The sequence below is a fragment of the Curtobacterium sp. MCBD17_013 genome, from assembly GCF_003234565.1.
Classification (GTDB): domain Bacteria; phylum Actinomycetota; class Actinomycetes; order Actinomycetales; family Microbacteriaceae; genus Curtobacterium.
Map to the genome: position 1 here is coordinate 1 of NZ_QKTU01000005.1, position 55338 is coordinate 55338.

Annotated in this window: 58 protein-coding genes and 1 tRNA gene (1 of these 59 only partly in view); 22 read left to right on the top strand and 37 right to left on the bottom strand. The window is 72.4% G+C overall.

The features are described 5' to 3' along the window. Window positions 1-167: 167 nt before the first annotated feature. From DEI81_RS07375 to DEI81_RS07405, 7 genes are read right to left on the bottom strand one after another with little or no spacing between them, the layout of a single operon-like run. Window positions 168-1844, bottom strand: a complete 1677-nt coding sequence (locus DEI81_RS07375; RefSeq protein WP_111009914.1) for an ABC transporter ATP-binding protein — start codon at window positions 1842-1844, stop codon at window positions 168-170. Further along, on the bottom strand, window positions 1841-2395 hold the full coding sequence (locus tag DEI81_RS07380; RefSeq protein ID WP_181435342.1) for a GbsR/MarR family transcriptional regulator: 555 nt from the start codon (window positions 2393-2395) through the stop codon (window positions 1841-1843). Before DEI81_RS07380 ends, DEI81_RS07375 begins: the two co-directional genes overlap by 4 nt. Before the next feature lie 13 nt (window positions 2396-2408). Then, window positions 2409-3845 (bottom strand): serine hydrolase, encoded by a 1437-nt coding sequence (locus DEI81_RS07385; RefSeq protein WP_111009916.1) that lies wholly within the window; start codon window positions 3843-3845, stop codon window positions 2409-2411. A 28-nt stretch (window positions 3846-3873) separates the two neighbouring features. Next, entirely contained in the window at window positions 3874-4764 is an 891-nt protein-coding gene (locus tag DEI81_RS07390) for an ABC transporter permease (RefSeq protein ID WP_111009918.1), read from the bottom strand. Next, entirely contained in the window at window positions 4761-5690 is a 930-nt protein-coding gene (locus DEI81_RS07395; RefSeq protein WP_111009919.1) for an ABC transporter permease, read from the bottom strand. Before DEI81_RS07395 ends, DEI81_RS07390 begins: the two co-directional genes overlap by 4 nt. After that, complete coding sequence (locus tag DEI81_RS07400) at window positions 5690-7186, bottom strand: M14 family zinc carboxypeptidase (RefSeq protein WP_111009920.1); 1497 nt, start codon at window positions 7184-7186, stop codon at window positions 5690-5692. The genes DEI81_RS07395 and DEI81_RS07400 overlap by 1 nt, the downstream gene beginning before the upstream one ends. Then, complete coding sequence (locus DEI81_RS07405) at window positions 7183-8787, bottom strand: ABC transporter substrate-binding protein (RefSeq protein ID WP_258368553.1); 1605 nt, start codon at window positions 8785-8787, stop codon at window positions 7183-7185. Before DEI81_RS07405 ends, DEI81_RS07400 begins: the two co-directional genes overlap by 4 nt. Before the next feature lie 220 nt (window positions 8788-9007). On the opposite strand from DEI81_RS07405, the gene DEI81_RS07410 reads away from it, so the two are divergent. Both DEI81_RS07410 and DEI81_RS07415 read left to right on the top strand, forming a co-directional pair. Then, entirely contained in the window at window positions 9008-9697 is a 690-nt protein-coding gene (locus tag DEI81_RS07410; RefSeq protein WP_111009922.1) for an FMN-binding negative transcriptional regulator, read from the top strand. Further along, a complete protein-coding gene (locus DEI81_RS07415; RefSeq protein ID WP_220035644.1) occupies window positions 9694-11199 on the top strand; it encodes an amidohydrolase in 1506 nt (501 codons plus the stop codon). The genes DEI81_RS07410 and DEI81_RS07415 overlap by 4 nt, the downstream gene beginning before the upstream one ends. 74 nt (window positions 11200-11273) lie before the next feature. Here DEI81_RS07415 and DEI81_RS07420 read toward each other — a convergent pair whose 3' ends face one another. Next, entirely contained in the window at window positions 11274-12248 is a 975-nt protein-coding gene (locus DEI81_RS07420) for an Fpg/Nei family DNA glycosylase (RefSeq protein ID WP_111009924.1), read from the bottom strand. A 9-nt stretch (window positions 12249-12257) separates the two neighbouring features. Further along, window positions 12258-12746 carry a ribose-5-phosphate isomerase gene (locus DEI81_RS07425; RefSeq protein WP_111009926.1) on the bottom strand — a complete coding sequence of 163 codons (489 nt, stop codon included), beginning with the start codon at window positions 12744-12746 and terminating at the stop codon, window positions 12258-12260. A 75-nt stretch (window positions 12747-12821) separates the two neighbouring features. Between DEI81_RS07425 and DEI81_RS07430 the strand changes: the two genes are divergently transcribed. After that, window positions 12822-13334 carry a GNAT family N-acetyltransferase gene (locus tag DEI81_RS07430; protein ID WP_111009927.1) on the top strand — a complete coding sequence of 171 codons (513 nt, stop codon included), beginning with the start codon at window positions 12822-12824 and terminating at the stop codon, window positions 13332-13334. A 183-nt stretch (window positions 13335-13517) separates the two neighbouring features. On the opposite strand, the gene DEI81_RS07435 is transcribed toward DEI81_RS07430, so the two are convergent. Continuing rightward, the gene (locus tag DEI81_RS07435; RefSeq protein ID WP_111009928.1) at window positions 13518-14159 is read right to left on the bottom strand and encodes a DsbA family protein; all 642 of its coding nucleotides are present in this window, start codon (window positions 14157-14159) and stop codon (window positions 13518-13520) included. 113 nt (window positions 14160-14272) lie between these two features. Between DEI81_RS07435 and pepN the strand changes: the two genes are divergently transcribed. The 3 genes from pepN to DEI81_RS07450 all read left to right on the top strand — a co-directional run bounded on the left by pepN (window position 14273) and on the right by DEI81_RS07450 (window position 18600). Then, a complete protein-coding gene (pepN, locus tag DEI81_RS07440) occupies window positions 14273-16864 on the top strand; it encodes an aminopeptidase N (protein ID WP_111009930.1) in 2592 nt (863 codons plus the stop codon). 186 nt (window positions 16865-17050) lie between these two features. Then, the gene (locus tag DEI81_RS07445) at window positions 17051-18088 is read left to right on the top strand and encodes a mechanosensitive ion channel family protein (RefSeq protein WP_111009932.1); all 1038 of its coding nucleotides are present in this window, start codon (window positions 17051-17053) and stop codon (window positions 18086-18088) included. After that, window positions 18085-18600: a globin gene (locus DEI81_RS07450; RefSeq protein WP_111009933.1), complete on the top strand. Its 516-nt coding sequence runs from the start codon at window positions 18085-18087 to the stop codon at window positions 18598-18600. The genes DEI81_RS07445 and DEI81_RS07450 overlap by 4 nt, the downstream gene beginning before the upstream one ends. Here the strand turns inward: DEI81_RS07450 and DEI81_RS07455 are convergent. After that, window positions 18569-19273: a hypothetical protein gene (locus DEI81_RS07455; RefSeq protein WP_111009935.1), complete on the bottom strand. Its 705-nt coding sequence runs from the start codon at window positions 19271-19273 to the stop codon at window positions 18569-18571. The genes DEI81_RS07450 and DEI81_RS07455 overlap by 32 nt on opposite strands. A gap of 76 nt (window positions 19274-19349) precedes the next feature. Here DEI81_RS07455 and DEI81_RS07460 point away from each other — a divergent pair, with 76 nt between their 5' ends. Continuing rightward, complete coding sequence (locus DEI81_RS07460) at window positions 19350-20237, top strand: acyl-CoA thioesterase II (RefSeq protein WP_181435066.1); 888 nt, start codon at window positions 19350-19352, stop codon at window positions 20235-20237. A gap of 101 nt (window positions 20238-20338) precedes the next feature. Next, window positions 20339-21079, top strand: a complete 741-nt coding sequence (locus DEI81_RS07465; RefSeq protein ID WP_111009937.1) for an SDR family oxidoreductase — start codon at window positions 20339-20341, stop codon at window positions 21077-21079. Window positions 21080-21141: 62 nt separating this feature from the next. Here DEI81_RS07465 and DEI81_RS07470 read toward each other — a convergent pair whose 3' ends face one another. From DEI81_RS07470 to msrA, 6 genes are all read right to left on the bottom strand, one after another. Further along, complete coding sequence (locus DEI81_RS07470) at window positions 21142-21609, bottom strand: thioesterase family protein (RefSeq protein WP_258368554.1); 468 nt, start codon at window positions 21607-21609, stop codon at window positions 21142-21144. Window positions 21610-21626: 17 nt separating this feature from the next. Next, window positions 21627-23312: an energy-dependent translational throttle protein EttA gene (ettA, locus tag DEI81_RS07475; RefSeq protein ID WP_111009941.1), complete on the bottom strand. Its 1686-nt coding sequence runs from the start codon at window positions 23310-23312 to the stop codon at window positions 21627-21629. 59 nt (window positions 23313-23371) lie between these two features. Beyond that, on the bottom strand, window positions 23372-23863 hold the full coding sequence (locus tag DEI81_RS07480) for a DUF6993 domain-containing protein (RefSeq protein ID WP_146242799.1): 492 nt from the start codon (window positions 23861-23863) through the stop codon (window positions 23372-23374). An 89-nt stretch (window positions 23864-23952) separates the two neighbouring features. Next, a complete protein-coding gene (locus tag DEI81_RS07485) occupies window positions 23953-24627 on the bottom strand; it encodes a single-stranded DNA-binding protein (protein ID WP_111009944.1) in 675 nt (224 codons plus the stop codon). 94 nt (window positions 24628-24721) lie between these two features. Beyond that, window positions 24722-24949 carry a methyltransferase gene (locus tag DEI81_RS07490; protein ID WP_111009946.1) on the bottom strand — a complete coding sequence of 76 codons (228 nt, stop codon included), beginning with the start codon at window positions 24947-24949 and terminating at the stop codon, window positions 24722-24724. A 54-nt stretch (window positions 24950-25003) separates the two neighbouring features. Then, on the bottom strand, window positions 25004-25531 hold the full coding sequence (msrA, locus tag DEI81_RS07495) for a peptide-methionine (S)-S-oxide reductase MsrA (protein ID WP_111009948.1): 528 nt from the start codon (window positions 25529-25531) through the stop codon (window positions 25004-25006). A gap of 204 nt (window positions 25532-25735) precedes the next feature. On the opposite strand from msrA, the gene DEI81_RS07500 reads away from it, so the two are divergent. Next, window positions 25736-25999, top strand: a complete 264-nt coding sequence (locus DEI81_RS07500) for a hypothetical protein (RefSeq protein ID WP_111009950.1) — start codon at window positions 25736-25738, stop codon at window positions 25997-25999. An 85-nt stretch (window positions 26000-26084) separates the two neighbouring features. Then, a complete protein-coding gene (locus DEI81_RS07505) occupies window positions 26085-27398 on the top strand; it encodes a hypothetical protein (RefSeq protein WP_111009952.1) in 1314 nt (437 codons plus the stop codon). Window positions 27399-27465: 67 nt separating this feature from the next. On the opposite strand, the gene DEI81_RS07510 is transcribed toward DEI81_RS07505, so the two are convergent. From DEI81_RS07510 to DEI81_RS07520, 3 genes are all read right to left on the bottom strand, one after another. Then, window positions 27466-27537 (bottom strand) — tRNA-Arg (locus DEI81_RS07510). A 65-nt stretch (window positions 27538-27602) separates the two neighbouring features. After that, the gene (locus tag DEI81_RS07515) at window positions 27603-27866 is read right to left on the bottom strand and encodes a thioredoxin family protein (RefSeq protein ID WP_111009954.1); all 264 of its coding nucleotides are present in this window, start codon (window positions 27864-27866) and stop codon (window positions 27603-27605) included. Between the two features lie 55 nt (window positions 27867-27921). After that, window positions 27922-28212, bottom strand: a complete 291-nt coding sequence (locus DEI81_RS07520) for an oligoribonuclease (protein ID WP_111009955.1) — start codon at window positions 28210-28212, stop codon at window positions 27922-27924. A 110-nt stretch (window positions 28213-28322) separates the two neighbouring features. On the opposite strand from DEI81_RS07520, the gene DEI81_RS07525 reads away from it, so the two are divergent. The 5 genes from DEI81_RS07525 to DEI81_RS07545 all read left to right on the top strand — a co-directional run bounded on the left by DEI81_RS07525 (window position 28323) and on the right by DEI81_RS07545 (window position 32785). After that, window positions 28323-28754, top strand: a complete 432-nt coding sequence (locus DEI81_RS07525; protein WP_111009956.1) for a MarR family winged helix-turn-helix transcriptional regulator — start codon at window positions 28323-28325, stop codon at window positions 28752-28754. Then, a complete protein-coding gene (locus DEI81_RS07530) occupies window positions 28751-30031 on the top strand; it encodes an MFS transporter (protein WP_111009958.1) in 1281 nt (426 codons plus the stop codon). The genes DEI81_RS07525 and DEI81_RS07530 overlap by 4 nt, the downstream gene beginning before the upstream one ends. A 100-nt stretch (window positions 30032-30131) precedes the next feature. After that, the gene (gene orn, locus DEI81_RS07535; protein WP_111009960.1) at window positions 30132-30767 is read left to right on the top strand and encodes an oligoribonuclease; all 636 of its coding nucleotides are present in this window, start codon (window positions 30132-30134) and stop codon (window positions 30765-30767) included. 102 nt (window positions 30768-30869) lie between these two features. Next, window positions 30870-31934 (top strand): beta-ketoacyl-ACP synthase 3, encoded by a 1065-nt coding sequence (locus tag DEI81_RS07540; protein ID WP_111009962.1) that lies wholly within the window; start codon window positions 30870-30872, stop codon window positions 31932-31934. A 47-nt stretch (window positions 31935-31981) separates the two neighbouring features. After that, entirely contained in the window at window positions 31982-32785 is an 804-nt protein-coding gene (locus DEI81_RS07545) for an enoyl-CoA hydratase/isomerase family protein (protein WP_111010202.1), read from the top strand. A gap of 6 nt (window positions 32786-32791) precedes the next feature. Here the strand turns inward: DEI81_RS07545 and DEI81_RS07550 are convergent, their stop codons facing one another. Beyond that, window positions 32792-33742 (bottom strand): SDR family oxidoreductase, encoded by a 951-nt coding sequence (locus tag DEI81_RS07550; protein WP_111009964.1) that lies wholly within the window; start codon window positions 33740-33742, stop codon window positions 32792-32794. A gap of 104 nt (window positions 33743-33846) precedes the next feature. Then, window positions 33847-34830, bottom strand: a complete 984-nt coding sequence (locus DEI81_RS07555; RefSeq protein ID WP_111009965.1) for an NADPH:quinone oxidoreductase family protein — start codon at window positions 34828-34830, stop codon at window positions 33847-33849. Between the two features lie 128 nt (window positions 34831-34958). On the opposite strand from DEI81_RS07555, the gene DEI81_RS07560 reads away from it, so the two are divergent. After that, window positions 34959-36182: a beta-ketoacyl synthase gene (locus tag DEI81_RS07560; protein WP_111009967.1), complete on the top strand. Its 1224-nt coding sequence runs from the start codon at window positions 34959-34961 to the stop codon at window positions 36180-36182. Window positions 36183-36200: 18 nt separating this feature from the next. On the opposite strand, the gene DEI81_RS07565 is transcribed toward DEI81_RS07560, so the two are convergent. Both DEI81_RS07565 and DEI81_RS07570 read right to left on the bottom strand, forming a co-directional pair. Further along, window positions 36201-37193: an amidohydrolase family protein gene (locus tag DEI81_RS07565; RefSeq protein WP_111009969.1), complete on the bottom strand. Its 993-nt coding sequence runs from the start codon at window positions 37191-37193 to the stop codon at window positions 36201-36203. 47 nt (window positions 37194-37240) lie between these two features. Further along, the gene (locus DEI81_RS07570; protein WP_111009971.1) at window positions 37241-37711 is read right to left on the bottom strand and encodes a MarR family winged helix-turn-helix transcriptional regulator; all 471 of its coding nucleotides are present in this window, start codon (window positions 37709-37711) and stop codon (window positions 37241-37243) included. Window positions 37712-37767: 56 nt separating this feature from the next. Between DEI81_RS07570 and DEI81_RS07575 the strand changes: the two genes are divergently transcribed. After that, entirely contained in the window at window positions 37768-38670 is a 903-nt protein-coding gene (locus DEI81_RS07575; protein WP_111010204.1) for an alpha/beta hydrolase, read from the top strand. 99 nt (window positions 38671-38769) lie between these two features. Beyond that, window positions 38770-39852, top strand: a complete 1083-nt coding sequence (locus tag DEI81_RS07580) for a spore photoproduct lyase family protein (RefSeq protein WP_111010206.1) — start codon at window positions 38770-38772, stop codon at window positions 39850-39852. 60 nt (window positions 39853-39912) lie between these two features. Here DEI81_RS07580 and DEI81_RS07585 read toward each other — a convergent pair whose 3' ends face one another. The 6 genes from DEI81_RS07585 to DEI81_RS07610 all read right to left on the bottom strand — a co-directional run bounded on the left by DEI81_RS07585 (window position 39913) and on the right by DEI81_RS07610 (window position 46274). Further along, window positions 39913-40953, bottom strand: coding sequence for a dipeptidase (locus DEI81_RS07585; protein ID WP_111009973.1), 1041 nt, complete (start codon window positions 40951-40953; stop codon window positions 39913-39915). A 114-nt stretch (window positions 40954-41067) separates the two neighbouring features. Continuing rightward, window positions 41068-42372: an FAD/NAD(P)-binding protein gene (locus DEI81_RS07590; RefSeq protein WP_181435343.1), complete on the bottom strand. Its 1305-nt coding sequence runs from the start codon at window positions 42370-42372 to the stop codon at window positions 41068-41070. Window positions 42373-42494: 122 nt separating this feature from the next. Continuing rightward, complete coding sequence (locus DEI81_RS07595; protein WP_258368555.1) at window positions 42495-43898, bottom strand: LLM class flavin-dependent oxidoreductase; 1404 nt, start codon at window positions 43896-43898, stop codon at window positions 42495-42497. Between the two features lie 84 nt (window positions 43899-43982). After that, the gene (sufU, locus tag DEI81_RS07600; RefSeq protein WP_111009976.1) at window positions 43983-44432 is read right to left on the bottom strand and encodes a Fe-S cluster assembly sulfur transfer protein SufU; all 450 of its coding nucleotides are present in this window, start codon (window positions 44430-44432) and stop codon (window positions 43983-43985) included. Continuing rightward, window positions 44429-45781, bottom strand: a complete 1353-nt coding sequence (locus DEI81_RS07605) for an aminotransferase class V-fold PLP-dependent enzyme (protein ID WP_258368556.1) — start codon at window positions 45779-45781, stop codon at window positions 44429-44431. The genes sufU and DEI81_RS07605 overlap by 4 nt, the downstream gene beginning before the upstream one ends. Before the next feature lie 127 nt (window positions 45782-45908). After that, entirely contained in the window at window positions 45909-46274 is a 366-nt protein-coding gene (locus tag DEI81_RS07610) for an antitoxin (RefSeq protein WP_111009977.1), read from the bottom strand. Window positions 46275-46360: 86 nt separating this feature from the next. On the opposite strand from DEI81_RS07610, the gene DEI81_RS07615 reads away from it, so the two are divergent. After that, window positions 46361-46666 carry a hypothetical protein gene (locus DEI81_RS07615; protein WP_111009979.1) on the top strand — a complete coding sequence of 102 codons (306 nt, stop codon included), beginning with the start codon at window positions 46361-46363 and terminating at the stop codon, window positions 46664-46666. A 74-nt stretch (window positions 46667-46740) separates the two neighbouring features. Here DEI81_RS07615 and DEI81_RS07620 read toward each other — a convergent pair whose 3' ends face one another. The 3 genes from DEI81_RS07620 to ald all read right to left on the bottom strand — a co-directional run bounded on the left by DEI81_RS07620 (window position 46741) and on the right by ald (window position 50172). Continuing rightward, window positions 46741-48033 carry a chloride channel protein gene (locus DEI81_RS07620; RefSeq protein ID WP_258368557.1) on the bottom strand — a complete coding sequence of 431 codons (1293 nt, stop codon included), beginning with the start codon at window positions 48031-48033 and terminating at the stop codon, window positions 46741-46743. Beyond that, window positions 48024-49007, bottom strand: a complete 984-nt coding sequence (locus DEI81_RS07625) for a magnesium and cobalt transport protein CorA (protein ID WP_111009981.1) — start codon at window positions 49005-49007, stop codon at window positions 48024-48026. Before DEI81_RS07625 ends, DEI81_RS07620 begins: the two co-directional genes overlap by 10 nt. Window positions 49008-49071: 64 nt before the next feature. Beyond that, window positions 49072-50172, bottom strand: coding sequence for an alanine dehydrogenase (ald, locus tag DEI81_RS07630; RefSeq protein ID WP_111009983.1), 1101 nt, complete (start codon window positions 50170-50172; stop codon window positions 49072-49074). 278 nt (window positions 50173-50450) lie between these two features. Between ald and DEI81_RS07635 the strand changes: the two genes are divergently transcribed. Both DEI81_RS07635 and DEI81_RS07640 read left to right on the top strand, forming a co-directional pair. Continuing rightward, on the top strand, window positions 50451-50777 hold the full coding sequence (locus tag DEI81_RS07635) for a hypothetical protein (RefSeq protein WP_111009985.1): 327 nt from the start codon (window positions 50451-50453) through the stop codon (window positions 50775-50777). A gap of 16 nt (window positions 50778-50793) precedes the next feature. Further along, a complete protein-coding gene (locus DEI81_RS07640; protein ID WP_111009987.1) occupies window positions 50794-51261 on the top strand; it encodes a DUF4383 domain-containing protein in 468 nt (155 codons plus the stop codon). Between the two features lie 66 nt (window positions 51262-51327). Here the strand turns inward: DEI81_RS07640 and DEI81_RS07645 are convergent, their stop codons facing one another. From DEI81_RS07645 to DEI81_RS07660, 4 genes are all read right to left on the bottom strand, one after another. Further along, window positions 51328-51567: a CDGSH iron-sulfur domain-containing protein gene (locus DEI81_RS07645; RefSeq protein ID WP_111009989.1), complete on the bottom strand. Its 240-nt coding sequence runs from the start codon at window positions 51565-51567 to the stop codon at window positions 51328-51330. Further along, a complete protein-coding gene (locus DEI81_RS07650; RefSeq protein ID WP_111009991.1) occupies window positions 51564-52616 on the bottom strand; it encodes a glycosyltransferase in 1053 nt (350 codons plus the stop codon). The genes DEI81_RS07645 and DEI81_RS07650 overlap by 4 nt, the downstream gene beginning before the upstream one ends. Continuing rightward, window positions 52613-53698 (bottom strand): iron-containing redox enzyme family protein, encoded by a 1086-nt coding sequence (locus DEI81_RS07655; protein ID WP_258368558.1) that lies wholly within the window; start codon window positions 53696-53698, stop codon window positions 52613-52615. Before DEI81_RS07655 ends, DEI81_RS07650 begins: the two co-directional genes overlap by 4 nt. A 137-nt stretch (window positions 53699-53835) precedes the next feature. Then, the gene (locus tag DEI81_RS07660) at window positions 53836-54798 is read right to left on the bottom strand and encodes a sugar-binding transcriptional regulator (RefSeq protein ID WP_111009993.1); all 963 of its coding nucleotides are present in this window, start codon (window positions 54796-54798) and stop codon (window positions 53836-53838) included. 255 nt (window positions 54799-55053) lie between these two features. Between DEI81_RS07660 and DEI81_RS07665 the strand changes: the two genes are divergently transcribed. Next, a protein-coding gene (locus tag DEI81_RS07665) for a glycerol-3-phosphate dehydrogenase/oxidase (protein WP_111009995.1) crosses the window boundary here: on the top strand, window positions 55054-55338 show its 5' portion. It continues 1461 nt past the right edge of the window; the window shows 285 of its 1746 coding nt (coding positions 1-285); it begins with the start codon at window positions 55054-55056; its stop codon lies beyond the right edge, outside the window.

Here is a 55338-nt window from a genome sequence, read left to right on the forward strand (position 1 = left end):
GTCCCACCCGGTCCCCCTCCCGCCTGGTTCCGACGTGACCGTCGTCGTGCGACACCTGGATCGTCGCCACGTACCGCCGCACAGGGCGCTTCCGCATGGATCGACCATGCCGTCGTCGGACGACCGCGGGAGTGTCGGGAACGAGCGGGGCGCGCGGGAGGGGGCGGTCAGCTGGCCAGACGGGCCTCCCGCCGGGCGGCCTGCTCGACCGGGTCGGGGACGGGAGCGGCCGCGATGAGCCGGCGGGTGTACGCGTCCTCGGGCGAGCGGAGGATGCGTTCGCGGGTCCCCGACTCCACCAGCCGCCCGTGGTTGAGCACGACGACGCGGTCGCAGAGCGAGTCGACGACGGCGAGGTCGTGGGTCACGAAGAGGCAGGCGAACCCCAGGCGCTCCTGCAGCTCGCGGAACACGTCGAGCACCCGCGCCTGCACGGACACGTCGAGGGCACTCGTCGGCTCGTCGGCGATGAGGAGTGCCGGGTCGAGCGCCACCGCGCGGGCGATCGCGATCCGCTGCCGCTGGCCGCCGGAGAGCTCGTGCGGGTACCGGTGTCGCCACGCGGGGCCGAGTCCGACGTCGGTGAGCAGTCGGTCGACGCGCGCGTCGACCTCCGCGGGGTCCAGCCCGAGGATGTGGCGGAGCGGCTCGGCGATCGTCTGCGCGACCGTGTACCGGGGGTTCAGCGAGAGCATCGGGTTCTGGAACACGACGCCGACCCGGCGACGCATCGCACGCCGGTCGGCACGACGCGCCGTCCCGACGTCCGTCCCCACGACCGTGACCGTGCCGGCGGTGATGGGTGCGAGTCCCACCGCGGCCCGTCCGATCGTGGTCTTGCCGCTGCCGGACTCCCCGACCAGGCCGACGATCTCACCACGCCCCACCGTGAACGTGACGTCGTCGACCGCCCGGAACCGCCCGCGGAGGCGGCTGCCGTACTCGACCACGAGGCCGCGGACCGCGAGGACCGCGTCCGGGACGGGCGTGGCGGCGGTGGGCACGGCCTCCCGGCCGGTCTCGCCCATGCGCGGGACGGCGGCGAGCAGCTCACGCGTGTACTCGGCGGCGGGGTGGTGGAAGACGTCCGCGACGTCGCCGGTCTCGACCACGCGCCCGTTGCGCATCACGACGACGCGGTCGGCCAGGTCCGCCACGACGCCCATGTCGTGGGTGATGAGCAGGATGCTCGCCCCGGTGCGTGCGCGGAGCCGGCGGAGGACGTCGAGCACCTCGGCCTGCACCGTCACGTCGAGCGCCGTCGTCGGTTCGTCCGCGATGAGGAGGTCCGGGTCCGCGGCGAGCGCCATCGCGATCATGACGCGCTGGCACTGGCCCCCGGACAGTTCGTGGGGGTACTGCCGGATCCGGTGCTCCGGGTCCGGCACCTCGACCATGCGGAGCAGCTCGACGCACCGCACGCGCACGGCGTCCCGGTCGCGGAGGCCCGGGTCGGCCCGGCGCACCGCCTCGGCGAGCTGGAACCCGATGGAGAACACCGGGTTGAGCGCGGCCATCGGGTCCTGGAAGATCATCGACACCCGCCGGCCGCGGACCCGGCGGAGCGTCGGCTCGTCCGCGCCGACGACGTCGAGATCGCCGAGTCGGACCGCTCCCGACGTCCGCGCTCCCTCGGGCGCGATGCCCATGACCGTCATGGCGGTCATGCTCTTGCCCGACCCCGACTCCCCGACGACGGCGACGACCTCGCCGCGGCCGACGGTGAACGAGGCGTGGTCGACGGCGACGACCTCCTCGTCCTCGACCGTGAACGCGACGGTGAGGCCGTCGACGACGAGGACGGGTGCGTCCGTCGCGGTGTCGTACGCGGTCGGTGTCGTCATGGTCGCTCCTCGGGGTCGGTGCCGGCGTCACGGGCGGCCTTGAACGCCTCCCACTCCGCGAGCATCTTGCGGTGGTGGCTGTGCAGCCACGTCATGTAGTCGCGTCCGTTGACCAGGCGTTCGCGGATCGGTGCATCCGCGGGGTCGTCCGAGTCGCCGAGTGCCGCGAGACCCTGCTCGATCACGTCGCGCTCGCGGTCGAGGTAGCGACGCTCCCCCGCGAGCCAGCTCCCCCACACGTCGTTCTCGGCGCGGAAGTAGTGGCTGCGCTCGCCCGGGACGAAGTGCCGCTTGATGAACCCCGACACGACGAGGTGCCGCGTGGCCATCGACACCGCGCCGGAACTCGCCTCGAGCCCGGCCGCGATGTCCGCCGACGACGAGTACGGCGCGCGCGTCATGATGAGGTACGCGAGCACCCGTCCGTCCATGAGCGGGAACCCGGACCCCTGGAGCATGGTCGCGAACTCCTCGACGAACGCCTGGCGGGCGGGGTCGAGGACCGGGCCGACACCGGTGGCGTCGGCGGGGGTCCGCTCGTCCGTGCTCATCCGTGTCCCGTGCTCAGGCGAGTCCGGCGGCGACCGCGGGCGACTCGTCACCCGGAACGGCCCAGGGCGTCATCGACATGCCCCCGCCCGCCCGGATCGCGGTCACCGCGCCGTCGTCGTCGCGGGTGTACCGGATGTCCTCGTCGACGGAGCCGAACCGGTTGCCGGAGCTCATGCGCACGGTGTCCGGCCCGGTGACGGTGAGGCGCGTGACGCTGTCGAGCGGTCCGGGCGCCGAGGGGTCGATCTCGAGCAGGCGGTCGCCGATCCGGGCGATGTCCACGACGCCCCACGGGTTCGCGAACCGACCGGTCAAGGTGTCGACGTCCACGTCGTCGGGGGCGTCCGAGAGCGCGTCGCCCGGAGCCGCCGTGTCCGCGGCGGCGTCGAGCAGCCGGAGGATGCCCTGGGCGAGCAGGGTCGCGGGTCCGGCGGCGGCGTTCGTCATGACCGAGATGACGAGCGACGACGTCGGGTCGAACAGCGACTGCGTGATGTGCCCGGGGAACCCGCCCGAGTGTCCACGGACGTCGTGCCCGGCCACGCGGTCGACGATGAACCCCATGCCGTACCCGCGCGACGCCGGGTCGTCCTCGGCGGTCCACGCCCGACGCTGCGCCTGACGCTTGGCGTGGTCGGACAGGAGCTCGCCCTGCCCGATGACGTGCGCGGAGAAGTACCGGACGAGGTCCTCGGCCGTGCCGTGGAACCCGGTCGCCGAGGCCATCGCGCGCGTGTCCACGTGTGGGAGCCGCGAGCGGGTGCGGTCGACGTGGAAGCCCGTGTACCCGACGACGAAGTCGTCCGCCCGGGTCGGGTCCCAGTCCGGCCCGGTGTCCCGGAGGCCGAGGGGCTCGATGATCTCCTCGCGCACGTAGTCGTTGTAGGGACGCCCGGAGACCGCGGCGACGACCATGCCGAGCAGCGAGTACCCGAGGTTCGAGTAGTTGAAGCTCGAGCCGACCGGGACCTTCGACCCCTGGTCGAGCACGAGCGCCAGCAGTTCGTCCTCGTCGGGGAACGGCCGCGCCAGCGACCAGTAGTCGCCGTCGAGTCCGTCGCGGAGGACCCCGGCGCCGTGCTCCATGAGTTCGCGGACGGTCGCGTCGGCGATCGGCGACCCCGCGTCGACGAGCGCGGGGACGTACGTGCCCACGGTGTCGTCGACACGGAGCTGCCCCCGCTCGGCGAGCAGCATGAGCGCCGTGGCGGTGAAGGTCTTGGAGTGCGAGGCGATGCGGAACAGGTCGTGCTCCGTCAACCGGCGCCCGGCCTCCACGTCGGCGTAGCCGTAGGCGGCCGACCAGACGACCTCGCCCTGGTAGCCGACGGCGACCTGCACGCCCGGCACCCGGAGCTGCCACACCTTGTACGCGACCCAGTCGGCGATGTACGGGAGGACGCCGCGGTACGCGTCGAGCGCGGCGGCGGAGGGTTCGGCGTTGGTCAAGGGAGTACCTCCTGATCGGTGACCGGCGTCAACGGCGGCGCGGGTCGAGTGCGGTCCGCAGCGTATCGCCGAGCCCGATGACGCTGAGCACGGTGACCGCGAGGAACAGGGCGGGGAACACGAGCATGTGTGGCGCCTGCTGGAACTGGGTGGTGGCCGCCGAGAGCTGGAGGCCCCAGGAGATCGCCGGCGCCTCGAGCCCGATGCCGAGGTAGGTCAGCGACGACTCGGACACGATGACCCCGCCGACCGTGATGGTCGCGAGGACGAGCAGCGGCGAGATCGACGACGGCAGGACGTACCGCGTCGTGATGCGCCAGGTCGAGAGTCCCATCGTGCGGGCGGCGAGCACGAACTCGGCCTGCCGGATGCCGCGCACGGACCCGCGGACGAGCCGGGCCATGGTCGGCCAGCCGAAGAGGGCGAGCACGAGCGACACCGTCAGGACGTTCCGGTCGCCGACGCTGTTGAGCACGACGACGGCGCCGAGCAGGAACGGGAAGCCGAGGAACACGTCGGTGAGGCGGGAGAGGACGGCGTCGACCCAACCGCCGTTCATGCCGGCGAGCGTGCCGACGACGACCGCGACGACCATGGCGAGGACGGTCGTCAGGACCCCGACGGCGACCGACGAGCGGGTGCCGTACACGACGTTCGCGTACACGTCGCAGCCCTGCAGGTCGTAGCCGAACGGGTGCCCGGCGGACGCGCCGTGACCGCTCCGGCCGAGGTCGCAGGCACGCGGGTCGCCGTGGCCGAAGATCCCGGCGAAGACGGCCGGGAACACGGCGATGAGCAGCACGAGCGCCAGGACCGCGGCGGGGACCCAGAAGCCGGGCGTGCGGAGGGCCGCGGCGAGCGGCCGACGACGCGTGGCGACGACGGGTTCGAGGGTGGCGCTGAGCGCGGAGTCGGTCATCGTCTCACTCGCGGGTCGAGGGCGGCGTGGAGGAGGTCGACGAGCACGCTCGTCACCAGGAACACGAGGATGAGGGCGGTGGAGATCCCGACGACCGTGGCGCCCTCGTGCGACCGGATCCCCTGGAACAGCAGGTTGCCGACGCCGGGGAGGTTGAAGATGCCCTCGACGATGACGGTCCCGCCCATCAGGTACCCGAGGTCCGTCGCCAGGTACGTGACCGTCGGGATGAGCGAGTTGCGCATGACGTGCACGCCCACGACGCGTCCGGGGGTGAGCCCCTTGGCCCTGGCGGTGCGCACGAAGTCCGCGTCGAGGGTGTCGAGCACGCTGGTCCGCGTGAGCCGCGAGACGGCCGCGAGACCGAAGACCGCGATGACGAGGGCGGGCAGGACGTAGGCGAACGGCCACCCTGCGGTGACCCCGGCGACCGGGAACCACCGGAGCCGCACGGAGAACACGAGTTGTGCGCCGACGCCGAGCACGAACACCGGCACGGCGCCGATCACGATCGTGCCGATGAGCACCGTCCGGTCGAGCACGGTGCCCCGCCGGAGCGCCGACACGACGCCGAGTCCGATGCCGAGGACGATCTCGAACAGCCAGGCGGTGAGCGCGAGTGCGATCGTCACGGGCCACCGCGCGGCCATCTCCGAGCCGACGCTCTCGCCGTCGAAGTCCGTGCCGAAGTCGCCGTGGAGCAGGCCGCCGAGGTAGCGGAGGTACTGCTCCCACAGTGGCTCGTCGAGGTGGTACTCGGCCCGCAGCGCGTGCACGACCGCGTCACTGAGCGGCCGGTCGCCGCCGAGCGCCTTGATCGGGTCGCCGGGGAGCGCGAACGTCATCGCGTAGATGAGGAACGTCACCCCGAGGAACACGATGAGCAGGCCGCCGAGTCGGCGGCCGACGACGAGCGCGGTCCGCATCACGCGCCTCCCGGCACGCCCACCGGTCGGGAGGCGCGGCTGCGGGCGGCCCCGTCGCCGGCGTCCGCCCCTGGGTCTACCTCCGCCGAAGAGCCGGCCGCCGGTCCGTCGCCGCCGCCCGCCACCGGGCCGAGCGTGCGTGCGAGGTGCGACGCCGCAGCGAGGACCGCGCCGTACTGCACGCCGACGAGCGCGGCGAGCGGGATCGGCTGCTCCGCCCCGGTCCCCGCCTCGGCCTGCCACGTCGCGTACTGCTCGACGAGGCGGTCGCGGAGGCGACGGAGCGCCACGGGCGCCGTGCCCGCGGTGGTCTCGGCCTCGATCGCACGGAGGAGCATGCCGCCGTAGCGGAGCCGGAAGCACCGCACGAGGTCCTCGAGGCCGAACCGCTCGGCGACCGTGGCCATCCGCCCCGGCGGCTCGCGGTCGGCCCGGGCGCGGTCCGTCTCCGCCATGCGCGCGAGCATCGGGACGAAGGCGCGCGAGGCCTCGAGGAACGGGGTCGCGATGGTGAGCATCGGGGACGCGGCGTCGAGCACCTGATCGAGGACGGAACCGGTGACCGCCATGGCGTCGGCGGTCCGACGGACGAGGTCGGCGTAGGACTCGCCCGTCGCCGTGTCGTCGTCGGCGTCCGGGTGCTGCCAGTACGGCAGTTCGGCCACGAGCGAGAGCGTGCCGTGGCGCCCCGCCCACGAGGACGACGACGACCCACCGATGAACGCGGCGGGGTCGATGCCGAGGGACTCGTAGTAGTCGTACGCCTCGTCGATCTCCCCCATCGCGAACACCGACCGCGCGTACTCCCGCAGGTACGGGGACTCGGGTTCGCCGGTGTCGAGCGGGAGCCCGAGCGCGGCCGGCACGGCGTGCAGGGTGGCGATGACCTCCGGCTCGTCGCGGGAGAGGTAGTAGTAGACGCCGCCCATCTCGCCGTTGTGCAGGCTCACGAGCAGGTCCGGCCGCACCCGGTCGATGAGCAGCATGAGTCCGAGCGTCTCGGGCAGGACCCGGTCGAAGTAGGCGCCCTTGTGGTTCGTCGGGAACGTCCACTCGACCTGCGCGTCGGGTGCCGGCCGGTAGAAGTGCCGGGCGTAGTGCACGCGGTCCGTCGGGTCGTCGAACCACGCCTCGTTGAGCCGCATGCCGTCCGGGTCGATCGTCGGGACGATGTGCCACGTCGTGTCGAGGGCCGCGGCGAGCACCGGGTCGGTGAGCACGCTCTGGGCCAGGTGCAGCGCGGTCCACGACCCGATCGGCTCGTTCGGGTGCACCCCACCGACCACGACCGCCGAGCGTGCACCGCGGCCGACCCGGTAGGCGTGGATCGGCTCGCCGAGGCGGCTGGTGCCGACGCGGGTGACCGTGACGGCGTCGGGGTGGTCGGCCGCCAGGCGGTCGAACCGTGCGACGAGGTCGTCGACCGTCGGGAACCCGGTGTACTGCGGGACCGCGCGGGCGTGTTCGACGATCGTGGCGGTGTCGAGGCCGGTCACTTGCTGACCTGGATCTCCGAGATCACGGGGCTGCCGGCGACCTCGGGGAGCTTCGTCACCGTGCTGCTCGTGACGTAGGAGTACTTGTCGAAGAACGTCGGGACGATCGGGAAGTCCTGGAGCACCCGCTTCTGCGCCTTGTTGTACAGGGCGTCGGCGGCGGACTGCGTCGATGCGGCGTCGGCCTGGTCGAGCAGCCGGTCGACGTCGTCGTTCTGGTAGTACCCGGCGCAGGTCGTGCACCCGCCCGCCGCGGTGAACAGCGCGCGGAGCGTGTTCTGCTGGCTCGTGTACAGGGCGCCCCAGTGGCCGAAGTGCGGTCCGGCGACCGTCTTGGCGGTCAGCGTGCTGTAGTACGACGCCCAGTCCGTGGTGGGCTTCGCCACGACCTTCGCGACACCGAGGTTCTGGCGGATCTGGTTCGCGTACGCCTGGTACAGGGAGTCGAGTCCGAGGCCGCCGGGGTAGACGAGGTCCATCTCGCCGGAGAACCCGCCGGCCGCGGCGAGGAGCTGCTTGGCGGCCGCGGGGTCGTACGTGCAGTACTTGCCGCAGATGCCCTCCTGGGTTCCGGACATGACTGGCGGGGTGAGCGCGGTCGCGGGTTCGTAGAGTCCGCCGTAGATCGCCTTGTCCACCTGCTTGCGGTTGATCGACATCGAGATCGCCTGACGGATCCGCGGGTCGGAGTACCGCTTGTCCCAGAGCGGGAACCCGAGGTAGTCGATGCCCGGCGAGGTGAACGAGTACAGGTGGTCCCCGAAGTCCGACTTCGCGCTCGTCATCTTGTCGGCGGGCAGGTAGAGGACGTCCGCGTTGCCGGCCAGGACGTCCGTGTAGGCGGTGTCCATGTCGCTGTAGCTGCGGTAGGTGACCCGCTCGGTCTTCGGCGCCGGGCCCTGGTACCCGCTCCAGGCCCTGACGGTGAACTCCTTGTTCTTCGTCCAGGCCTCGGTCATCTCGTACGGGCCGTTGCCGATCGGCTTCTTGTCGTACGCCTTGATGTCCCGGTAGGCGGCCTTCGGCATCGGGTAGAACGCGGTCTGCGCCTGGCTCAGCTGGAGCGGGAACTGGCTGTCGGCGTGGGTCAGCGTGACGGTGAACGTGTCCTTGCCGGTGACCTTCAGCCCGCGCATCGTGTCGGTCGTCGGCGTGCCCGAGGTGGGGTTGAGGTCGGAGTACCCGACGATCCCGGCGAGCTCGCCGCTGTTCTCCCAGGCGTGCGGGGCGTACGCCGTGTAGTTCCAGGCGCGGACGTAGCTCTCGGGCGTCACGGTCTCGCCGTTCTGGAACTTCCAGCCGTGGCGGAGCGTGATGGTCCAGGTCGTGGCGTCATCGCTCTTGACGCTCTTCGCGGCCAGGTCCGTGAGGTGGTCGTCGCTGTCGGTCTGGACGAGCGGCGCGAACAGGCTCATCACCTGGTCGAACGCCACCGTCTGTCGGCCCGGGGTCAGGTGGTCGGGCACGCCGGTCGCGTACACGAGGCTCGTGCCGGACGCGTCGTCCGACGAGGACCCACCGCCCGCCGAACACCCGGTCGCCACCAGTGCCAACGCCGCCGCCGCGGCCACCGCCGCGATGCCACTCCGTCGCATGTCCATCTCGCTCCTCGCGGGGCCGCGACGCGTCGCGCCGGGCCTGCTGTGGCCGCCGGATCGGTCGGCCGGGCCGGGCAGGAGCCGGCTTGGCTGCTCACGGTAGGGAGCACGGCGGCGCGCACTCAAGGCTCCTTTCACTCCGCGTTGAAAGCTTCACGAGGTCGAAACACCGACGAAACAGCCCCGGTGGTGGCCGCGCAGGGCCTGTGGGACGCTGTCCGACATGCGCCACACACCCGCGTTCCTGATGACGGACCCCGAGGAGGTCCGCCGCCTGGTCCGCGCGCACCCGTGGGCGACGATCGTGTCCGCGACGGCGGAGGGCCTGGTCGCGTCGCACTACCCGTTCCTGCTCGAGGACCCGGGTGACGACGCCACGGAGATCACCCTGGTCAGCCACGTCGGGCGCCCCGACGAGGTCGCCCACGAACTCGGACGGCACGAGGTCCTCGTCATCGTGCAGGGTCCGCACGGGTACGTCTCGCCCGCCTGGTACCCGGCCCAGCAGTTCGTGCCCACCTGGAACCACGTGACCGCCCATCTGTGGGGCACGCCCGAGATCCTGCCCGACGAGGAGAACTTCCGTGTGCTGGGGGAGCTCGTCGACCACTTCGAGCGGCGCATGCCGTCGCCGGTCGGCCTCGACGTCGACGAGGACGCCGCCCGCCGCATCGCCCGGGGCACCGTGGGGATCCGGATCCGGGTGACGCGGTTCGAGGCGCGCGCCAAGCTCAGTCAGAACAAGGCGCCCGAGGTCGTCGACGACGTCATCGCCGGGCTCGAGTCCCCCGGGCCGTACGGACACCCGGCGCTCGCCGCGGAGATGCGTCGCGTCCGTGACCGCGCCACGGCCGCGCCGGATCCCGAGGACCGGCCCGCGCCGGAACCGGCACCCGGGACGGACCGCACGTGACCGGGACCCTCATCCGCCACGTCCGGCGCATCGGGACCGCGGGCGCCTCCGCCGACGTGCTCGTCCGGGAGGGCCGGATCGCCGCCGTCGCACCGGCCGGCGTCATCGAGTCCACCACGCCCACGGCCGACCTCGAGGACGTCGTCGACGCGGACGGTGCCTGGCTCGGCCCCGGGCTGTGGGACCACCACACGCACTTCGACCAGTGGGCGCTCGTCCGGCGCCGGGTCGACGTCTCGGCATGCACGAGCGCCGCCGCCGTCGCCGCGGTCATCGCCGACGCCGCGCGGAGCGCCCCGCCCGACGACGTCCTCATCGGCTACGGGTTCCGGGACGGGCTCTGGCCGGACGCCGCCCACCGTGAGCTGCTCAACCGGGCCGCACCGGGCCTCCCGGTCGTCGTCGTCAGCGGTGACCTGCACGCGGTGTGGTGCAACGGGATCGCGCTCGCGCGGTACGGCGACCTGCTCGACCGGCCCCTCGTGGCCCATCCGACCGGGCTGCTCCGCGAGCAGGACGCGTTCGACGTCAGCACGGCGATCTCCCGCGTGCCCGACGCCGTGCTCGACGACTACGTCGCCGACGCCGTCGAGGCGGCGAGCGGCCGGGGCGTCGTCGGGGTCGTCGACCTCGAGATGCGGTTCGGGCTCGACCGCTGGACGCGCCGCGTCCGCGCCGGCATCGACGGCATCCGGGTCCGATCCGGCGTCTACCCCCAGGAGCTCGACGCGGTGCTCGACCGCGGGCTGCGCACGGGCGACGTCGTGCCCGGCACCCTCGGCCTGGTGTCCATGGGGCCGTTCAAGGTGATCACCGACGGTTCGCTCAACACCCGCACCGCCGCGGTCGACGAGCCCTACGCGGGGCTGCACGGGCACGACGCACTCGGGGTCCTCGCGTTCACGCCGGACGAGGTCCGCGCGCTCGTGCGCCGCGCCGCCGACGGCGGACTCGTCCCCGCGGTGCACGCCATCGGCGACCGGGCGAACGCCCTGGCGCTCGACGTGTTCGAGCAGGTCGGGGTCCGCGGGTCCATCGAGCACGCACAGCTCCTGCGCCCCGCCGACGTCGCCCGGTTCGCTCGACTCGGCGTCGACGCGAGCGTGCAGCCGGAGCACGCGATGGACGACCGCGACGTGGCGGACCGCTACTGGGCCGGTCGGACCGACCGCGCGTTCGTGTTGCGCACACTCCGCGAGGCCGGGGCGCGCCTCCGCCTCGGGTCCGACGCCCCCGTCGCGCCGCTCGATCCGTGGGTGTCGATGGCGGCGGCGGTCGGTCGGGACCGCGACGGCCGGGAGGCGTGGCACCCGGAACAGCGCATCGACCAGCTGACCGCGTGGACGGCGTCGACCGACGGCCGCACCACGGTCGCGGTCGGCGACGTCGCGGACCTCGTGCTCGTGGCATCGGACCCGCTCGCGGCGTCGTCCGGTGCGCTCCGGTCGATGCGCGTCCTGGGGACCGCGGTCGCGGGGCGCTGGACGTACCTGGACCGCTGAGCGGGGCCGGCGCCGACCGGGGCCGGCGCCGACCGGGGCCGGCCCCGAGCGGGGCCGCTGCGGTGCGGACCGGGTCAGGTCTGGTCGACCGGGCACCAGTAGAGCTTGCGGCCCGCCATCATCGCCATGGCGATGTTCGTCCCGCACACGCGGCAGGGCAGCCCGGCGCGGTGGTACACCCAGTGGCGGTCGTCACGGCTGCGGAGCGCGGCGTCGTACTCCTCGGGGGTCAGGTCGTCCATCGTCATCATCTGACCGACGCGGACGCCGTCGTGCAGGAGCGTCGACCAGTCCCGCCAGAGGGCCCGTGCCTGCTCGTCGGTGACCTGCTTGCCCGGCTTGTACGGGTCGAGGCGGGCGCGGAACAACAGCTCCGCCCGGTAGACGTTCCCGATGCCGCTGACGACCGACTGGTCCATGAGCAGCTGCCCGATCGGGACGTTCCGCCGCCGCACGCCGTCCACGAACCGCTGCTCGGCCTCGGGGCCGTCGTCGACCATGGGGTCCGGGCCGAGCTTGTCGATGGCGCGCTGGATCTCCTCCGCCGTCTCGACGACGCACGCGGTCGGCCCACGGAGGTCGGCGACGGCGGTGTCCGTGAGGATCCGGACCCGCACCTGGCCGACCGGCTCGGGCGGGAAGGCCTCGATCGGGGTCTCCTCGTGCTCCTGCTCCGCCATGCGGTAGCGCGAGCGGCGGGGTGCCCCGATGCTGGCCAGGGAGTCCTCGCCCGCGGCGTCGACGATCGTCCCGCGCTGGTTGGTCTGCCCGATCCGGCCGTTCGCGCTCGCCATCGTGGCGTCGGTCGATATCTCGCCGGCGAAGTCCCACGCACCGTAGAGGCCGAGGTGCACGCGGAGGAACAGGCCGCCCTCGAACTCGAGGAACATCTGCTTGGCCACCGCCGTCGCCCCGGTCATCACGCGGCCGTCGAGCTGGGCGGCGCCGGCCGCGAACCGCCCCTGGGGGCTCGACACGCTGCAGCGCTGCCCGACGAAGTGCAGGGAGAACTGCCGCGCGATGCGGTGGATGGAGTGACCCTCGGGCATCGGGACGGCTCAGGCGTCGATCTGCTTGCCGGCGATCGTGCCGGTGGTCTCGTACTCGGCGAGCTGCGCGATGCGACGCGCGTGGCGCTCCTCGCCCGAGAACGGCTCGGCGATGAACAGGTCGACGAAGCGGATGGCCTCGGCCTCGGTGTGCTGGCGGGCACCGATCGAGATGACGTTCGCGTCGTTGTGCTGCCGGGCCAGCAGCGCGGTCGACTCGTTCCACACGAGCGCGGCGCGCACACCCTCGACCTTGTTGGCGGCGATCTGCTCGCCGTTGCCCGACCCACCGAACACGACGCCGAGGGCCTGCACGCCCGCACGCTGGTCGCGCACGACGGCCGACGCGGCGTTGATGCAGAACGAGGGGTAGTCGTCGAGCGGGTCGTACTCGGCGGGACCATGGTCGACGACCTCGTGGCCGGCCTCGGTGAGGTGCTGGGCGAGCGTGTGCGAGAAGTCGAGGCCGGCGTGGTCCGTGCCGAGGTGGATGCGCATGCCTGCGATCCTATTCCCGGGCGTCGACGCCGCTCCGGGCCGGTCCGGGGTGCTGCCGGCCCCTAGCATCGAGGCATGACCACGACCCCGCCGGACGTCGTCGTGCGGCATGCCGAGCCGGACGACCTCGACGTCGTGCACGCGCTCCACCGCGAGGCCGTCCTGCACTCCACGGCGATCTGGCGCGACGAACCGCTCCCCCGCGCGTGGTTCGACGACTGGCTGGCGGAGCGCCGCCGCGACGGGTTCCCGGTGTTCGTCGCCGAGGCCGACGGTGTGGTCGCGGGCTACGTCACCTACGGGCCGTGGCGCGAGAACCCGGGCTACCGGTGGACCGTCGAGGACAGCATCTACCTCGACGCGCGGTTCCACGGCCGGGGCATCGCGTCGACGCTCCTCGGGGCCGCGATCGACCATGCCGTCCGGGACGGACGACACGTCATGATCGCCGACATCGCCTCGGACAACGCCGCGTCGATCCGCCTGCACGAACGGTTCGGGTTCGAGCACGTCGCCACCGTGCGCGAGGTCGGCCGCAAGTTCGACCGGTGGCACGACCTCGTCGTCATGCGGCGAGCCCTGGCTTGACGGGGTGGGACCGACCCTCCGCCTCCGCGTCGACCTTCCGCCGAAATCGCAGAACACGCCGCTCACGTCCATCCGTGAGCGGCGTGTTCTGCGATCTCGGCGACTCCGGGCGCCAGCCCGGGCGGGGCGGCCGGGAGGGACGGGGCGGGACCGACCCGCGCCTCCCGGCCGACGGCGGCCGCGTCAGACCGTGTCGAAGATCGGGCCGACGGTGCGGGAGCGCTTGAGCTCGAAGAAGCCGGGGTACCGGGCCGCCGCGACGACGCCGTCCCACAGGTCGAGCGCCTGCTGACCCTTCGGGGCGGGCGAGATGACGGGGCCGAAGAACGCGGTGCCCTCGACGGCGATCACCGGCGTGCCGACGTCCTGGCCGACCCGCTCGATGCCGTCGCGGTGGCTCTCGCGCATCGCGGCGTCGGTCTCGTCGGTCCACGCGGCGTCGGCGAGATCGGCCTCGAGTCCGAGCTCCTCCAGGACGGTGGGCACGACCTGCTGCGGGTCCTTCTCCTGACGGTGGTGGATGTGCTCGCCGAGGGCGTCGTAGAGGCGCTTGACGACGTCCTGGCCGTGGCGGAGGCGCGCCGCGGTGACGAGCCGCGAGTACACCTGGTTCCGGTCGAGCGCCTCCTTGTAGTTCTCGGGGATGTCCTGGCCCTCGTTGAGGACGAACAGGCTCATGACGTGCCACGTGACGTCGAGGTCGCGGTGCTGCTCGACCTCGCTCACCCAGCGGCTCGTCATCCACGCCCAGGGACACGTGGGGTCGAACCAGAAGTCCACAGCGGTCGGGGTCGTCGGGGAGCTGTCCACAGCGGTGTCCGTCATGCCGGTGACACTACGCGCGTCGGTAGGGTTGACGGGTCGCCATCGACGGCGACGACACCCCCGACGCGCCGGGCCCACGACGCCTGCGCGCTCGCAGAAGGATGGAGCGGCCCGTGCCCGGAGAGAACCTCACCCGAATCGAAGCCCAGGAGCGTGCGGCCGTCGTCGACGTCGCCGCCTACGAGGTCGACCTCGACCTGACACGGGGCGACGAGACCTTCGGGAGCACCACGACCGTGCGGTTCTCCGCGACGCCGGGTGCCGCGACGTTCATCGACGCGATCACCGCGGCCGTGCACGCGGTCACGCTGAACGGCACCGCGCTCGACGTGGCGGACGTCAACGACGGCGTGCGCATCCGCCTCGACGATCTCCAGGCCGAGAACGAGCTCACCGTCGTCGCCGACATGCGGTACACCAACACGGGCGAGGGCCTGCACCGCTTCGTCGACCCCGTCGACGGCGAGGTCTACCTCTACTCCCAGTTCGAGGTCCCGGATTCGCGCCGGATGTTCACCGTGTTCGAGCAGCCCGACCTCAAGGCGACGTTCGCGTTCACGGTCACCGCGCCGTCTCGTTGGCAGGTCGTGTCGAACTCGCCGACCCCCGAGCCCCGCGTCGACGGCGACGTCGCGACGTGGAGGTTCGCTCCGACCTCGCGGATCTCGAGCTACATCACCGCGCTCATCGCGGGCCCGTACACCGTGGTCCGCAGCGGACTGACGAGCCGCGACGGCCGCACCATCCCGCTCGGGATCTTCGCCCGGCAGTCGCTCGCCGAGTACCTCGACCCCGAGTACGTCTTCGAGACGACCCGCAAGGGCTTCGCCTACTACGAGGACAAGTTCGACGTCGCCTACCCCTTCGACAAGTACGACCAGCTCTTCGTGCCCGAGTTCAACGCGGGGGCCATGGAGAACGCCGGTGCCGTGACGTTCACCGAGACCTACGTGTTCCGCTCGAAGGTGACCGATGCGATCAAGGAGCGCCGCGTCGTCACGATCCTGCACGAGCTCGCGCACATGTGGTTCGGCGACCTGGTCACGATGAAGTGGTGGAACGACCTCTGGCTCAACGAGTCCTTCGCGGAGTGGGCGTCGACGATCGCGACCGCCGAGGCCACCGAGTGGACCGAGGCCTGGACGACGTTCCAGGCGATGGAGAAGTCCTGGGCCTACCGGCAGGACCAGCTCCCGTCGACCCACCCCGTCGTGGCCACCATCAACGACCTCGAGGACGTCCAGGTCAACTTCGACGGCATCACGTACGCGAAGGGCGGCTCGGTCCTCAAGCAGCTCGTCGCCTGGGTCGGGATCGACGCCTTCTTCGCCGGCGTCTCGGCCTACTTCAAGAAGCACGCGCACGGCAACACCGAGCTGCGCGACCTGCTCGCCGAGCTCGAGGTCACGAGCGGCCGAGACCTCTCCGATTGGTCGAGCGTCTGGCTCGAGACGGCCGGGGTGAACACGCTCCGTCCCGAGTTCACGACGGACGACGACGGCGTGATCACCGCGTTCGCGGTCCTCCAGGAGGCCCCGAGCGACCACCCGACGCTGCGTCCCCACCGCCTCGCCATCGGCGTGTACGCGTTCGGCGGCGACGCCCACGAGGAGGCCGTCCACCCGTTCGGCGCGAACGCCGCGTCCGCCGGTGGCAAGCTCGAGCGCACGCACCGCATCGAGATCGACGTCGACGGCCCGCGGACCGAGGTCCCGGAGCTCGTCGGCGTGCACCGCGGGGACCTCGTGCTGCTCAACGACGACGACCTGGCGTACGCCAAGATCCGCCTCGACGAGCACTCGCGCCGCACGGCGGTGGAACACCTGGCCGCCATCGCGAACCCGCTCGCCCGGTCCATCGTCTGGGGTGCGGTGTGGGACGCCACCCGCGACGCCGAAGCGCCGGCGAGCGACTACGTCCGCCTGGTCCTCGGCAACATCGCCACCGAGACCGAGTCGACGACCATCCGGACCACGCTGTCGCAGCTGCTCCTGGCCGCCCGGAGCTACGTCGCGCCCGCGAAGCGAGAGGCCACCGTCCGCGAGGTCGGCGATGCCCTCTGGCAGCTGGCGGCGACGGCGGAGGCCGGATCCGACGCCCAGTTCCAGTTCGTCAAGTTCTTCGCGCAGATCGCGTCGACCCCGGAGCACGTGGCGACGCTGCAGGGGCTCCGGAGCGGTGACGTCCTGCTCAACGACCTGACGATCGACACGGACCTGCGCTGGGAGTTGCTCGAGGGGCTCGTGCTCAACGGCGCCGCGGGCGAGTCCGAGATCGCCACGGAGCTCGCCGCCGACCCGACGGCGAACGGTGAGCAGGCCGCGGCGCGCGCGCGGGCGACCATCCCCACCGCCGAGGGCAAGCTCACCGCGTTCTCGTCGCTCGTCGACTCCGACGCCCTGCCGAACGCGATCGTGCGGCAGACCGCGGTCGGGTACCAGCACGTCCTCACGCCCGTCGCGCTCGAGGGCATCGTGTCGCGGTACTTCGACGCCCTGACCGAGATCTGGGCCAACCGGACCTACCACATCGCGGAGACCCTGGTGGCGGGCCTCTACCCGGCGCCGCTCGCGAGCGTCGAACTCCGCGACGCCACGCAGGCATGGCTCGACACCCACCCGGAGACCCCGGCGCTCCGCCGCCTGGTCGTCGAGAACCTCGCCGGTGTCGAGCGGGCGCTCGCGGTCCAGGCGGCCGACGCCTGATCGAAGGGAGGGGTGGCGGGATCTCCCGCCGCCCCTCCCTCGGGTACTCCGCCCGCTCCTGGGATCCTCTCCCGGGTGTCATCCTCGTGACAGGCCTCGGGACCCCTGAGAACACCGTGTGACCGCGCCTCGGCCGGGCGCAGCTGAACGTCCGGCCGAGGTCCATCCCCTACCATCGCTCGGACCATGCTCCTCGCCGCGACATCGACCCCATCCCCCACCGACGAAGCGAAGACCATCGTGACGAACGCCTTCACGCAGTTCGTCGACACCTGGCACACGGCGATCACGATCGTGATCGTCGTGGTCCTCGCTGTCGTCCTGCGACTGTTCCTGCGCCGGGTCATCCGGAACCTCGTCGACCGCATCGTCAACGGTGTGAAGCGTCGGCAGAACGTCGAGGACACGCAGGCCCTCATCGCGTCGCCCCTGCAGACCGCGCGTGTGATCCAGCGCACCCGGACGCTCGGCAGTGTGCTCGAGAACGTCGCGACCGTGGTGATCGCCGTCGTGGCGCTCGTCATCATCGCCAGCCAGTTCGGCGCGAACCTGCTGGGGCTCGTCGCGGGGGCGTCGGTGGTCGCCGCGGGCCTCGCCGTCGGGGCGCAGAGCATCGTCAAGGACCTGCTGTCCGGGATCTTCATGATCATCGAGGACCAAGCCGGCGTCGGTGACGTCGTCGACACGGGTCAGGCCACCGGCGTGGTCGAGAACGTCGGCCTGCGGGTCATGCAGGTCCGTGACGTCAACGGGATCCTCTGGTTCGTACCGAACGGGCAGATCCTCCGCGTCGGGAACATGTCGCAGGGATGGTCCCGTGTCCTCGTCGACGTCACCGTCCCGTACGAGACGGACATCGACGCCGTCGAGGACGCACTGCTCGGCGCGGCGGTGGCGATGGCGCAGGAGACCCGCTGGCGGCAGCGCATCGTCGAGAAGCCGGAGATCTGGGGCCTCCAGACGATCACCGACGGTGCGATGGTGTTCCGGCTCGTCATCAAGACGCGCGCTGCCGAACTCGACGCCGTCGGCCGGGAGCTCCGGGTCCGCCTCAAGAAGGCGGTCGACGACCTCGGCGTGACGCTGCCCGCCATGGCGATGATCATGCCCGCCGGATGGGAGAACGCCACCTCGATCAACGGCGCTCGCCCCCCGCGCACGCATCCGACGCCCGTCACCCGACCGTCCCGCAAGAAGGCCACGGCGCCCCGGGACCCGGCATGAGCGGCGACGGCACCGAGCGCCCCGCCCACGGCACCGAGCGCCCCGGCGTCGGCGTCGGGCCGCAGCCGATCACGCTCCGCGTCGGCTCGGGCGGCGTGACCCCGGGCGGCGAGCTCTTCCACCGGATCGGCGGCGCCCCGACGTTCGACCGGCTCGTCCGCGCCTTCTACGAGGGTGTCCAGAGCGACCCCGTCATCTGGCCGATGTACCCGGCCGAGGACCTGGAGGGCGCGATCTCGCGACTCTCCCTGTTCCTCCAGCAGTACTGGGGCGGACCGACGACCTACTCGGAGGAGCGCGGGCACCCGCGGCTGCGGATGCGGCACATGCCGTTCCGCGTGACCCCGGATGCGCGGGACCGCTGGTTGCGGCACATGCGCGCCGCCGTCGACGGTCTCGACCTCGCTCCGATGGACGAGGCGATGCTCTGGGCGTACCTCGAGCGCGCGGCGCACGCCATGGTGAACGCCGCGGGCGACGTCAGCGGGACAGGCTCCACGCCCGACGCTTGACGAGCACGTGGCCGCGGGTCGTCGTCAGGCGGCTCCACGGCCCCGTCTCGAACAGACGGACGGGTTCACCCTCGGCCAGGAACCCGAGGCTCTCGGCCGCGAACGCGGCTCCAGCGGGCAGGTGCTCCTCGCCGTTGACGGGCCTTCCCCAGACCTCGGCGCGGACGCGGCGCACGACAGCGTCGCCGGCGGCCGTCGGGACGGCTTCTGCCACCTCGGCCATGCCCTCGCGCGCGACCCGGCGGAGCGTGCGCGCATCGATGTCGAGCTGCGCGACCCAGCCACCGCGGGGCGGCGAGATCGCGGCCCAGGTCACAGTGTGGACCTCGAGCGGGAGCTCAGCCGTGACGGCGGTCGCCGCGGTCGGGTCCAGTCCGCGTTCCTCGGCGGAGCGGTGCTCCTCGACGAGCGCGTCGAGCCGGTGGACGAACGACGCGATCGGGACGACGGCGTCGAACTCGACCGGGTCGGCCAACGCGAACGTCCGGAGTCCGAGCACCGTCGGCACCTCGTCGAGCAACCCGACCGGGTACAGGATCGCCGTGTAGACGGCGAGGACGCCGCCACCGGCGATGAGCCGCACCGATCCGTCCTCCACCCGGGAGGCCCGCCCCAGGTAGGTGCGGAGGTCGCCGAGGGAGGTGGTGTCGGGAAGCGTGAACGACGGGCTCATCAACGGTCGAGGATAACGGACCGCGCCCGCGGACCGCTGGGGCACCCCGCTCGGGTGGCTCGTAGACTACGGGGCGATGAACGGCCCAGCGCACGGAGGCCCGACGACGGGCGAACCGGACTTCATGCCCACCCTCCGGCTCGTGGACACGGGTGCGAGCACCGGCGAGGACATCTTCACCGGGTCGAGCCACTGGTCACCCGGCGGCCGGGTGTTCGGCGGGCAGGTCCTCGCCCAGTGCGTCGTCGCGGCGCAGACCACGATCGACGGGCGGGCCATCCACTCGATGCACGGGTACTTCCTCCGCCCCGGTGCCATCGACGAGCCGATCACGTTCGCCGTCGAGCGGATCCACGACGGCCGCTCCTTCGCCACGCGTCGGGTCCAGGCGTACCAGCGGGGTGTGCCGATCTTCTCGATGATCGCCTCGTTCCAGACGCCCGACACCGGCGTGGAGCACCAGGACACGATGCCCCTGAACGTCCCCGACCCCGAGTCCCTCCCGTCGGCCGCCGAGCTCCTCGCCGGGATCGACCACCCCGTCGCCCGCCACTGGGCGAAACGGTCGATCGACGTCCGGCACCCCGGAGGGCCGGTGTTCATCGAGGTGACCGGTGAGCGCGTCGCCCACCAGGCCGTCTGGCTCCGGGTGGCCGGTCACCTGCCCGACGACCCCGCCCTCCACCGTGCCGTGCTCGGTTACGCGAGCGACCTGTCGATCCTCGAGCCGATCATGCGGCGGCACGGCCTGGCCTGGGGCACGCCGGGCGTCAAGAGCGCGAGCCTCGACCACGCGATGTGGTGGCACCGCGACGGCCGCGCTGATGACTGGGTGCTCTACACGCAGGAGTCACCGAGCGCGCAGAGCGGCCGTGGACTGGCGATCGGCCGGATGTTCGACCGTTCGGGCCGCCTGCTGACCACGGTCGCGCAGGAGGGCATGCTCCGCGTGCCCGGGGCCTGAGCGGGGGTCTGACGGTCCCAGGAAGACCCGACGACTCCCCCACGGCTCCGGGCGCGCCCACGATGCTCATGTCCCCGTCACCAGACAGAGAGCAGAGCACCATGGACATCAACGGACGCAGCGTCTTCATCGTCGGAGGGACCTCCGGCATCGGCCTCGGACTCGCCAGACGGTTCGCCGCGGCGGGCAGCACCGTCGTCGTCGGCGGGCGGAACGTCGACCGTGTCGACGACCTCGAGACCGTCGTCGTCGACGTCACCGATCTGGCCTCCGTCCTCCACGCACGCGACACCGTCCTGCGGGACCACCCGGACCTCGACGTCGTCGTCACGATGTCGGGCGTGATGCTCCTCGAGGACCTCCGCGATCCGGCCCACTTCGCGCAGACCGCGGTGACCGTCGACGTCAACCTCCTCGGGACGATCCGGGTCATCGACGCGTTCACGCCGCACCTCATCGCGCGTGGCGGCGGTGACCTCATCACGGTGACGTCGGGGATCGCGTTCCTCCCGTTCCCCCTCATGGCGAGCTACGCGGCGTCGAAGGCCGGGGTGCACGCGTACTCGGAGGCCCTCCGCGCGCAGCTCGCCGGCACCGGGGTCGCCGTCACCGAGCTCGTCCCGCCCGCGGTCGACACGGGTGACCAGGGCGCGGTCAACCCCGCGGCCCTGCCGCTGGAGGGGTTCCTGGACGAGGTGACCGACCTGCTCACCCAGGACCCGACGCCCCACGAGATCCTGGTGCAGGGCGTGCAGATGCACCGCTGGGCGGAGCGTGACGGCACGTACGCGGACCTCGTGGCACGACGGTCGGCAGCGCTCGCGAACCTGCCCGGGCGCTGACCGGCAGCCGAACCCGGCAAGCGGGTCGTGGGCGGCGGCACCGGCCGTCGCCCACGACGGTCCTACGGGCGCGAGAACGCCACGGGCTCCTCGCGGTACGCCTCGCACGCGGCACGCTCGACGTCGGTGAGGCGGCGCGGGCGGTTCGTCTCGGCGTCGACGAGCACGAGCGAGGTGGTCGCCCGGGTGAACACGACGAAGGGGTCAGTACCGGCGGGCGAGCAGACCTCGTACGAGACGTCGATGCTCGCCCCGCCGATCCGCCCGACCCACATCTGGATGTCGAGCGGCCGCCGGAGGTACGGGATCGACTGCAGGTACTCGAGTCGCTGTCCGGCGATCACCGTCAACGTCCCGGATCCGGGGCGACCGTCGATGATCGGCGGCGGCGTCTCGGACGTGCCCTCGAGTTCCTCGGGGTCCGGCGCCCAGAACGCGAGGATGCGTGCTTCCTCCAGGAGCCGGAGCATCGCCGAGTTGTTGACGTGCCCGTACGCGTCGATGTCACTCCACCGGATGCGGACGGGCACGCGCAGTCGTGCCACCGTCAGTCCCGCGTGAGCTTGCGGTACGTCGCCCGGCCGGGCTTGGCGGCATCGGCGCCGAGGCGCTGGATCTTGTTCTCCTCGTAGGCCTGGAAGTTGCCCTCGAACCAGTACCAGTTCGGCACGCCGTCCTCGTTCACGCCCTCCCACGCGAGGATGTGCGTCGCGATGCGGTCGAGGAACCACCGGTCGTGGGTGATGACCACGGCACAGCCCGGGAACTCGAGGAGGGCGTTCTCCAGGCTGCCGAGGGTCTCGACGTCGAGGTCGTTCGTCGGCTCGTCGAGGAGCAGGAGGTTGCCCCCCTGCTTGAGCGTCAGCGCGAGGTTCAGTCGGTTGCGCTCACCACCGGAGAGCACGCCGGCCTTCTTCTGCTGGTCCGGGCCCTTGAACCCGAACTGCGACACGTACGCGCGCGACGGGATCTCGGTCTTGCCCACCTGGATGAAGTCGAGGCCATCGGACACGACCTCCCACAGGTTCTTGTTCGGGTCGATGCCGCCGCGCGTCTGGTCGACGTACGAGATGTCGACGGTCTCGCCGATCTTGAGGTCGCCGGCGTCGAGGGGCTCGAGGCCGACGATCGTCTTGAACAGCGTCGTCTTGCCCACGCCGTTCGGGCCGATGACGCCGACGATGCCGTTGCGCGGCAGCGTGAACGACAGGTTGTCGATGATGATCCGCTCGCCGAACTGCTTGTGCAGCTTGGCCGCGTCGATGACCTGCGAGCCGAGGCGCGGCCCCACGGGGATCACGATCTCCTCGAAGTCGAGCTTGCGCGTCCGCTCGGCCTCGGCCGCCATCTCCTCGTAGCGGGCGAGGCGGGCCTTCGACTTCGCCTGGCGGCCCTTGGAGTTGCTCCGCACCCAGTCGAGCTCGTCCGACAGACGCTTGGCGAGCTTGGCGTCCTTCTTGCCCTGCACCTCGAGGCGCGCACGCTTCTTCTCGAGGTACGTCGAGTAGTTGCCCTCGTACGGGTAGAGCCGTCCGCGGTCGACCTCGGCGATCCACTCGGCGACGTGGTCGAGGAAGTACCGGTCGTGGGTCACGGCGAGGACGGCGCCGGGGTACTGCTGCAGGTGCTGCTCGAGCCACAGCACGCTCTCGGCGTCGAGGTGGTTCGTCGGCTCGTCGAGCAGGAGCAGGTCGGGCTTCTGCAGCAGGAGCTTGCAGAGGGCGACGCGGCGCTTCTCGCCACCGGAGAGGTGCGAGACGACCTCGTCCGCCGGCGGGCACTGGAGCGCCGCCATGGCCTGCTCGAGCTGCGAGTCGAGGTCCCACGCGTCGGCCGCGTCGATCTCTTCCTGCAGGGTGCCCATCTCGGCCAGGAGCGCGTCGAAGTCGGCGTCCGGCTCGGCCATCTGGGCGGAGATCTCGTTGAAGCGGTCGAGCTTGGCCTTGATCGGGCCGACGCCTTCCTGCACGTTCTCGAGGACCGTCTTGTCCTCGTCGAGCTCCGGCTCCTGCATGAGGATGCCGACCGTGAACCCCGGCGTGAGCTTGGCCTCGCCGTTCGACGGCTGGTCGAGGCCGGCCATGATCTTGAGGATCGTCGACTTGCCAGCGCCGTTCGGGCCGACGACGCCGATCTTGGCGCCGGGCAGGAACGACATCGTGACGTCGTCGAGGATCAGTTTCTCGCCGACCGACTTGCGGGCGCGGACCATTTGGTAGATGTACTCAGCCATGTCTCGTCCAGTCTACTGAGGGGTACGGAGGACAGCGGGGGCGGTGATCACCACCGGCGTCATTGGATGCTCTCGGTCTTGCCGATCAGGCACTTGCCCGTGCTGAGCACGGGAGCCGTCTCGCTCACGAACGCCGCGCCGCGGAACTGACCGATGAGGCAGGTGGACCCGACGAGCACCGACACCTGGATCGAGTCGGCGGCGCGACCGATCGAGGTCGTGTCCGGCGTGATCTGCATCGCCTTCTTCGGGAACCCCGCGTTCACGAGGGAGTTCACGATCGCCGCGTCGTCGGGGTGCGCGTTCGACGTGGTGAGCGTGTGCGCGGCGTCGTCGAACCGGCCCTTCGCCGCGATGGCGGCGGCGTCCATCGTCGCGGTCGGGACGGGGACGTCCGTCGGGGTCGAGATCGCCGTGGCCGTCGTGCTCGCGGAGACGCTGCTGCTCGGCGGTGCGGACACCGTGTCGTGGTCACCGCCGCCCGTGCAGGCGCTCACGCCGATCCCAGCGAGCATCGTGATCGCCAGGACCATCGGGAGCCTGCCTCGCATGGACGCGTCCTTCCTGCGACGGCGGTCCCCCCGGCGGCGCCGCACCAGTGTACGGGCAGGACCCGGGCGGGCCGGGAGACCACTGCCCGTCACGCCGTGGCGTCCACCGCGAGGGCCGAGGGGTCGTGACGGTCCGGGCCAGGGGCCGGTGCGGCGTCGTCGTCGGGCACGACGCCGTCGGGGCCCACGCCCGCGAACTCCGGTGCCACGAACATCCCCGGTGTCGAGGCGAGACCGTCGCCATCCGGGCCGCCGTCGTCCAGGTTCCCGTCCATGGAGCCAGCGTCGTCGGCACCGGGCGTCGCCCCCAGCGCGCCGGCTGCGACCTCGACCGCGACGGCACCGGCCACCGCGCGTTCCTCGGCCGACGGCGCGTCACCCGGAGCCGCCATCTCGTCGGCCGTCTGCCGCGGCGTGCGGCGCCACTGACCGCGCCCGTAGGCCAGGTCGTGCCCGATTGCGTCGGCGTCGATCTCGACCGCGAGCCCCGACCGGTCCTGGCGCTCCCACGTCCGGACCCGCAACCGCCCCGCGACGAGCACCCGGTCCCCCTTGACGACGGAACCGGTGCAGTTCGACGCCAGGCTGCGGAACGCGGTGACCGTGAACCAGTTCGTGTCGCCGTTCACCCAGGCGGAGTTGGCGCGGTCCCACCGCCGCGACGGCGACGCCAGTCGGAAGCTCGTGATGGCCAGGCCGGTCCCCGTGACGAGGTGCCGTGGTTCGGTCGCGACGATGCCGCGGATGGTGATCGTGTCGTTCATGCCCCGATCGTCGGGCCTGGCCCAACGCGGCGAGGCGCTGTCGACCACACCGGTGGACAACCGCCTCGACGGGTCCCTTGGGGACGACGTCCGGTCAGTGGGCGCGGAACTCGGGCCGCTCGGCCAATGGCCCGAGCGCCGCGTGCACGGCACGCTTCGCCGACTCGAGCGTCGGGTACGACGCGTGTCGATCCTCCCGGCCGTAGAGCGCGACGCGGAACCCGGCTTCGGTGCGGTGGATGCTGCCCACCGCACCGGCCGGTCCGATAGCGACCCAGGTGTCCGTCGTGCGTGTGGTGACACGCTCGTCCGTCGTCGTCATCGTCGACCACCTCCTCGTGGTCCCGCGCCGTCCGACGACCGGATCGGTGTCCGGCTACGACGCCAGGATGTACTGAGCGTACGCCCGGCGCACCTTGTTCACCTTGGGCACCGCGACGGCCATGCAGTAGCCCTGACCCGGGTTCTTCGCGAAGAAGTCCTGGTGGTACTCCTCGGCCCGGTAGAACTCCGTGAGCGGCTCGATCGTCGTGACGATGGTGCCGTCCCAGATGTCAGCCGCACGCTCGATCGCGCGCTCGAACAGGGCACGCTGCTCGTCGTCGGCCGGGAACATCGCCGACCGGTACTGGGTGCCGACGTCGGCGCCCTGACGGTTGAGCTGGCGCGGGTCGTGCAGCGTGAAGAAGACGTCGAGGATGACGTCGGCGGGGATCACGGTCTCGTCGAAGGTGACGGCGACCGCTTCGGCGTGCCCGGTCCGGCCGGTGCACACGAGCTCGTACGAGGGGTCGGCGACCGTCCCGCCGACGTAACCGGACACGACGTCCTGCACGCCCTGGAGCGTGCGGTACACCGCGTCGAGACACCAGAAACAACCACCTGCGAGCACGAACGTCGTCATGGGGGCAACCTACCTTCCGCGGCCGGGCGACTCCCGGCTGGGTGGTCAACGACGACGGGCCCCTCGCCATTCCCCGGCCCGCCCTCCACACGGGAGGCACGGCGCCCGTCGTCCACACCGGTCGCGGTCGCGCGCTGCGCTGTCGGCGGGTGCTCCTAGCGTCGTCGTCGAGCCGGGAACCGCCTGGCGGACGAGGAGGCGACATTGGAGACGACAGCAGCTCCCTGGCGGATCGGGACGCCACGGCCGGTCGCGCGTTCCCGTGGCGGCCTCCGCGTCCTCGACGTGCGTGAGGACCTGAGCCGGGTGACCCGCGCGAACGGCGAGATCGTCGGGTACGTGGACCGCGTCGAGGTCGCGGGCGCTCCGGCGTACCGAGCGCGCCGATACGTCCCCGCCGAGCGTCGCTTCGTGGCGCTCCCCACGGTGTGGGACCCGGACGACGCCGTCGACTGCCTGCGCTGGTGACACCGATCGGACCCTCCGCGGGGCGGTTCTCCGCAATGGCCTGTCGCACGCCGACGGCGCCGTGAGCCATGGATATGGTGCGCACATGCAATGGTGGAACAGCTTCATCGACTGGTCGGGTTCGGCCCATGGGTGGCGACTCATCTCGGGCGCGATCATCCCGTTCGTCGCGATCGTCGTCGCGGGGATCGTCGCGGCCCTCATCGGTCGCGGTGCCGCCAAGCGCGTCGTGGCGATGCAGGAGCGCGAAGCGAAGAACGCCGCCGTCGCCGGCGTCATCTCCGCCGCCCGCAAGGCCGCGACCTGGGGTGCGCTGGGCCACGACGAGCGTTCCTACGCGGATCACCTGGCCGAGGACGCCGACATCCGGCTGCGGCTCCTGCCCGTGGTCGGTGCACCCGTGGCGGCGAACTGGGCGCAGCACGAGATCGCCGACATCAAGAAGCACTCGTCGACCTTCAGCTTCCAGGCCGAACAGTCGCTGTCCGAGTTCCGTGACCGCATGCTCGAGTGGCAGGCGCGGCCGTCCAGGGCACGCAAGCTGTTCCGCGCGGACCTGGAGCGCTGGAAGTTCGAGAGCCCGGACCCCGACGCCGACCTCGTCAAGCGCCAGCAGGAGTGGAACGCGGACCAGACCGAGGCGGTACGGGCGGGATCCGGTGCCGAGCGCGGTGCCACGACGACGCCCCTCCGCGCCGGGCGCTCGGACGCGGCGAGCACGACCGCGACGGGCACGACCGCGACGGGCACGACCGCGGCGAGCGGGACCGCCGACGCCGCCGGTGGGGTGACGGTCGGTTCGGGGACCGCTCCGCGTCCGGCGCCGATCGCACCGGTGCTCCCCCGTGTGGATCGCAGCCCCCTGCCCGACCGCGCCGCATCGGCAGCTCGCGGCACACTGACCGACCGCAGTGCTTCGGCAGACAGCAGCGCCCCGGCGGACCGCGCCCCTTCGGCACGGCCGGTCGGGACGCCGGACCGCGAGGCGGGAGCCGATGGATCGGCAGCGGTGACGCCGTCCGGCGCGGCAGTGTCCGGTACCGGCGGGACCGAGGCGGACCGGCAGACGGCCGTGGTGCCGGCAGTGGCCGTCGCACGACCGTCGACGTCGGAGCGTCCGGCGACCCAGTCCCCGGCTGCGGCCCCGGCCCCGGCCCCGGCTCAGGTCGTCCCGGTGAGCGCGGACGAGTCCGGCGAGCACGGCCGACCGGCGGGCGAGCTGACGGACCCGAAGGTCGACGCGGCCGGGCCCGCGACCACGAACACGACGTCGATCCCGACCCGCATCGCGGACGCGCCGGTCGAGCCGGCCGATCCCGACGAAACAGACGAGGCGCCGTACGGTTCACCGGTCAGCGCGGCGGAACTCCGGCGCCGGGCCGACCAGGACGACGACTGATCGAGCGCCCGCTCAGACGGACCACATGGACGGCCGCTCCCTCGACGGGGGCGGCCGTTCGTCGTCGCGCCCCCGGCAGGATTCGAACCCGCGACAGGATGGGTAGAAACCATCTGCTCTTCCACTGAGCTACGGAGGCCTGCGAGCGATTGTACGGCGTGGCCGTGGACGGCGACGGGCGCGTGCCGGGACGGCGGGGACGCGTCAGGGCAGCGCGCGGGCGAGCGCCGTCAGCAGCTGGTCCGGTCGTGGGACCCCTGCGGCACGGAACACCTCGTCACCGTCCGCCCCGCTGATGACGATGGTCGGCGTGGAGCGGATGCCGAGCGCCTCGACCCGGTCCGGGTGCGCCGCGACGTCGAGCTCCCGCACCTCGAGCGCGGGGACGAGCCGCTGTGCCTCACCGACGACCCGTCGTGCCGCGGCGCAGGGGGCGCAGAACGCGGACGTGTACAGGTCGAGGTGCATGCCGGGCCGAACGCGATCCGGCCGGCCGCCATTCCCGGAGGCCGGCCGACGCGGGTCAGGGGCGGTCGAACTCGCCGGTGCGGTCGCCCCGGTTCTCGAGTGCGTCGACGGGGTCCGAGTGCTCGGCGTCCCAGCGGTAGTCGACGTGCACCTGGTCGACGACCTGCTTGGCGTTCTCGGCCTTGTAGGTGAACGCGGTCTCGAGTCCGTCGACGATCGCGAACGCCGTCACCTCGTCGTCCCACGTGTCGCTCGTCGCGGTGCGGGTGTCCGTCGTGCCGTTGAAGGGGCCGTCGTGGTAGATGGCGGTGTACTCGTCGCCCTCGTGGATGGTGATGTCGCTCATTCGTCCCTTCTACCAGTCGGGGCATCGAGCGGCCCGCGCATCGGGCACCACGAGGACGGTCGGGAGGACGGCTCTTGTCCGGTACATAGCTCGGCTATACAATTGTCGGCATGGACGATCGCGAGGCCACCATCGAGACGCTCCTCGTGTCCGTGAATCGACTGATCCGTCGCGCCGCCCGCGCCAGCGGCAACACGACCTCGTCGGCCGTGTGGCGGACCCTCGGCATCCTCGACAGCGACGGCACGATGCGCCTCGGCGAGCTCGCCGCGGTCAGCCGGGTCAGCCAGCCGACGATGACCAAGCTCGTCGCGGGCATGGTCACGGACGGCCTCGCGAGCCGGACCACCGACCCGGAGGACTCCCGGGCCGGCCTCATCACGATCACCGACGCCGGCCACCAGGCCATCCGGGACTGGCGCGCCACCCTCGCGCGCGAGGTCGGTCCGCTCTTCGCGGACCTCGACCCCGACGAGTGGGACACCCTGCACCGAGCAGCGACCCTCGTCACGGCGAGGGTCAGGACGGAGACACCCGCGTGACGGACCACGCAGCACCGACCGCCACCGGCCACGGCCCCACCGGCCACGGCAGCAGCAGCAGCAGCAGCAGCATCCTCAAGCAGTCCTCGGCGGTCTGGGCGATCGCCTTCGCCTGCGTCGTGGCGTTCATGGGCATCGGGCTCGTGGACCCGATCCTCCCGGCGATCGCGCAGTCCCTCAAGGCCACGCCGACGCAGACCGAGCTCCTGTTCACGAGTTACCTCGCAGTGACGGGCGTCGCGATGTTCTTCACGAGCTGGGTCTCGAGCCGGATCGGCGCGAAAAAGACGCTCATGATCGGGCTCGCGCTCATCGTGCTGTTCTCGGTGCTCGCCGCCACGTCGGGCAGCGTCTGGCACATCATCGACTTCCGCGCCGGGTGGGGGCTCGGCAACGCGCTCTTCATCTCGACCGCGCTCGCCACGATCGTCGGTGCGGCGTCGGGCGGGACGGCCTCGGCGATCATCCTGTACGAGGCGGCGCTCGGGCTCGGCATCGCGATCGGTCCGCTGGTCGGCGGGCTCCTCGGGTCGATCAGCTGGCGCGGGCCGTTCTTCGGCGTGACGACGCTCATGGCGATCGCGTTCGTGGCGATCCTCGTGTTCCTCCGGGGCAACGGGGTGGAGAAGCCGTCGCCCACCCCGCTGTCCGCCCCGTTCCGCGCGCTCGGCCGTCCGGCGCTGGCCGCCCTCGCCGCGACCGCGCTGTTCTACAACATCGGCTTCTTCGTGCTCCTCGCCTACACGCCGTACCCGCTCGGCTTCGACGCGCTCGGCATCGGGTTCACCTTCTTCGGTTGGGGTGTCGGCCTCGCGGTCACCTCGGTGTGGGTCGCGCCGATGCTGACGGCCCGGCTCCGGCGCACGTCGGTGCTCCGGCTCGCGCTGCCGCTGCTGGCGCTCGACCTGTTCGCGGCGGCGGTCGTGGTGCACAGCCAGGTCGGCCTGGTGATCTGCGTGGTGATCGGCGGTCTCGTGCTCGGCGTGCTCAACACCGTCCTCACCGAGAGCGTCATGGAGGCCACGGACCTGCCCCGTGCCGTTGCGTCGAGCGCCTACTCGGCCGTCCGGTTCATCGGCGGCGCGGTGGCCCCGCCGGTCGCGACGCTGCTCGCGGACGCGATCGCCCCGAGTGCCGCGTACGTCTTCGCCGGCGCGTCCGTCACGGTCGCCTTCGTCGTGACGCTCGTCGCGGCGCGCGCACTCCGCCGCGTCGACGACGGACCCGAGCCCCAGCGCATCGAGGCGGAGGCCGTCAGCGCCGGCGAGGTGAGCTGACCACCGGACGTCCGCCGCGCGCCTCCCGACCGCACGCGACCGGTCGGGAGGCCCGACCCCACCCCCAGGACCGTCACCGGACCGGCATAGGATCGAGCACATGTCCACGTCACACGACCGCCTCGTCTGGATCGACTGCGAGATGACGGGGCTCGACCTCGACGCCGACGAACTCGTCGAGGTCGCGGTCGTCGTCACGGACTTCGACCTCGAGCCGGTCCACCCGGGCTTCGACATCGTCATCAAGCCGAACCAGTCGGCACTCGACAACATGAACGACTTCGTGCGGAACATGCACACGACCTCGGGCCTCATCGACGAGATCCCGAACGGCGTGAGCCTGGCCGACGCGGAGTACCAGGTGCTCGAGTACATCCTGCGGCACGTCCCCGCCGAGGGCTCGGCACCGCTGGCGGGCAACACGATCGGCACCGACCGGTCGTTCCTCGCGCGGTACATGCCCCGGGTCGACAACCACCTGCACTACCGCAGCGTCGACGTGTCGAGCATCAAGGAACTCTGCCGCCGCTGGTTCCCGCGCGTGTACTTCAACGCACCGGAGAAGCACGGCGGCCACCGCGCCCTCGCCGACATCCTCGAGTCGATCCGGGAGCTCGAGTACTACCGGCGCGCGGGGTTCGTCGCCGAGCCGGGGCCGGCCACCGAGGACGTGCGCGGGATCGCGGAGCAGGTCGTCGACAAGTGGGAGTCCCGGCTGGCCGCACCGCAGGCCTGACCGGCAGCGCGGCGCCGGACTGTCCGCTCGACGCGGACGCCCCGGACTGGGGTCACCAAACCCCGAGCCGGGCCGCCTCGAACACATAGCGTGTCCAGCACCATGCGCAGCGCGACCACCACCACGGCCTCCCGCATCATCAGCGTCGGGGGCGTCCGCGGGGACCTCGTCGTCCCGAACGACGACCTCGTCGGTTCCATCGACTCGTCCGACGAGTGGATCCGCCGCCGCACGGGGATCGTCACGCGTCGACACGCGCGCAAGGAGGTCCTGGTCGAGGACCTCGCCGAGCAGGCCGGGCGCAGTGCGATCGATGCCGCCGGGATCGACCCCGAGCAGGTCGACGTCGTCATCGTCGCGAGCATCTCGTGGATGCAGACCACGCCCGCGATGGCGCCCCTCGTGGCGCATCGGCTCGGCACCGGACCCGGCACCGCCGCGTTCGACGCCAACGCCGCCTGTGCGGGCTACTGCTACGGGATCGGCCAAGCGGATGCGATGATCCGCTCGGGGCTCGCCCGGCACGTCCTGGTGATCGGTGCCGAGAAGATCTCCGACTTCATCGAACCGACCGACCGCACGATGTCGTTCATCATGGGTGACGGCTCGGGTGCCGCACTCGTCGGACCGAGCGACACCCCCGGCATCGGCCCGACCGTGTGGGGGTCGGACGGCCGCCTCAACGGCGCGATCGGGCTGACGCACTCGTGGCTCGACTTCAAGTACGCCGCCGACGACGAGCGCGTGCCGTGGCCGACCGCGCGCCAGGACGGGCCGAGCGTGTACCGGTGGACGCAGACGGCGCTGCCGGAGCTCGCGCTCAAGGCGATCGCGGACGCGGGCCTGACCCCGAAGGACATCGAGGTCTTCGTGCCACACCAGGCGAACCTCCGGATCGTCGAGGGACTGCACGACCGGCTCGGACTCGCCGACGACGTCATCGTCGCGCGCGATATCGTCGACACGGGCAACACGTCGTCCGCGTCGGTGCCGCTCGCGACCGAGCGGCTGCTGCGCGAGGGACTCGCGCAGCCGGGCCAGATCGCCCTGCAGTTCGGGTTCGGCGCCGGGCTGGCGTACGCCGCGCAGGTCGTGCGGCTGCCCGAGCACGTGGGCGTCGCCGGACCCGGCGCGCCCGTCCCGGTCGCGGAACCGGTCGCCGTGTGAGTCCCTGGACGTCGGCGGGCGCCGCGCCCGCCGAACCGAGGAGCACCGTGACCCCCGACCAGCCCACCGTCGTCGTGACCCGCCCCGCGCCGGGCGTCGTCCTGGCGACGCTGTCCCGCCCGGAGCGGCTCAACGCGATCACGGTCGGGATGTTCGCCGAGCTCGAGGAGCTCGCCGCGTCGCTCGCCCGCGACGAGCACGTCCGCGTGCTCGTGCTCACGGGCGCCGGCCGGGGGTTCTCGTCCGGCTACGACCTCGACGAGGCGAAGGAGCTCCCGCAGCTCACCGCCATGGGGATGCTCGCCCGCCAGGAGGCCGCGGCGCGCGCGCTCGTCGGCCTCCGGTCCCTGCCGATCCCCGTCGTCGCGGCGGTGAACGGTCCGGCCGCCGGTGGCGGGTTCTCGCTGGCCCTCGCGGCGGACATCCGACTCGCCTCCCCCACGGCCACCTTCGTCGCGTCGTTCGTCCGGATCGGCCTGTCCGCCGGTGATCTCGGGTTGTCCTGGCTCCTCCCACGCGTGATCGGGTCGGGCCGCGCCGCCGAGATCACGTTGACCGGTCGCGCGGTCGACGCCGCCGAGGCGGAGCGGATCGGACTCGTGTCCCGCGTCGTCCCGGCGGAGTCCCTGCTCGAGGAGGCGCTGGCCACCGCGGCCGCGATCGTGGGGAACTCGCCGTCGGGCGTCCGGTTCTCGAAGCGAGCGCTGCAGCACAACCTCGAGATCGGGTCGTACGCCGCGGCGGTCGAGTACGAGAGCCGAGGACAGGCGCTGCTGTCCCGGACCGCGGACATGGCCGAGGCGCTCGACGCCTTCCTGAACCGACGCCCGCCCGAGTTCACCGGGCAGTGACCGCCCCTACCGCTGGTCGGCCCCGGCCCCGGCGCCCTCCGCCTGCTGCGCCTTCGTCGCGGCCGCAGCGGCCTTGCCCCGAGCGCGGATCGCGGCCCAGTCGTCCGCGGTGAGGTGGGTGAGGTCCGAGAACGTCGACGGTCCGGCCAGCCGCTGCCCGCCGTCCATCGCGATCGTCTCGCCGGTCAGGTAGTCACACGCGTCGGACAGCAGGAACATGACGAGGTTCGCGACCTCGTCGGGGCGCCCGAACCGGCCCGCGGGGACGCCACGCACGTCGGTGGCCCCGATGACGGAACTGTCCCCGGGGTCGAGGACGTCCCAGGCGAACTCCGTCGGCACCGGACCGGGCGCCACGGCGTTCAACCGGATCCCGTAGTGCGCCCACTCGACGGCGAGCGACATCGTCATCGCGTTCACGGCGGCCTTCGACATCGCCGACGGCACGACGTAGGCCGAACCGGTCTCGACCCACGTGGTCAGGAGGGACACGACGGCGCCGGGGAGGCCCTCGCGGATCCATCGGCGACCGACGGCGTGCGTGACGTGGAACGAGCCGTTGATCACCGTCGAGGTCACCGCGGCGAACGCGCGTGCGGACAGCGACTCGGTCGGGGCGATGAAGTTCGCGGCGGCGCCGTTGACGAGCCCGGTGAGGGGACGACCCCCGGCGTGCATCCGGTCGACCGCGGCGTCGACGGCCTCCGCGTCCCGCACGTCGACCGAGTCGACGACGATCCGTGACGGGTCACCGAGCATCGCGATCTCGCTCGCGGCGGCGTCGAGCACGGCACGGCGGCGGCCCCAGAGCACGACCTCGGCCCCGTGGGCGACGAGGGCGCCGGCGATCGCCTTGCCCAGGCCGGACCCGCCGCCGGTGACGAGGATCCGATCGCCCTCGAGGAGGGTCGGCGAGTAGGGATCGCGCCGCTCACCGTCCGCCGGTACACGTGCCAAGGTCCACCACCATTCCGGTCCACCTGGCAGCCGGTGTCGTTCGGGTCGACACCGTGTCACTGCCGTTCAGCACGCTACCAGGAGGGCGGTCCCCGCCCGTCCGGTCACGGGCCGGTGACGACCACCTTGCCGAGGGCGTCGCGGGACTCGATGAGGCGCATCGCGTCGGCGGCCTCGACGAACGGGAACACACGCCCGACGACGGGGTGGATCCGTCCCGCCGCCATGAGGTCCTGCACGGCATCGCGGACCATGCGCAGCGTGCCGGGGTACTCGGCGTCCATGGTGTCCATCGAGATCCCCGTGACGGACAGGTTCCGCAGGAGCAGCCGGTTCACCCGGACCTCGGGGATCGAACCGCCGGCGAACCCGATGACGACGAGCATCCCGCCCGTGCGGAGCGCCCGCAGCGAGTCGGTGAAGCGGTCGCCGCCGACGGGGTCGAGCACGGCATCGACCCCGTGGCCGTCGGTCAGGCGCAGGACGTCGTCCTTCCAGGGGCCGTCCGACCGGATGACCTCGTCGGCACCCGCCCGGCGCGCGAGCTCCGCCTTGTCGTCCGACGAGACGACCGCGATCGCGCGGACGCCGAAGGCGTCGGCGAGGTCGAGCAGGGCCGTCCCGACGCCGCCGGCCGCACCGTGGACGAGCACCGTGCCTCCCGGACGGACGCCCGACCGGTGCAGCGCGAACCAGGCGGTCGAGTAGTTGAGGTACACCGCCGCCCCCTGAACGAACGACATGTCGTCGGGGAGTTTCGCCGTGTAGTCCAACGCGACGACCGCCCGCTCGGCCATGCCGCCCCAGAACACGATGCTGCCGACGCGGTCGCCCACCGCGAAGCCACTCGCCGGGTCCGCCTCGACCACGACACCCGCGATCTCGCTGCCGAGCACGTAGGGGGTGGGCGTGCCGTACTGGTAGCGGCCCCGGCTCTGCAGGACGTCGATGACGCTCAGGCCCACCGCACGGACCTCGACGACGACCCGGACGCCGCCCGCACGGTGGTGGTGGTGTCCGGGTTCCGGGACGTCTCGGACGACCGCCGCGTCGGGACCGTCCAGCCGCTCGATGACGATCGCCTGCACCCGTCGAGCCTAGCCGCGGCTCCGAACACGGCGGGACCGCTCGTTGGAGGATCACCACCGTCCGGTCGCCGAACCGTGGTGGGACCTCCACCGATTCGACCCCCGGACCCACTGCGAGGATGGACCGCATGACCAGCACCCGCGTCGCCGTCACCGGCCTCGGCGCCGTCTCCCCCGTCGGCGCCGACGCCCCGAGCACCTGGGCGGCGTTCCTCGCCGGTCGCTCCGGTGTCGCCCTGATCGAGGACGACTGGGCGGCGGACCTGCCGGTCCGCACCGGTGCGCGCGTCGACGCGGACCTCGGCGCGCACCTGACGGTGCGCGAGACGAAGCGCATGGACCGCGCGGAGCAGATCGCCATGGTCGCCGGCCGGGAGGCGTGGGCCCACGCCGGGTACGACGGCCCCCTCCCCGACGACGACCGGGACCGCGCCGCCGTGGTCGTGGGCACCGCGATCGGCGGCCTGCACTCGACCATCGAGCAGCAGCACGCGCTCGAGCGATCGGGATCCCGGAAGGTGCTCCCCCACACCGTCACGATGATGATGGCGAACGGCGCCGCGGCCTGGCTCTCGATGGCGATCGGCGCCCGCGGCGGGGCCAGTGCGCCCGTGTCCGCGTGCGCGTCGAGCACCGAGGCCCTCGGGCAGGCGCGGATGCTCATCGCGTCCGGCGCGGCCGACGTCGTGCTCGCCGGCGGTACCGAGGCCTGCGTCGAGGGCCTCACGCTCGCGGCGCTCGCCCAGACTCGCGCGTTGTCGCGGCGGCAGGACGACCCGAGCCGTGCCTCCCGGCCGTTCGCGGCCGACCGCGACGGCTTCGTGCTCGGCGAGGGGGCGGCGATGCTCGTGCTCGAGTCCGAGGACCACGCCCGCGCACGCGGCGCCCGGGTGCTCGCGTGGCTCGACGGGTCGGCCGTGACGAGCGACGCCCACGACATCGTCCAGGCCGACCCGGACAACCAGGCGCGCACCATGACGCTCGCCCTGCGGGTGGCGGGTGTCCCCGGGTCCGAGATCGGGTTCGTGCACGCCCACGCGACCTCGACGCCGCTCGGGGACCTCAACGAGTCACGCGCGATCCTGTCGTCCGTCGGGGCGCACCCCGTCGTGACGTCGACGAAGTCCATGACGGGGCACCTGCTCGGGGCGTCCGGCGCGCTCGGGGCGGTGGCCGTGGTCGAGGCCCTGCGGACCGGGACGGTCCCGCCGACGACGAACGTCGACGCCGTGGACCCCGAGGTCGAGGTCGACGTGGCGACGACACCGCGGACGGTCGACACCGGGGTCGCCCTGCTCAACTCGTTCGGCTTCGGCGGCCACAACGCGTCGCTCGTGTTCGCGCGGGCGTAGGGCGGGCCTCCCGCGGAGCTACCGCGCCACGTCGTCGCCGAGCCCGAACACGCGCCGTGCGTTGCCGCTCGTGAACGCCTCGCGGTCGGCGTCCGAGTCGAACTCGGCGAGGAACCGCTCGACATCCGCGCGCGTCGGCCGCTGGAACGGGTAGTCGGTCGAGAACACGAGGCGGTCGACCGACGTGACGGTCAGGGCGTGCCGGAGGAGCGCGGGGTTGAACATGCCCGACGTCGTCACGACCACGTTCGACCGCAGGTACTCGACCACCGGGCGGTCGAGCCCAGCGGTGCGCGCGAGGCTCTGGATGCGGTCGACCCAGAACAGCAGGAGTTCGCCCCAGTGCCCCAGGACGATCTGGAGGTCCGGGTGCCGGTCGAACGTGCCCCGGGCGATCAGACGGAGCGCCGCCACCGCGGCCTCGAGGTGCCAGCCCCACCCGAAGGTCGACAGCGCGAGGTCGGTCATCGGGTCGAAGCCGGAGTAGGAGGCCTCGCGCACGGCCCGCGGCGGGATCTGCGGGTGGATGAACACCGGGAGGCCCCGGGCGGCCGCCACGGCGAACAGGTCGTCGTACCGTGGGTCGTCGAGGGGGACGTCGCCCGTGCGGCCGTAGACCATCGCCCCGACGAACCCGAGGTCGGCGGCTCGCTCGAGCTCGGCGACGACCGCGCTCGGCTCCGCCATCGGCAACGTCGCCATCGCACGGAAGCGGTCGGGACGGCGTGCGACCGCGGCGGCCGCGGCCTCGTTGAGGTCGCGGCTCGTCGCCACCGCGTCGGCGGGGTCGAGTGGTCCGGTCGCGGGCGGGGCCACGGACAGGACCTGCAGGTCGACCCCCTGCTCGTCCATGACGGCGAGGCGCGCGGCGTCGAGGTCCTCGAGCAGGGCGAGGGTGTCCCCGTGCTCGTTGAGGACGAGGCTGTCGTCCCGACGGTCCCCGGGGAGCCGTTCGAGGGCCTGGCGGAGGTCGGGGGTCGTCCAGTGTTCTTCGATGGCGATGACGGTCACGCTCCGGAGCCTGCCACGTGGGCGCGCCGCGGGTTCGTCGCGCGCCCCTAGCCCACGGGGACGCCGATGCGGTCCGCCTCGAGCGACCGCCGGAGCGCGGCGAGCGCCGCGCCCGTCGCGGCGACCTGGTCGTCGTCGAGCACCGGTGCGAGGAGGGACTCGAGCAGCGCGTCGAAGGTGCGCTCCGCCTCGGCGACCAGCTCCGCCCCGCGCCCGGTGAGCCGGAGGAGCGAGGACCGGCCGTCCACCGGGTTGGGGACGCGCGTGACCCAGCCCCGGCCCTCCAGGCGGTCGACCCCCTTGCTGATCGCGCCGATCCCGGCGGCGACGGTGCGGGCGACGTCACCGACCCGTGCATCGGGGTGCGCGCGGAGGTACCGGAGCATCTCGAACTGGGACGCGACGATGCCGTGGTCGGTGCGGAGCCGGTCGGTGAGGGCGTTGTAGACGCGGGTCTCGCACCGCACGAGGTCGTCGAAGAGCGCCGCGCGGCGGGCGGTTGCCGATGTACTTGCCATGGCATACAGTCTACGATGCATGCCGCGGCATGCAGTTTCCGAACGAGGAGGACGACATGACGAGAGCAGCACGACGGGCCCTGGACACGGCACTGCGGGCGATGGCGCACGAGGACGAGCCGGGATCGATCGAGGAGATGCGCGCCGACTTCGCGGCGCTGATGGCCCGGTTCCCGGTTCCCGGCGGCGTCCGGCGCAGCGCGGTCGAACTCGGCGGCCGCCCGGCGGTCCTCGTCGAACCCGAGGGTGAGGCCGGTCCGGGGACGATCCTGTACTTCCACGGCGGCTCCTGGCTGCTCGGCTCCCCCGACACGGCGATGGCCCTGACCACGGAGCTCGTCCTGCGGACCGGCGTCCGAGCGGTCTCGCTCGACTACCGGCTCGCGCCCGAGCACCCGTTCCCCGCCGCGATCGAGGACGGTGTCGCGGCCTTCCGCGACCTCGTCGACCAGGGCGAGGACCCCGCGACCATCGCCTTCGCGGGCGACTCCGCGGGCGGCGGCCTGAGCGTCACGACGAGCATCGCGGCGCGGGACGCCGGCCTGCCGACGCCCGCCGCGATCGTCGCGTTCTCGCCCGGACTCGACCACACCCGCACGGGTGCGTCGATGACCACGAAGGACGGCGTCGACCCGTTCCTCACCGCGGCCGGCATGCGCCGGACCGGAGCGCTCTACCTGGCGGGCCAGGACCCGTACCAGCCGCTGCTCGCCCCGGCGGTGGTCGGCGACCTGACGGGCCTGCCGCCGATGCTCCTGCAGGTCGGGACGAACGAGGTGCTCCTCGACGACGCCGTCCGCCTGGCCACCCGGGCCGTGGAGGCCGAGGTCGACGTGGTCCTCGACGTCACCGCCGACGTGCCGCACGTGTTCCAGACGTTCGTCGGGACGCTCGACGAGTCGGACCGGGCGCTCGACCGAGCCGCGCTCTTCCTGACGCAGCACCTCGCGCGGGGCTGACCGGCGGTCAGCGGCGGGGCACGACGACCGCGCGTGGTGCCCCCGCGCGTGCGGATCGGACCTCGCGTGGTGTCGGTGGTCGGGGCCACGATGGAGGCGATGACCGGCACCACGACGACCGCCCCGCGGCAGCTCCTCGACGTCCGACGCATCTACGCCGAGCCGGCCGCGCTCGCGATGCCGCGCGGGGCCGAGATCGTCGCCGAGTGGCCGGACGCCGAGGTCGTCGAGGTCCCGTCGCACTGGCAGATCCCGGAGGTCCACGGCGACGAGACCAACGTGCGCCGGTGGGTCCGGATCAAGACCGAGGCCCTCGTGCTCGGCGTCAAGAAGTCCCTGGTCACGCGACCGAACGGGCGCAGCGCCGACTTCATCGCCCCGTCGACGGCGAACGGGTGCACGATGGCGTGCGCGTACTGCTACGTCCCGCGGCGCAAGGGGTACAGCAACCCGATCACCACCTTCGTGAACATCGAGCAGATCCAACGGCACATCGCCCGCCATGTCGCCAAGCAGGGGCCGAAGGTCGAGCCGAACCAGTGCGACCCGGAGGCCTGGGTCTACGACATCGGCGAGAACTCGGACTGCTCGGCCGACGCCCTGGTGAGCGCGAACGTCCACGACCTCGTCGACCTGTTCCGCATGATGCCGACCGCCAAGGCGTCGTTCGCCACGAAGTACGTCAACCGCGACCTGTTGGACTGGGACCCGATGGGACGCACGCGGGTCCGGTTCTCGCTCATGCCGGCCGAGCTCGCCAAGCTCACGGACATCCGGACGTCACCCATGGCCGAGCGCATCGCGGCGATCGACGACTTCGTCGACGCCGGGTACGAGGTCCACCTCAACTTCTCGCCGGTGATCCTCACACCGACGTGGGAGCAGGACTGGCAGGCGCTGTTCGAGCACCTCGACGACGTCCTGTCCCCGCGGACGAAGGCGCAGCTGGCGTGCGAGGTCATCATGCTCACCCACAACGAGGGTCTGCACGGGGTGAACCTCGGTTGGCACCCCAAGGCCGAGGACGTCCTGTGGCGCCCCGAACTGCAGGAGACGAAGGTGTCCGAGAACGGCGCCGTGAACGTGCGGTACCGGCGGGAGCTGAAGCGGGCCGCGGTGGACCGGTTCACGACGCTGCTCGCCGCCACCATGCCGTACTGCCGCGTCCGCTACGCGTTCTGACGGGCCCGGCCCCGCGCCTCCCGTCCGTCCGTCCGTCGTCGGTTCGCGACGAACGCTGCGTCAGCCCCCGACGAACGCCGCGTCCGTCGCGCCGAGCACCCGGAGCACGTTGCCGCCCGCCAGCGCGCGGAGGTCGTCGTCCGACCAGCCGCGCCGCCGGAGCTCGTCGGCGAGCACCGGGTACCGCGAGACGTCGCGGAGGTCCGGGGGCAGGACGGGCGTGCCGTCGTAGTCGCCCCCGAGCCCGACGTGCTCGATGCCCGCGACCTGGCGTGCGTGGTCGACGTGGTCCGCGACGTCGGCCACGGTGACGATCGGGCCGTCGGCCGGGCGGCTCGCCGGGTCCGCGGCCTCCCACGCGGCCCAGGCCGCGGAGACGAACGCCGGCACGAACGTGATCATGACGACTCCGCCGTTGTCGGTGAGTCGGGCGAGCACGTCGTCCGGGACGTTCCGCGGGTGGTCGTTCACCGCGATCGTCGACGAGTGGCTGAACAGCACCGGGGCGGTGGCGACGTCGAGCGTGTCGCGCATGGTGTCGGGGCTCGTGTGCGAGAGGTCGACGAGCATGCCGATCCGTTCCATCTCGGCGACGACCTCGCGCCCGCGGTCGGTCAGGCCGCCGTGCGCGCGCTCCCCCGTCGCGGAGTCCGCCCAGGCCGTGTCCGCGGTGTGCGTCAGCGTCATGTACCGGACGCCGAGCCGCGCGAACGTCCGGAGCACGGCGAGGTCGTCGCCGATCGCGTGCCCGCCCTCGGCTCCGAGCAGGCTCGCGATGCGTCCGGCCGAGACGGCCGCGCGGACGTCGTCGGCCGTGCGCGCGAGCCGGAGGTCGTCCGGGTAGCGGGCGATGAGGCGGTGGACCAGGTCGATCTGCTGGAGCGTGGTGCGGACGGGGTCCGGCTCGTCGACGTCGACGTACACGGACCAGAACTGGCCGACGACACCGCCCGCACGGAGCTTCGGCAGGTCGGTGTGCAGCGTGAGCGCGGTGCCGTCGACGCCGTCGACGGACGAGCCGCGCCGCATCTGGCACTCCCACGGCAGGTCGTTGTGGCCGTCGATCACGGGGAACGGCAGGGTCGCGAGCGGGTCCGTCATGCTGCCGACGGTACTGGAGGCACGACGACCCTCCGCGAGATCGCGGTCGTCGCCGTTCTGGTGCCCTCCAGAACGGCAGTGACTGCGACCTCGCGGAGCGGTGAGCGGGCCCGCTCAGGCGGAGACGGCCGCGACCGTGTCGAGGGCCCGATCGGCGACGCGGTTCGCGATGATCCGGATCTCGCCGATCGCCGTCGTCTCCCACAGTGCCCCGCGCAGCGCGTGCCCGATCGCCAGGAGCCGTCCGTCCACGTCGCCGTGGTCATCGCGGACCGCGCCGGACCAGTCGGCGTCGAGTCCGAGTCCGAGGGGCTCGGGCCGGATCCTCCCGCGCTCGAGCAGCGCATCGACGACGGGACTCCAGCCGGGTGTCGTCACGGCGGTGGGGCCGGTGCAGAACACGACGGCGTCGAACCCGGACGGGTCGGCGTCGGCCACGAACCGGAGGACGCCGCCGTCGACGAGCCCCTGGAGCTCGGCGTGGACCGACGGCGCCATGCGGTGGCGGTGGACGTCCCACCGGCGCGCGAGGTGCTCGACGAACCGGCGGCGGTCGGCCTCGTCCATCCCCGTCCAGTGCTCCATGAGCCGAGGGCGCATGCCGTCGATGACCGCCTGCCACGGTGTGCCGGCGTCCTCGGCGGCACGGAGCTGTACGCCGAGCTCGTGGGCGAGCCCGCCGAGCGTCGACACGGTCGGGTCGAGGCCCGGTCCGGGTGCCACCGGACCCGGCAGGTGCTCCGCCGGGAGCAGGAGGTGGCGACTCGTCGCGGTCATGGTGATCCCGGCCTCCCGGCGGGCGAGCGACGTGGCGACGTCCACCATCGTCAGGCCCGTCCCGACGAGCAGGACCCTTGAGCCGTCGGGCACGCGGCCGAGCGCACCGGTCGCCCACGGGTCGTCGATCTGCACCGCCGCTCCCGTCGGCCACGTGGCAGGCGGCGGGTTCCCGAGCGCGAGGACGGCGACGTCGGCGTCGATCGTCGAACCGTCCGCGAGGGCCACGTGCGCGCCGTCGTCGCCGGTCGTGCAGCCCACCGCCTCGCCCTGCACGACGTGCACCGGGTGGTCCGGGTCGGCGACGAGGTGCTCCGCGACATCGACGAGGTAGTCACCGAACAGCCGGCGCTCGACGTAGTCCCCCGGCGCGACGTCGTACCCGTGGTCGGCGCACCACCGGACGAAGTGCGCAGCGTCGCCCGCGGAGACGCTCATCCCACCCGCGGGGCTGTTGAGCCGGTGGTGCGCCTCGGCGTGCCCGTACGCCAGCCCGCGACCGATCGGCGTCTCACGCGCGACGATCGTCACGTCCGGTGCGGGCAGGTCCCGCGCGGCTGCGCGCTCGCGGAGCGCGACCGCGACGTACACGGCGCTCGCCCCGCCTCCGATGACGACGACGGACGTCCCTGTACCGCTCACGAGTGCGCTCCTGTCCGGCACGCGCTGTCCGTCGGCGTGCTCAGCTCGACGCTAGCCGGTGCACCACGAGAGCCGGGTGGATGGACGCGGAGGGCGATCGTGGAGGCACAGGGCCGCCGCCGTCACACGGCTGCCGCGCGCGCCCCCACCCGGTGGGACGCACCACGGTGCTCGTCCGGCAGCCGGTCGCCCCGGCCGAACAGCTTGTCGCGCAACGACCCCGCTCCGGATGCCTCCGGATAGGCCCCGCGGGCCCGGAGCTCGGGCACGACGAACTCGACGACGTCCTCCCAGGTCCCGGGGGTCACCGCGTAGGCGAGGTTGAAGCCGTCGACGTCGGTCTCCCGCACGATCTCCTGGAGGCGGTCCGCGATCGTCGCGCCGCTGCCCACCTCGACGGGGCCGAGCCCGCCGATCGCGGTCCGTCGCGCGATGTCCCGGACGGTCCACGTCGAACCGTCCTCGCCGGTCGCGGCCGAGAGGTTCGCGGCCGCGGACTGGATCGCGTTCGACTCGATGTTGCCGAGCGGCTCGTCGAGGTCGTACTGCGCCAGGTCGACGCCCATCCACCCGGAGTTGAGCACGAGGGCGCCGACCTCGGACGCGTAGGACAGGTAGTCCGCGTACTTCGCCCGTGCGAGGTCGTCCGTGGCGTCGGTGATCACGGTCAGCAGGGTGTAGACGCGCGCGGCGTACCGGTCGCGACCCGCCGCCTCCAGCGCGTCCCGGATCTTGCCCACGGTGGCCGCGAGCTGCGGGATCGTCGGCGCGCCGACGAAGATCGCCTCGGCGTGCTCGGCCGCGAACCGGATCCCCCTGGGGGACGCACCGGCCTGGTAGATCACGGGCGATCGCTGCACCGACGGTTCGGACAGGTGGATGCCCGGCACGTCGAAGTGCCGGCCGTGGTGCTCGATCGGGTGCACCTTCGCGGGGTCGGTGAAGACGCCGGTCTCGACGTCGGCGACCACCGCGTCGTCCTCCCAGGAGCCCTCCCACAGCTTGTAGAGGACCTCGAGGTACTCGTCGGCGACGTCGTAGCGGTCGTCGTGCGCGAGCTGGTCCGTCTGTCCCATGTTCCGCGCCGCACTCGGCAGGTACCCGGTCACGACGTTCCAGCCGATCCGGCCCTTCGTCAGGTGGTCGAGCGTCGACATGCGTCGGGCGAACGGGTACGGGTGCTCGTAGGCCGTCCCCGCGGTGATGCCGAAGCCGAGGCGCTCGGTGACGGACGCCATCGCCGACACCAGGAGCATCGGGTCGTTCACGGGGACCTGCGACCCCGTCCGCAACGCGGCCTCGTTCGATCCGCCGTACACGTCGTACGTGCCGAGCACGTCGGCGATGAAGATCCCGTCGAAGTCCCCGGACTCGAGCAGCCGTGCCAGGTCGGTCCAGTAGGAGAGGTCGTTGTAGTGGCGGGAACGATCACGCGGGTGGCGCCACAGCCCGGAGGACTGGTGCGCGACGCAGTTCATGTCGAACGCGTTGAAGCGGATCCGTCGGACGTCCTGGGGTTCGGTCACGCTCCGACGCTACGGCTGCCCCCGACCCCGCTGCCGGGCGTGTGACCTCGTGTGACGGGGGCCGACCGGGAGGGACGGGTCGGGTCAGCGCGCCGCGGCCAGCTCCGCCGACGCCTCGGTGGCCACCCAGGCGAGCATCGCGCACTTGACCCGCATGACGAACTTCGCGACCCCCTGGAACGCGACCGCGTCGCCGAGGAGCTCCTCGTCGGGCTCACCCACGCCCCGCGACCGCAGCATGGTCCGGAACGCGTCGGCGAGCGCCGTGAACTCCGCGACGGTCCGGCCCGGGGCCATCTCGGCGAGGACGGACGCCGACGCCATCGAGATCGAGCACCCGGCGCCCTGCCAGCGGAGGTCGGCGATGCGGTCGGTACCGGGCTCGAGCCGGATCCGCACGGTGATCTCGTCTCCGCAGGTGGGGTTCCGCTCGTGGTGCTCGGCGTCCGCGTCGGGCAGCGGACCCTCGCCGGTGCGGGCCTTCGCGTGGTCGAGGATGACCTGCTGGTAGAGCCCCGCGAGCGCGTCGCTCATCGGTCCACTCCGACCTCGACCGGCGCGCAGGCGTCCGCCCGGCCGTCGACGTCCGACAGCCCGAAGTACGCGCGGACGCCCGCGACGGCCTCGAGGAACCGGTCGACCTCGTCCTCGGTCGTGTACACGTACGTGCTCGCACGGCTCGTGGCCACGAGGCCGAGTCGGCGGTGCAGCGGCTGCGCGCAGTGGTGCCCGGCGCGGACGGCGAACCCCTGCGCGTCGAGCACCTGCGACACGTCGTGCGCGTGGACCCCGTCGACGTCGAACGCCGCCAGTCCCGACCGCGGGACGCCCACCCCGGGCCCGACGACGCGGACGCCCGGGATCGCGGTGAGTCCTCCGACGAGGCGCTGGGCGAGGGCCTCCTCGTGCTCGCGCACGCGGTCCATCCCGATGCCCTGCAGGTAGCGGACTGCCTCGGCGAGCGCGACGGCCTGCGACACCGGCTGCGTCCCGGCCTCGAACCGCTCGGGCGCGGGCATGAACTCGGTGTGCTCCATCGTGACCGTCGTGATCATCGACCCGCCCGTTCGGAACGGCGGCAGCGCGTCGAGGAGTTCCTGGCGTCCCCAGAGCACCCCGATGCCGTTCGGGCCGAGCATCTTGTGTCCGGAGAACGCGGCGAAGTCGACCCCGAGGGCGCCGACGTCGAGCGGCCGGTGGGGTGCGGACTGGCAGGCGTCGAGCACGACGAGGGCGCCGACGGTGTGGGCGAGCGCGACGACCTGCTCGACGGGCGCGATCATCCCGGTGACGTTCGACACGTGCGCGAACGCGACGACCCGGGTCCGCGGGCCGATCACGGCGGCGGCGTCCTCGGCGGTCCAGCAACCGTCGTCGTCGACGGGGACCCAGCGGAGCGTCGCCCCGGTCGCGGCCGCGAGTTCCTGCCACGGCACGAGGTCGGCGTGGTGTTCGGCCTCCGTGACGACGATCTCGTCGCCGGCGGCGAGCCGGAAGCGCTCGGCCGCGGGCCCGCCCCGGCCCCGGCTCGCGTTGCCCATGCCGTACGCGACGAGGTTGAGCGCGTCGGTGGCGTTCGCGGTCCACACGACCTCGGTCGCGGCTGCGGCGCCGATGAAGCCGGCGACGGTCGCCCGGGCCTCCTCGTACGCGTCGGTGGCGAGCGCGGCGAGCGTGTGTGCTCCGCGGTGGACGGCGCTGTTGCTCGTCTCGAGGAACCGCCGTTCGGCGTCGAGCACCTGCGACGGCCGTTGCGCGGTCGCCCCGGAGTCGAGGTACACGAGCGGGACGCCGCCGGCCTCGTGGCCGAGGATCGGGAAGTCGGCGCGGATGGCGCGGACCTCGGCGTCGGTGAGCGGGTCGGTGGTCACGGTCGTCGTCACGGTGGTGCGGTCCTCCTGGCGCCCGGGTGGGCGGTGTCGCTCGGCACGGTGCCGGCGACGTCGTCACCCGAGGGCGACCCGTCCATGGTCCCCGCTGTTCCGGATCCCGTCCAGTCGGTGACCGCGGTCAGGCCTTGTGCTTGCCCGATCCGTCGCCGTGGTGCGGTCCGCCGTCGTGCTCCTGGTCCGGTGCGCCGTGCGCCGCGTGGCCCCCGTGACCCGAAACGCCGTGGTCGCCGTGCGCCTGCGCGTCGTGCCCCCGGTCGTCCCCTCCTGGCCCCACGACCTTGCCGATGTGCTTGTCGGCCTGGTCCCGCGCGCCCTTGAGCTGGTCGCTGTACTTGCCGCCGGTGGCCTTGTCCACCGCGCCCTGCACCGCGTCGAGCACCTTGTCGCTGAGGCCCTCGGCCTGCTCGCTGCGGAGGGCGTTCTTCACCTTGTCGTTGCCCAGGAACTCCTGGGCCTTCTTGCTGATGTCATCGAACCCGGCCATGCGCGCGATCCTAGGCGCGATGCCCTGGACGGACACCCGCCGTACGGAGCAGACTCGGTGCACACCCCGAACGAACGAGGACGCCCATGCGCAACGAGCGGTCCGCACGCGTCGCCCGCCGCGAGCGACCTCCCCGGCTGACCATGCCCCTCGAGGAGGCCGAGCGGATCTCGACCAACGCGGCCGACGGGCTGCTCGACACGTCCGATCCGGACGTCGCGCGGGTCGTCGCGCAGGCCAACCGGGTCGTCACCCGGTCGCAGATGTGGGGCTCGACCCCGGACCTCCCGACCCGCCGCTGGCGGCGCCTGACCGTCCTGGGTGGCCTGCTCTTCGTGCTCATCTGGGTGGCCGGGCTGATGCTCCCCCTGCTGGCGTCGCTCGGGAAGTAGCCCGCGCGGTCCCCGGCGCCCAGCGAGGACCCCGCCGTCGCGAACGGAACGGCGCACCCGTGGTCGCTCCGGCGCTACGCCACCCCGACCAGGCGACGCCGCCCGAGGACGTACCCGACGGCCACGGCACCGGCGACCGCCAGGAGCGCCGGGATGAGGATCGTCGGCCCCTGCCCGGTGAACTCGACGACGAGGACGAGCGCCGTGAACGGGGCGCGCATCGTCGTCGCCAGGAACGCGGCGGCGCCGATGAACGCGAACGCGGCGAGCCCCGACCCCGGCCAGACGAGCAGCCACGCGCCGCCGAGGAACGCCCCCGCGGTCGCACCGATCGCGATCGACGGGGTGAGCGTGCCACCGGCGGCCCCGGCACCGATGGTCGCTGTCGTCGTCGCGGTCTTCGCCAGCGACAGGACGCCGACCAGGAGGACCGGGGCCAGTCCGAGCACCGCCGCGTCGTGCAGGTGGGTGCCGAACGCCGCCTGTCCGAGGGCCCGACCGTTCCCGAGGACCTGGGGGAACCAGATCGCGACCGCTCCCACACCGGTGAACACGACGGGCATGACGACCATGACGCGCCACCCGCGCGGTCGTGCGGTCTGCAGCCGGTTCGTCAGGCGGACGAACCCGATCCCGGCGAAGCCGAGCACCGGTCCGACGAGCACCGCCCACACGACGAGCGACGGCGACAGGGTGAGCGTCGGCACCGTGTAGAGGGTCTCGACGGGCACGACGGCCCGGGCGACGAGCGCGGCGATCGCACTCGTCGCGAACGCGGGCAAGGCGGTGGCGAAGGTGATCTCACCGAGCAGGACCTCGACGGCGAACAGCGCTCCGCCGAGCGGCACGTCGTACACGGCGGCGAGTCCCGCCGCGGCACCGCAGGCGACGAGGATCCGCGTCTCGCGGCGGGTCAGCCCGGCACGGTCGGTGATCTGCTGGCTGAGCCAGGCCCCGATCTCACGCGGTGCGACCTCCTTGCCGATCGAGGCTCCGAGTCCGACGATGACGATCTGGATCCCGGCGTTCGCGACCGTGACGAGCGACGGCATGTGCCGGCCCTCGACCGCGCCCTGCACGGCGACGACGGGGCGGCCCCACCGGCGGAGCGCCCACCACGCGACCCCGGCCAGGAGGCCCGCGGCGAAGACCGCCAGGAACCGGTGCAGGGCGTCCGGCTCGTCCGCCGCCTCGTCCCCCGTGTGGAACGGGAACCCGAACGCGACGACCTGGATGAGGTGCAGCGCGACCCACACGCTGACGCCGGCGACGCCCCCCGCGACCCCGACGAGCGCGGTGACGACGACGATGCGGAGGGTCCAGTGCGGCGTGGAGTGCGCGCGCGGCCCGGCTCCGGTCAGAACCACCGCTTGACCTTGAACACGACGAACAGGACGACCGCGAACACGACCATCGCGACGATCGACAGGGGGTACCCGTACCGCCAGTGGAGCTCGGGCATGTTCGTGAAGTTCATGCCGTAGATCGCGGCGATGAGCGTCGGGGCGAACAGGATCGCGGCCCACGCCGAGATGCGCTTGGTGTCGTCGTTCTGCTTCTGCGCCGCCAGGGTGGCGTCGACCGTCAGCGCGTTCTGGAGCAGCGCACGGAACGTGTCGGCGCGGTCCGTGATCCGGATGACGTGGTCGAGCACGTCGCGGAACCGCCGCTGGAGCTCGAGGGGCATGTGGTACTTGTCGGCGCCGCGGTGCAGCGCCTCGAGCATGGCGACGAGCGGCCGGGTCGCGCGCTGGAAGTCGACGACCTCGCCGAACAGCTCGTAGATGCGTCGCGACGTGTTCGCGACGCCGGCGAACAGCTGGTCCTCGATCTGGTTGATGTCCTCCTCGAGCCCGTCGGCGACGGGACGGTACCCGTCGACGATGGAGTCGAACAGGGCCCAGAGCTGCGCCTGCGGTCCCGCGCCGACCAGGCCGGACTTGTGCGCCAGGCGGGTGAGGGCGGTGGTGATGGCGACGGATCCGCGCGGGTCCTCCTTGACGACGGCGACGAAGAAGCGGGGGCCGACGAACGCGTGGATCTCACCGAACCGGACGACCTCGTCGGCGTCGACGTAGAGGGCGGGACGCAGCACCGTGAACAGGGTGTCCCCGTAGCGTTCGAGCTTCGGCCGCTGGTGCCCGTGGGCGGAGTCCTCGACGGCCAGTTCGTGCAGCCCGAACGCCACGGCGACGTCCCCGAGCTCCTCGGGCGTGGGGTGGTCGAGGCAGAGGCACGCGGCGGCCTGGTCCTCCGCCACCATCCGGAAGGTCTCCTCGAGCGAGGTCGAGGAGATCGGGGCGATCTGGTCGACGAAGACGGTGTTGAGCGCGACGGGCATGGGTCCTCCGCCCCGAAGCGTACGGGACCGCTCGCGCTGGGTCGGACCACCCACGCCCCAGCGGTCAGGCCGTGGCGACCTCGAGGCCGTGCGCAGCGGCGACGGCCGCGTTGACGACGGCGCCGGCGTGCACGTTGAGGCCCTTCGCGAGCGACGGGTCCGCGGCGAGCGCCCGCTCCCAGCCGGCGTCGGCGATCGCGACCGCGTACGGCAGGGTCGCGTTCGTCAGCGAGATCGTGCTCGTCCGCGGCACCGCGCCGGGCATGTTCGCGACGCAGTAGTACATCGAGCCGTGCACCGCGAACGTCGGGTCGTCGTGCGTGGTGGGCCGGGAGCCCGCGAAGCAACCGCCCTGGTCGATCGCGATGTCGACGAGCACGGAGCCGGGGCGCATGTCCGCGACCATGGCGTCGGTCACGAGCTTCGGCGCCGCGGCCCCGGGGATGAGCACCGAGCCGATCACGAGGTCCGCGTCGCGCAGGGCCTCGGCGATCGCGTAGCTGCTCGAACGGAGGGTGGTCACGCGGCCGTCGAACCGCGCGTCGAGGGCACGGAGGCGCGGGAGCGCGATGTCGATGACGGTGACCTCGGCGCCGAGCCCGAGGGCCATCGCCGCCGCGTGTTCGCCGGCGACCCCCCCGCCGATGACGACGACGCGGCCCTTCGGGGTCCCGGGCACGCCGCCGAGCAGCAGGCCACGACCGCCCGCGGTGCGCATGAGCTGGTTCGCGCCGACCTGTGCGGCGAGCCGCCCGGCGATCTCCGACATCGGCGAGAGCAGGGGCAGCGACCGGTCGGGCAGCTGCACCGTCTCGTACGCGATCGCCGTTGCGCCGGACGCCCGCAGCACCTCGGTGAGCGGCCGGTCCGCCGCGAGGTGCAGGTAGGTGAACAGCACCTGACCGGGCCGGATGAGCGGGTACTCGCTCGCGACGGGTTCCTTCACCTTGAGCACCATGTCCGCGGCACCCCACACGGCGGCGGCGTCGGGGACGACCTCGGCACCGGCGTCCGCGTACTCGTCATCCGTGAAGGCACTGCCCGCGCCCGCGCCGGCCTGCACGAGCACCCGGTGCCCGTGCAGGGTGAGCTCGGCGACGCCCGCCGGGGTCACGGCGACCCGGAACTCGTTGTTCTTCACCTCGGTGGGGACACCGATCAGCATGGGGACTCCTCGTGGTCGTGCCCGCGGCGGCCCGCGGGGTCGAAGTCATTCAGGCATCCGTTTCGAACGGCCGTGTCACAGCAGCACATCGTTCGGTTGCACGCGCTGCTCGTGCTCGTGGATTCGGTCCCGGGCGCCCCGCACGGGCGTGCACCGAAGGATCGACCGGTGGCGGGCCTCCCGGCCGGACTGTCCCCCGTTCACTGCGCGACCGGGCAGTCCGGTCCGGGTACCGTCCAGGCCACTCGACGACGAGCCGTCGAGGGGAAGGACCAGTGATGACCAACGAGGAACTCGCGATCCCCGACTTCGACCACGTGCCGCTCGGGGCGCTCCGGGAACGCATCGTCGCTCTCGATCGCTCGGACCTGCAGGCACTGCTCGACCACGAACGGGCCCACGGCGACCGCCTGCCGGTCGTCGAGGTCCTGCGCCACCGGCTCGAGGCCCTCGACGCCGGCGCCGAACCCCACGGCTCCGTGCCGGACCACCTGCCGGAGGTCCAGGCCGGCGTGCCCGGGGGCGGCGTGACCCCCGCGACCTCCGGGCCGCCGATCAACCCGCCGTCACACGGCGATCCCACCAACCCGGCCATGCCGCGCTGATCAGGAAGGAACTCCCATGTCCGACTCCTCCGCCCACCCGCCCTACGCCGCGACCGCCGTCCAGAAGGGCGCGCTGATCGTCGGGATCGTCTTCCTGGTCGTCGGGATCGCCGGGTTCATCCCGGGGATCACGACCGGCTCGCTGAGCGGTGCCGGATCAGGCTCGATGGCGATGTTGCTCGGCCTGTTCCAGGTGTCCGTGCTCCACAACATCGTGCACCTGGCCTTCGGTGTCGTCGGTGTCATCGCCGCCCGCGGTGCCGGTGCTTCGCGCGCGTACATGATCATCGGCGGCATCGTCTACGCCGTCCTCTGGATCTACGGCCTGTTCACCGCGAACCACACGAGCGGGGCGAACTTCGTGCCGCTCAACACGGCCGACAACTGGCTGCACCTCGTGCTCGCCGTCGGCATGATCCTGCTCGGCTTCGTGCTGCCGCGCTCGCGCAGCCGCCGGGACGACCGCATCCGCACCGTGGGCTGACACCCCCGGACGCACGACAGCGGGCCCGCGACGATCGTCGCGGGCCCGCTGTCGTCGTGGTGACGGTCAGACCGGGTCGGCCGCGACGTCCGTGGCGGGCAGCTCCGGCTCGGTCCGGAAGCCGATGATCTTGTGCGTCCCGTCGCAGTACGGTTTGAGCATCGACTTGCCGCACCGGCAGAGCGCGACCGTGCGTCGGCGGCGGGGCAGGTCCTCGCCGTCGGGGTTCGTGATGCGGACGTCGCCGCGCACAAGGAGCGGCCCGTCGGGGCACGCGACGATCTCGATGTCGGGGTCGTGGGTCATGGGCGGGGTCCCTCCGTCGGGGTGTCGGTCACGGAGCCGACACCGGCGAGGCGTCGGCGGAGCAGGGGCAACGGGGTGGCCGCGCGCGGGAGCCGTTCGCCCGCGTACCGCACGCCGCCGCGGGCCCGGGCGACGACGGCGAGCCAGGAGCACACCGCGCGCTCGGCGAGCCACAGCGGCGACCACAGCGCCGCGGTCGGCGGGAACACGGCGGTCCCCCCGGCGCGGCGGCGGCCGAGTTCGGCGAGCCCGACCACGGTGATCGCCCCGGCCACGAGCCGCCGCGGTCGACGCACGGCGAGCAGCGCCGCGGGCAGGACGGCGAGTTCCAGGGCGAGCCGGAGCGGTTGCGCCCACGAGTCGTACGCCTGGCGCACGCGTTGCCCCAGGAAGTGCCGGACCGTCGGCGGTCGGCGCGCGACGAAGCAGTCGTCGAGGCGGACCTGTCGACCCCCGACGGCCAGCACGGTCCGGACGAGCTCGCAGTTCTCGAACAGGACGTCCCCGTCGTACCCGCCCGTCGCGAGCAGCACCCCGCGTCGGACGCCGAGCGTCCCGGGCCAGTCCGACGCGAGCGCGCGGTTGAGCAGCGTGCGGCCGGTGTCCCAGCGGGCGTGCCACGGCGACGGGTGGAAGTGGTTCTGCGGCCGGACGACCTCCGCGTCGGCGAGCTGCGCGACGACACGGGCGAGCGCGGGCTCGTCGTACCGGACGTCGTCGTCCGCCACCACGACCGCGTCGTGCCGCGCCGTCTCGACACCGGTGACGACCCCGCGGACCTTGCCGTTCCTCCCGGCCCGGTCCCGTGGCGGCAGCACCCGGACCCCCGGCGGGAACGCGGCGCGGTGCCGTTCGACCGCGACCGTCGACGAGCCGTCGACGACGGTGACGTCGACGACCCCGACGAGGCGCGCCAGGTAGGCGGCGAGTTCCGTCGGATCGGTGTCGTCGTCCCACCGGAGCGGCAGGACGTACTCGGCCGGCAGGCGCTCGGCGCCGCCGTCGGCGGCGTGGCCGACGGGACGGGGACCCCCGCCGCGTGCGGTCATCCGGCCTGGAGGGACGGTGCGGCCACCTGCACCGGTGCGCGGAGCGAGGACCGCCCGGCCTGGTACGCCTCGAGCAGTTCGGCGGCGGCCCAGCCGTCGACGGTGAGCGACGCGGCGGCGCCGAACAGCACGTCGTCGAGGAGCGCGGGCTCGGCCTCGACGAGGCCGCCCGCGAGGTCGCGCCCGGCGATCTGCTCGTGGACCGCGTCGGCCTCGACGTGCTCGTCGAAGTACCACGTGGCGTCCTCGTCGAAGCCGAGGCGCCGGAAACCGTCCCCGTACAGCTTGTTGGGGATGGACGAGGTCATCTCGTACGCCGCCAGGTGCCCGACGGTCGCACCGCGCAACCGACGGTGCTGCCCGAACAGGCTCATCATCGTGTTCGTCGCGAGCGTCAGCGCCGACACGGCGTCGACGTACGCACCGTAGGAGTCGTCGAGTCCGGCGGCACGGACGGTGCGGGCGAAGATCGCGGAGTGCATGCGCTTCGGCCGGCCCCCGCCGTACTCGTCCGACTGGATCTCGACGAGCGCGGCCTTGGCGCGGCCGGTCAGGCGCGGGATCGCCCAGGAGTGCGGGTCGGCCTCCTTGAGCGTGTAGACCGTCCGGTTCACGAGGAGGTCGCGGACCTGCTCGAGCGTGGCCTTCCGCGCGACGTAGCGCGAGAGGCTCGGCCCCGAGTCGGCGGAGGTCATCGCGAACAGGGCCGCCGCGACGGCGTCCGCGGTCGGCTCGGGTCGCTCGGGCATCGGCACCCTGCGGCGGAGCTCGGCCTCGAACGCCTCCTCGAGCACGGCACGCACCGCGAGGAGGTCCGGGTCCCACTCGAAGCGGTCGTCGACACCCTGGATGCCCCCGTAGGCGAGCTCCTGGAGCACGAAGAGGCTGCTCTGCACGTCGTCGTCGCGGATGAGGTCCTCGGCGTCGGCGATCGCGCGGCGGGCGGTGGCGGTGAGCGCGGATCGGTCAGCGTCCGGACGCTCGGTGAGCACGGCGCGGATCGCCTCGCCGAGCGGCCCGCGCGGTGCCGGGTACGGCATCGGGGTCTGGGTGAGGACGTCGGCAGCGTCGAGGACGGCCATGGAGGGCTCCTTGCGTGGTCGGACAGCTCGCCATGCCTACGCCCGCTCAGCTGGGAACACGTCCGGGTTCGTCCCCCGACCCGTGTCCCCCGACGGGTCCCCCGTGACCCGGCTTCGGCGGTCGGCCTCCCCGTCGCTCAGGAGCCGAGCAGCGCCTGTCCCGCGCTCTCGTCGACGATGAGGTCCGTCACGAGCCCGGCCGCCAGCGCCCCTTCGAGGCTCGTGACCTTCGAGCGCCCCGCGACGACGCAGATCCGCCGCGGCGCGCGCTTCAGGGTGTCGAGGTCCGGCGCACCGGCGCGGGCGTTCAGGCCGATGTCCCGCCAGGAACCGTCGGCCCGGTAGAACACCGTCGTGACGTCGCCGACGACGCCGTCGCGCTTGAGCTCCTCGCGGTCGGCCGGGTCGAGGTACCCGCCCGAGTACACGTGGCTCGGGACGAGGGCCTGGGGCGAGCCGACCCCGAACAGCACGAGGTCCATGCGCTGGTGCAGGTCGAGCACCGGACGGAGGCTCCGCTCGCGGAACAGCGCGGCCTTCGTCGCCGGGTCATCGAAGAACGCGGGGACCGGGAACTGCTGGACGACCGCCCCGTACGCGTCGCCGAAGCGGCGGAGGATCTCGCTGGCGTAGACGATGCCGGTCGTGCGTGTGTTGGCCGCACCGTTCACCTGCACGATCGTCGAGCCGTGCGTCGCCTTCGGCACGAGGTACCGGCTGATCGCACTCACCGTCGAGCCCCACGAGATCCCGATCACCATGTTCGAGTCGATGTACTGCGTCAGGATCCGGGCGGCGGAGAGCGCGACGCGTTCGAGCCGGTCGACGTCGCTCGTGTGGTCGGGCACGGGCACGACGTGCGCATGCACGTCGAACCGGGTGCGCAGGGCACGGCTCAGGGCCGCGGCCTGGTCGAGCGGGGACCGGATCTGGATGTCGACGAGCCCGGTGTCGCGGGCGTACTTGAGCAGCCGCGAGACGGACGACCGGGACGTCCCGAGTTCGTCGGCGATGGCCTCCATCGTCAGGTCCTGCATGTAGTACAGGTGCGCGGCGCGGAGCGCCTGTTGCGTCCGCACCGCCTGTGCCGCGTCGCTCATCGTGCGTCCTCCGCGTTCGTGTGCCGTGCAGCGGCACCAGCGTCGCGCGGCACCTTGGTCGCGCGCCCTGCACGCACGTGCACGGCCGCTGGCTCCATTCTCGCCCCCGCGGACGTGCGTTGCCACCGGTCGACGCCGCTCTGGAGGCCCCGTGCACGTTCGTGCAGGCGGGTTGCCCCTCCTGTCAGTGGCGCGCACCATCGAGGAGTCGCCGCGGCGAATCCGGCCGCGTCGCTGAGGAGGAAGACGAACCACATGTCGAAGAAGACCGCGCTGCGACCGAACGTCGCGGCCATCACCGACCGGCCCACCGCCCAGGTCCTCGTCGTCGGTGGGGGCATCAACGGCATCGCGACCTTCCGCGACCTCGCGCTGCAGGGCGTCGACGTCGTGCTCGTCGAGCGGAACGACTACGCGTCGGGGGCCTCGGCCGCGTCGAGCCACATGATCCACGGCGGCATCCGCTACCTCGAGAACGGCGAGTTCCGGCTGGTCCGCGAGTCCGTGCAGGAGCGCAACGGCCTCATCAGGATCGCCCCG

Coding starts and splice junctions, on each gene's coding strand:
- DEI81_RS07640 (WP_111009987.1), top strand. CDS start 50,794: ATGTCCGACTCCTCCGCCCACCCGCCCTACGCCGCGACCGCCGTCCAG.
- DEI81_RS07485 (WP_111009944.1), bottom strand. CDS start 24,627: ATGAACGACACGATCACCATCCGCGGCATCGTCGCGACCGAACCACGG.
- DEI81_RS07505 (WP_111009952.1), top strand. CDS start 26,085: ATGCAATGGTGGAACAGCTTCATCGACTGGTCGGGTTCGGCCCATGGG.
- ald (WP_111009983.1), bottom strand. CDS start 50,172: ATGCTGATCGGTGTCCCCACCGAGGTGAAGAACAACGAGTTCCGGGTC.
- DEI81_RS07435 (WP_111009928.1), bottom strand. CDS start 14,159: ATGACGGACACCGCTGTGGACAGCTCCCCGACGACCCCGACCGCTGTG.
- DEI81_RS07515 (WP_111009954.1), bottom strand. CDS start 27,866: ATGCACCTCGACCTGTACACGTCCGCGTTCTGCGCCCCCTGCGCCGCG.
- DEI81_RS07390 (WP_111009918.1), bottom strand. CDS start 4,764: ATGACCGACTCCGCGCTCAGCGCCACCCTCGAACCCGTCGTCGCCACG.
- DEI81_RS07580 (WP_111010206.1), top strand. CDS start 38,770: ATGACCGGCACCACGACGACCGCCCCGCGGCAGCTCCTCGACGTCCGA.
- DEI81_RS07445 (WP_111009932.1), top strand. CDS start 17,051: ATGCTCCTCGCCGCGACATCGACCCCATCCCCCACCGACGAAGCGAAG.
- DEI81_RS07660 (WP_111009993.1), bottom strand. CDS start 54,798: ATGAGCGACGCGGCACAGGCGGTGCGGACGCAACAGGCGCTCCGCGCC.
- DEI81_RS07610 (WP_111009977.1), bottom strand. CDS start 46,274: ATGGCCGGGTTCGATGACATCAGCAAGAAGGCCCAGGAGTTCCTGGGC.
- DEI81_RS07375 (WP_111009914.1), bottom strand. CDS start 1,844: ATGACGACACCGACCGCGTACGACACCGCGACGGACGCACCCGTCCTC.
- DEI81_RS07585 (WP_111009973.1), bottom strand. CDS start 40,953: ATGACGGACCCGCTCGCGACCCTGCCGTTCCCCGTGATCGACGGCCAC.
- DEI81_RS07490 (WP_111009946.1), bottom strand. CDS start 24,949: ATGACGACGACGGACGAGCGTGTCACCACACGCACGACGGACACCTGG.
- DEI81_RS07455 (WP_111009935.1), bottom strand. CDS start 19,273: ATGAGCCCGTCGTTCACGCTTCCCGACACCACCTCCCTCGGCGACCTC.
- DEI81_RS07380 (WP_181435342.1), bottom strand. CDS start 2,395: ATGAGCACGGACGAGCGGACCCCCGCCGACGCCACCGGTGTCGGCCCG.
- DEI81_RS07520 (WP_111009955.1), bottom strand. CDS start 28,212: ATGAGCGACATCACCATCCACGAGGGCGACGAGTACACCGCCATCTAC.
- DEI81_RS07405 (WP_258368553.1), bottom strand. CDS start 8,787: ATGGACATGCGACGGAGTGGCATCGCGGCGGTGGCCGCGGCGGCGGCG.
- orn (WP_111009960.1), top strand. CDS start 30,132: ATGTCCACGTCACACGACCGCCTCGTCTGGATCGACTGCGAGATGACG.
- DEI81_RS07635 (WP_111009985.1), top strand. CDS start 50,451: ATGACCAACGAGGAACTCGCGATCCCCGACTTCGACCACGTGCCGCTC.
- DEI81_RS07655 (WP_258368558.1), bottom strand. CDS start 53,698: ATGGCCGTCCTCGACGCTGCCGACGTCCTCACCCAGACCCCGATGCCG.
- DEI81_RS07460 (WP_181435066.1), top strand. CDS start 19,350: ATGAACGGCCCAGCGCACGGAGGCCCGACGACGGGCGAACCGGACTTC.
- DEI81_RS07480 (WP_146242799.1), bottom strand. CDS start 23,863: ATGCGAGGCAGGCTCCCGATGGTCCTGGCGATCACGATGCTCGCTGGG.
- DEI81_RS07650 (WP_111009991.1), bottom strand. CDS start 52,616: ATGACCGCACGCGGCGGGGGTCCCCGTCCCGTCGGCCACGCCGCCGAC.
- DEI81_RS07540 (WP_111009962.1), top strand. CDS start 30,870: ATGCGCAGCGCGACCACCACCACGGCCTCCCGCATCATCAGCGTCGGG.
- msrA (WP_111009948.1), bottom strand. CDS start 25,531: ATGACGACGTTCGTGCTCGCAGGTGGTTGTTTCTGGTGTCTCGACGCG.
- DEI81_RS07395 (WP_111009919.1), bottom strand. CDS start 5,690: ATGCGGACCGCGCTCGTCGTCGGCCGCCGACTCGGCGGCCTGCTCATC.
- ettA (WP_111009941.1), bottom strand. CDS start 23,312: ATGGCTGAGTACATCTACCAAATGGTCCGCGCCCGCAAGTCGGTCGGC.
- DEI81_RS07575 (WP_111010204.1), top strand. CDS start 37,768: ATGACGAGAGCAGCACGACGGGCCCTGGACACGGCACTGCGGGCGATG.
- DEI81_RS07525 (WP_111009956.1), top strand. CDS start 28,323: ATGGACGATCGCGAGGCCACCATCGAGACGCTCCTCGTGTCCGTGAAT.
- DEI81_RS07450 (WP_111009933.1), top strand. CDS start 18,085: ATGAGCGGCGACGGCACCGAGCGCCCCGCCCACGGCACCGAGCGCCCC.
- DEI81_RS07410 (WP_111009922.1), top strand. CDS start 9,008: ATGCGCCACACACCCGCGTTCCTGATGACGGACCCCGAGGAGGTCCGC.
- DEI81_RS07420 (WP_111009924.1), bottom strand. CDS start 12,248: ATGCCCGAGGGTCACTCCATCCACCGCATCGCGCGGCAGTTCTCCCTG.
- DEI81_RS07570 (WP_111009971.1), bottom strand. CDS start 37,711: ATGGCAAGTACATCGGCAACCGCCCGCCGCGCGGCGCTCTTCGACGAC.
- DEI81_RS07560 (WP_111009967.1), top strand. CDS start 34,959: ATGACCAGCACCCGCGTCGCCGTCACCGGCCTCGGCGCCGTCTCCCCC.
- DEI81_RS07615 (WP_111009979.1), top strand. CDS start 46,361: ATGCGCAACGAGCGGTCCGCACGCGTCGCCCGCCGCGAGCGACCTCCC.
- DEI81_RS07425 (WP_111009926.1), bottom strand. CDS start 12,746: ATGCGCATCCACCTCGGCACGGACCACGCCGGCCTCGACTTCTCGCAC.
- DEI81_RS07645 (WP_111009989.1), bottom strand. CDS start 51,567: ATGACCCACGACCCCGACATCGAGATCGTCGCGTGCCCCGACGGGCCG.
- DEI81_RS07430 (WP_111009927.1), top strand. CDS start 12,822: ATGACCACGACCCCGCCGGACGTCGTCGTGCGGCATGCCGAGCCGGAC.
- DEI81_RS07465 (WP_111009937.1), top strand. CDS start 20,339: ATGGACATCAACGGACGCAGCGTCTTCATCGTCGGAGGGACCTCCGGC.
- DEI81_RS07625 (WP_111009981.1), bottom strand. CDS start 49,007: ATGCCCGTCGCGCTCAACACCGTCTTCGTCGACCAGATCGCCCCGATC.
- sufU (WP_111009976.1), bottom strand. CDS start 44,432: ATGAGCGACGCGCTCGCGGGGCTCTACCAGCAGGTCATCCTCGACCAC.